We start from the raw sequence: 55,465 nt of genomic DNA on the forward strand, positions 1-55,465 counted from the left end.
CAGGTTGCGGGCCACGCGGTTGGCCTCGGAGCGCAAGCGGATGTTGCGGTTCGGGGTGGGGCGGCGCAGGTCGAGGTAGCGGTGGCGCAGGCGCGCCTCTTCGCCGACCTCGACGTGCTCGTCGACCTGGAACGGCAGCGGCGCGGCGGTGTTCAGCACGACGACCTCGTCGGCAATGACCTCGATCTCGCCGGTGGAAAGGGCGGGGTTCTCGTTGCCCTCCGGGCGGCGTTCGACCTTGCCGGTGACCTGCAGGACGAATTCGTTGCGCAGCGGGTTGAAGTCTTCCTCATCGCGCACCACGATCTGGGCGAAGCCGGAGGCGTCGCGCAGGTCAAGGAAGGCGACGCCGCCGTGGTCGCGGCGGCGGGCCACCCAGCCGGTGAGGGTGACGGTTTCTCCGATGTTCCCGGCGTTCAGGGTGCCGAGTTGGTGAGTGCGTAGCACTGCATTCCTTTCCAGAAGGGTGCGGATTGCGCATGGTCCCCGCCCGCCGCGCCGGTGGCGCAGGATGGAGGGGGTGCGGATGTGAAGAATCTATGTGCGAGTTTACCGGCACGCGGCCGACGGCGGCCACGGAACCGGGCCCGGTGTGTGCCGAGTCACGGGGCGACCCGTGCGGGAGCTCCCCGCGACCCGGCACGGGCGCTAGGCCGGTACGGGTGCCGGGGCGCCGACGAGGTTGGCCAGGTCCTGCGCGGCGGGGCTCCAGGAGGCCGGGTCGGCCGCTTCCTGGGTGCCGGTGCGGATGTCCTTGACCTCGTGGGTGCCGTCCTCGGCGGTGAACCAGACGAACGGGATGCCGCGCTTGTCCGCGTACTTGATCTGCTTGCCGAACTTCTCCGCCTTCGCCGCGACCTCGCAGGCGATGCCGCGGGAGCGCAGTGCTGCCGCGACGTCCTGTGCGTCGTTCCAGGAGGAGTCGTTGGCCAGCGTCACGTACACGGCCGAGGGCACCGAGCGGGCCGCCACGGCGGTGTTCTCTGCGAGCATGCGCGAGACAAGGCGGGTCACCCCGATGGACAGGCCGACGCCCGGGTAGTTCTTTTTGCCGGTGGAGGCCAGGGATTCGTAGCGCCCGCCGGAGCAGATCGAGCCGAGGGACTCGTGGCCCACCAGGACCGTCTCGTAGACGGTGCCGGTGTAGTAGTCCAGGCCGCGGGCGATCGACAGGTCGGCGACGACCTTGCCCGGGGCGCGCAGCACGGCGGCCTCGATGACCTGGCGCAGCTCGTCCAGGCCCTCCTCCAGGAGCGGGTGGGTGACTCCCAGGGCGCGCACCTGCTCAACGAACGAGGTGTCCTGCGTGCAGATCTTTGCCAGCGAGAGTGCGGCCGCGGCCTGCTCGTCGGTGGCGCCGAGCTCGGTCTTGAGCAGTTCGGCGACCTTCTGCGCTCCGATCTTCTCCAGCTTGTCGATCGAGCGCAGCACGCCGGCGGTGTCCTCGAGCCCGAGGCCCAGGTAGAAGCCCTCGGCGAGCTTGCGGTTGTTCACGCGCAGGCGGAAGTCGCCGATCGGCAGCGCGGAGAGCGCCTCCGCGATGACCAGGGCGAGTTCGACGTCGTAGCGGAAGGGCAGCTCGCCGTCGCCCACCACGTCGATGTCAGCCTGGGTGAACTCGCGGAAGCGGCCGTCCTGCGGGCGTTCGCCGCGCCAGACCTTCTGCATCTGGTAGCGGCGGAACGGGAAAGCCAGGTGCCCGGCGTTCTCCACCACGTAGCGGGCGAACGGCACCGTCAGGTCGAAGTGCAGGGCCAGGGCGTTGGGGTCGTCCTTCGCCGATTCCTCGGCGGCCAGGCGGGAGAGCCCGTAGACCTCCTTGTCGATCTCGCCCTTGCGCAGCAGCTGCCCGACGGTTTCCACGGCGCGGGTCTCGATGTTCGCGAAACCATGCAGCTCGAAGATCCGGCGCAGCGTGTCAAGTACATGCTGTTCCACCGCGCGCTCCTGCGGGAGCCATTCGGGGAAGCCGGATAGTGAGGCCTTGCGTGCCATGAAGTGGGTACTCCTTGAGTCAGATCGGGGTTGTGGAACCTGTGGCGCCCGTTCAGCCGCGCAGCGGGTGCTGCACCGCGGCGTCGCACGCCAAGTACCAAGTCTAGTCGCGCCGCGGGTGCGCCGAGGGCGAAACCGCGCGACCCGTTGCCGCAATTTTCACCGAAGAGTACCTGCGGCCTTGCCAACGCGGGTAAAGTGGCGGTGACAGTTGAGTCCCGGCGCACAATCCGGGGCCGAACCTTAGCGAAAGAGTTTCAGCGGTGACCACCAGTCAGCAATCCGACGACAATCTCCAGCCGGCAGTCGTGGCCGAGGAGCAGCAGCACGAGGCAACCCCGGCCGAGCCGGCGACGCCCGCAGCACCTGCAGCCCCCGCCGCCCCGGCACCGACCCCGGCGGCAGCCGCGGTTCCGCGCCCGGGTGCCAAGGGCGCCCCCGCGAAGAAGGCAGCCCCCGTCCAGGCTCCCCCGACGTACACCACGCCGCTGGAGGAAGCCGCTAAGTTCGGCCGCGTATCCGAGGACGGGCACGTCTTCCTGCTCATCGACGGCACCGAGCACCCGGTGGGCCAGTACCCCGATGCCACGGCCGACGAGGCCCTGGCCTACTTCGTGCGCAAGCACGACGAAGTGGTCTCCGCACTGCTGCTGCTCGAGCAGCGCGTCGCCGCCAAGGCGCCGAGCTCCGACATGAACAAGACCCTTGACCACCTGGCGGCCACCGTTGCCGAGCGTGCCATGGTCGGCGACATCGCCGCCTTGGAGGCGCGCATCGAAACCGCCCGCGTTGCCGTGGCGGACCTGGTAGCCACCGAGCGCAAGGCCAACGAGGAACTGCGCGCCACCGAGCTCGCGGCCCGCGAGGCCATCGTCAAGGAGGCCGAGGAACTGGCCGCGCTCGACCCCTCCACCGTGCAGTGGAAGCAGGGCTCGAACCGCATGAATGACCTGTTCGATGCGTGGAAGGGCGCGCAGAAGTCCGGCGTCCGTCTGGGCCGCGCCACCGAGGATGCCCTGTGGAAGCGCTTCCGCGGTGCCCGCACCACCTTCGACCGCCACCGCCGCGCGTACTTCTCGCAGCTGGATGCGACGAACGCCGACGCCAAGCGCACCAAGGAAGCGCTGATCGCACGCGCCGAGGAGCTCTCACAGTCCACCGAGTGGGGTGCGACCGCCGGCGAGTACCGCCGCCTGATGGACGAGTGGAAGTCCTCCAAGCGCGCTTCGCGCAAGGACGACGACGCCCTGTGGGCACGCTTCCGCGCCGCGCAGGACGTCTTCTTCGAGGCCCGCCAGGCGGCCAACGCCGCCATCGACGAGGAGTACGGAGCCAACCTGGTCGTCAAGGAGGCCCTGCTCGTCGAGGCCAAGGCCCTGCTGCCGATCAATGACCTGGCCGCTACCAAGAAGCTGCTCGAGTCCATCCGCGACCGCTGGGAAGCCGCGGGCAAGGTTCCGCGCGCAGACATGCAGCGCGTGGAATCCTCGCTGCGCCAGGTCGAGGACGCCGTTCGCGCGGCGGAGGACGACCAGTGGCGCCGTTCCAACCCGGAGACCAAGGCCCGCTCGAACTCGATGCTGACCCAGCTCGAGGACGCCATCGCCGGCCTCGAGGACGACCTCGCCAAGGCCCAGGCCAAGGGCGTGGAGTCCAAGATCCGCTCGGCGCAGGAAGCCCTTGACGCCCGCCGCCTCTGGCTCGAGACGCTGCAGAAGTCGGCGGCGGACTTCCAGTAGTCCCCCGCACCATCGAAGGACCCCGATCCACACGGATCGGGGTCCTTCGGCGTTTCCCGTGCGGTGCGCCGAAGGGCGTGCGGCCTTCCCTTTCCATCGTCGGTCCCTGCTCGCATACTGGAGGAAGATTTGCATTCCAACACCTGACGGTGCTCCCGGGCACCTGGTTCCGCTGCCCGGACACCGCCATTCCGTCAGGAGGCCCCCGCATGAGCAACCAACCCAACCCGCAGTCCATCTGGCGGCGCAAGCCCATCTCCGAGATGGAGACGGAGAGCAAGCACAGCGGACTGCAGAAGTCGCTGGGGCTGTGGCAGTTGACGGCAATCGGCGTCGGCGGCATCATCGGCGTCGGAATCTTCTCCCTCGCCGGGCTCGTGGCGCACGGGGACGACACACACCCCGGCGTGGGGCCGGCCGTGCTGTTCTCCTTCCTCATCGCCGGCCTGGCCTCGGCGGCGGCCGCCCTGTCCTACGCGGAGTTCGCCGGCATGATCCCGCGCGCCGGGTCCGCCTACACCTACGGGTACGTCGCGCTCGGCGAGCTGATCGGCTGGTTCATCGGCTGGGACCTGCTGCTGGAGTACATCGCGATCGTCGCCGTCGTTGCCATCGGCATCTCCGGGTACATCAATGCGTTCCTCGCCGGGTTCGGCGTCCAGCTGCCGCAGGGCATCTCGGCGACCGCCGACGAGGGCGGCGTCGTCAACGTCCCGGCGATCCTGGTGTGCCTCCTTGTCACCTGGATCCTGGCCCGGGGCACGAAGACGTTCGGCCGTTTCGAGCTGGTGGCGGTGGGCATCAAGATCGTGCTGATCCTGTTCATCATCGGGTTGGGCATCTTCTACATCGACACCAACAACTACAACCCGTTCATGCCCAGCGGCTTCGGGCCGGTCCTCACGGGCGCGGCGACGGTGTTCTTCGCGGTGTTCGGCTACGACGCCATGAGCACCGCGGCCGAGGAGGCCACCGACGGCAAGAAGCACATGCCCAAGGCCATCATCTACTCCCTGGTGATCGCCATGCTGCTCTACGTGGCGGCGACGCTGGTGCTCACCGGCATGCAGAACTACCAGGACATCGACCCCACCGCGGGGTTCGCCTCCGCCTTCACCGGGGTCGGGCTGCCCGTGGTGGCCAGCATCATCTCCGTCTTCGCCGTGCTCTCCATCCTCACGGTGATGCTCACGTTCCTGCTCGGTGTCAGCCGCGTCTGGTTCTCGATGAGCCGCGACGGACTGCTGCCCAAGTGGTTCTCCAAGGTGGACCGCCACGGAACCCCGGCCCGCGTGACCTGGATCGCCGGACTGGGATCTGCCTTCCTGGCCGGCATCTTCCCCATCCGCCTGGTGGCCGACCTCACCAACATCGGCATCCTTGCCGCGTTCGTCGTGGTCTGCGTCGCCGTCATCGTCTTCCGCTACACCAAGCCCGATGCCCCGCGCACCTTCCGCCTGCCGTTCATGCCGGTGGTCCCGGCCATCGGTGCACTGTTCTCGCTGGTCCTGATCTGGCAGCTTTCCTGGGACACGCACCTGCGATTCGTGGTGTGGCTGGCGATCGGCCTGGTCATCTACTTCACCTACGGGCGCCGGCACTCGCTGATGAACCCGCACAGCCCGCGGCACGCCGAACTGGACGACACCCCGGAACCGCAACCCGGGGCGAGCTGACGGCCACGGGTCCACCGAACCCGTTATCCACAATCCGCCCCGGGTCCGCCCGGAACGCCGCAGTGGCTGTGAAGCTGGAGGCATGCACAGCACAGCGACCAGCGACATACCCACCACCACGGCACCCGCGGCACGGCACGCCGAGTCCCGCGTTCCCGAACGGCGGCCCCGCCCGCTGGCGGAGCAGATAACCCTGGTGGACGAGCCCTTCACGCTCAACGAGCTGCAGGCCATGCGGTTGCGCGGGGTGCTGCGCGAGGTGTTGCCCGGGGCCTACGTCCCGGCCACGGTCAGCGACACGCCATCAGCCCGCGCCCAGGTCGCCTCCGTGGTCGCCGCGGAGCACCTGGGAATGCAGAGCGCGCTGTGCCGGCGCACCGCCGCGTGGGTCTACGGCTGTGCGCCGATGCCCGGGGAACTGGAACTCGTGGTTCCCCGCTACCACAGGCCATGCCCGCCGACGGCGCGGATGATGCTGCGGCTGAGCGAAGGCATCGTCGACGAGGACCAGATCTGCACGCTGGGCGGGGTCAACGTCACCTCGCCGCTGCGCACGGCCATGGACGTGGCCTTCAACAGCGAACTCGAACAGGCCTTCGCCATCCTGCGTTCCATCCAGGGTTCGGCACGGCTGCGTTGCAGCTATCCGCGGATGCTCGAACAAATCGAGTCCTCGGTGCGCCGCCCCGGACGACTGCGGGCCCTGGCCATCATCCGGCGCCTCATGGAGGAGGCACCGGAAGCGGCGGCCGCCTAGGAGCGTTTGTGCCCTCCGGTGGTACGGTAGACGTCGTAGACGCCGTCGATGCGCCGCACGGCGTTGAGCACGTGGTTCAGGTACTTCGGATCCCCCATCTCGAAGGCGAAGCGGGAGAATGCGACCCTGTCCCGTGAGGTGTTCACGCTGGCGGCCAGGATGTTGACGTGGTTGTCCGAGAGGACCTTTGTCACGTCCGAGAGCAGCGACTTGCGGTCGAGCGCCTCCACCTGGATCTCAACGAGGAACACGCTGGACTTGGTGGGTGCCCACTGGACCTGGACCACGCGGTCCGGCTGCAGCTCCAGCTGCTTGAGGTTAACGCAGTCGGCGCGGTGCACCGAGACACCCGAACCCCGCGTGACGAAGCCGCGGATCGGGTCCGGCGGCACCGGGGTGCAGCAGCGTGCGAGCTTGGCCAGCACCTCACCGGCCCCCTGGACCACCACGCCGGCATCGGAATCCGCGAGGCGCCCGGGCACGGCGTAGATCGGAGTTTCCTCGAGAGCGGCCTCGACCGTGCTGCTCTCCCCGCCGACCATGGCGGTGAGGTGCTCGATGACGTTCTGGGCCGAGACATGCCCGTCGCCGACCGCTGCGTAGAGCGAAGCGATGTCATGGTGGCGCAGTTCCTGGGCCACGGCGCTGAGCACGTCGTGGGTCATGAGCTTCTGCAGGGGCAGGTTGTTCTTGCGCAGCGACTTGGTGAGCTGCTCCTTGCCCTTCTCGATCGACTCCTCGCGGCGTTCCTTGGTGAACCACTGGCGGATCTTGTTCCGTGCGCGCGGGGACTTCACGAACCCCGCCCAGTCCTGGCTCGGCCCGGCGCCCTCGGCTTTGGAGGTGAAGACCTCGACCAGGTCGCCATGGTGCAGTTCGCTGTTCAGCGGAACCAGCTTGCCGTTGACCCGGGCACCGATGGTGCGGTGCCCGACGTCGGTGTGCACGGCATAGGCGAAGTCCACCGGGGTTGACCCGGCCGGCAGCGCCATGATCTGACCCTTGGGCGTGAAGACGAAGACCTCGGCGGAGTTGATCTCGTAGCGCAGCGAGTCCAGGAACTCGTTGGAGTCGCTTGTCTCGTTCTGCCAGTCCATGAGGCTGCGCAGCCAATCCATGTCCTGCTGGCCCGATTTCACGTCCCCAGCGGCGGTTCCGTGCTTGTACTGGAAGTGCGCCGCAACGCCGTATTCGGCGCGCAGGTGCATGTCGTGGGTGCGGATCTGGATCTCGACGGGCTTTCCGCCGGGGCCGATCACCGTGGTGTGCAGCGACTGGTAGAGGTTGAACTTGGGCAGCGCGATGTAGTCCTTGAAGCGGCCCGGCAACGGGGTCCAGCGCGCGTGCATGAGCCCAAGCGCCGCGTAGCAGTCCTTCACCGAGTCGACGAGCACGCGCACGCCCATCAGGTCGTGGATGTCGTCGAAATCCTTGCCGCGCACGATCATCTTCTGGTAGATCGAGTAGTAGTGCTTGGGGCGGCCGCTGATCGTCGCCTTGAGGCGGGCATCGTTCAGGTCCGCTTCGATGGCTGCGCGCACGGTGCCCAGGTACTTCTCGCGTTCCGGGGTGCGCTCCCCCACCATGCGAACGATCTCCTCGTACACCTTGGGGTGCAGGGCCGCGAAGGAGAGGTCCTCGAGTTCCCACTTGACGGTGTTCATGCCCAGGCGGTGGGCCAGCGGCGCGAAGATCTCCAGGGTCTCGCGCGCCTTCTTGGCGCTGGATTCCGGGGACACGTAGCGCCAGGTGCGGGCGTTGTGGAGGCGGTCGGCCAGCTTGATCAGCAGGACGCGGATGTCCTTGGACATCGCGATGACCATCTTGCGCACCGTCTCGGCCTGGGCGGCCTCGCCGAACTTCACCTTGTCGAGCTTGGTGACCCCGTCCACGAGCTTCGCGATCTCCTCGCCGAACTCCCGGGTCAGCGCGTCCAGCGAATACTCGGTGTCCTCCACCGTGTCGTGCAGCAGCGCCGCGGCAAGGATCGACCCGGTCATGCCCATCTCGGCGAGGATCGTCGCGACCGCGACGGGATGGGTGATGTAGGGATCGCCGCTCTTGCGCTTTTGGCCCTCGTGGTGGTGCTCGGCGACCGCGTAGGCGCGGATCAGCAAATCCAGGTCGGCCTTCGGGTTCTGGGCGCGCACGGTGCGCAGCAGGGGCTCGAGAGTCGGCGGCTGGGCGCTGGCGCCCCTGCCTGCCAGCCGGACCAGCCTGGAAATCGTCCCACGCTTCGGCGGCGGTCCCGGGGTCCCCGGCATCGTGACACTCTGGTTCTCAACCATTGGAGCGTGTCTCCTCTCGATATGATGCGATGCTGGGGGTGACCAGCGGTCGCGCGCTGCGATGGCGGCGGGCCCCCTCGGCCGGGAAACCGGGCCCAAGGGGTTCGCCAACGTCTTCTGCAAGGTTATAGCACATCGGCTTAATACAAGTCGGCGGGGTAGCGGACGTTACATCCGCCACCCCGCCGACCGGGTGGAGCGCGTTAGGCGTTCTGGCGCGCCAGTGCGATCTTCTTGTTGTGGGAAACCACGTCTGCGTCCTTGCGGCGAAGCCACGCGTACAGCGGTGCCTGGACGAAGATGGTGGCCAGGGTGCCCACGATGATGCCGACGAACAGCGCCAGCGAGAGGTCCTTCAGCGTGCCGGCGCCCAGCAGGTAGGAACCGATGAAGAGGATCGAGGCGACGGGCAGGACCGCAACCACCGAGGTGTTGATCGAGCGGACCAGGGTCTGGTTGATGCCCAGGTTCACCAGTTCCTCGAAGTTCCTCTTGTGCTGCTCGGTGAAGCCCGCCGTGTTCTCGCGGATCTTGTCGAACACCACCACGGTGTCGTACAGCGAGTAGCTGAGGATCGTCAGGAAGCCGATGACTGCCGACGGGGTGACTTCGAAGCCGGAGAGCCCGTAGACGCCCCCGGTGATGACCACCACGGCCAGCAAGCCGATGATGGCAGCCAGCGACATCTTCCAGGTCCGGAAGTACGCTGCCATCAGCAGGGCCACCAGGACCACGAAGACAACAAGGCCGATCAACGCCTGCTTGGAGACGTCCTCGCCCCAGGTCGGGCCGACGAACGTGGAGGTGACCTCGTTCTTCGTGACGCCGTAGGCCGAGGCCAGCGCGTCTGCGACCTGCAGGGTCTGGTCGGTGCTCAGCTTCTCGGTCTGGATGCGCATGGTGTTCGGCGCAATGTTCGTCACGCTCGGGTGGTGCTCGGGTGCGACGCCGCGCACTGCCTGTTCACCGGCAGCGATGTCCACGTGCTGCACGCTGGAGACCGTGAACTCGGAACCGCCGCGGAAGTCGATGCCCAGGTTGAAGCCGCCCTTGACGACGGGAACCAGGATCGAGAGCAGCACCAGCACGCCGGTGATGGCGAACCAGAGCCTGTGCTTGCCGACGAACGGGTAGGACCGCTTGCCGGTGTAGAGCTCGTTGCCCCATGTTGCGAGATTAGCCATGTGATGAATCCTTATCAGCGCTGTCGTCCTGCTTGGTGGCCACGCCGTGGGCGGCGGCCTGGCGTCGTTCGGCGATCGTCTGGCGACGTTCGGCCTCCTTGGCCGCACTGGCGTTCTTCCTGCCGCGGGCGGCATCCGCTTCGGTGCTGAAGCTGCGGACCTTGCCGGCGCCCTGGTACAGCGGCACGACGCCGAGCAGCGACGGGTCGAGGCCCGAGAAGCGGTGCCCCTCGCCGAAGAACTTCGTCTTGGCGATCAGCTGCAGGACCGGGTGGGTGAACAGGTACACGACGATGATGTCGATGATTGCCGTCAGGCCCAGGGTGAAGGCGAAGCCCTTGACGTTGCCGACAGCCACGACGTAAAGCACGATGGCGGCGAGGATGTTCACGGCCTTGGCCGCGAGGATGGTGCGCTTGGCGCGCTTCCAGCCCATTTCGACGGCGGAGGCCAGCGGGCGGCCGTCGCGCAGCTCATCGCGGATGCGTTCGAAGTAGACGATGAAGGAGTCGGCGATGAGGCCGATGGCCACGATCAGCCCGGCGACGCCTGCCAGCGACAGGCGGTAGTTCATGGACCAACCCAACAGCACGAGCGCCAGGTAGGTCAGCACGCCGGAGACCAGCAGGGAAACGATGGTCACGAAGCCCAGGGCCCGGTACTGGAAGATCGAGTAGATGCCCACCAGGATCAGGCCGATGAGGCCGGCGATGAGGCCGCTCTTGAGCTGGTCCGCGCCGAGGGTTGCGGAGATCTGCTGTTCGGACTGGATCTCGAAGCTGATCGGCAGCGCGCCGAATTTCAGCTGGTCGGCCAGCGCCTTGGCGCTTTCCTCGGTGAAGTTGCCGGTGATCTGGGCCCGGCCGTCGGCGATCACCGCGTTGGTGGTCGGAGCGGAAATCACGGTGCCGTCGAGCACGATGGCGAACTGGTTCTGCGAGCCCGGCAACGTCACCAGTCGCTGGGTGACCTCGGCGAACTGCTTCTTGCCCTCTTCGTTGAACACGAGGTTCACGGCCCACTGGCCGGTTACTGCGCCCTGCTGGCCGCGGGCCATTTCGGAGTATGCGTCGGCGATGTTCGCGCCGGGGACCTCAACGGGCCCCAGGATGTACTTGGCGCCCGTGTCGGGCTCGCAGGAGATCATCGGCTTGGCCGGGTCGTGGACCGTGTCCGCGCCCTTGCCCAGCTCGGCGGGGCAGTCGTAGGCCTCGAACTCGGTGTACAGCTCCGGGGTGATCCAGTTGGTGTCCGAGGCGTTCTTCGGTTCCTCGGTCGGCTTGGGCAGGTCCGCTGCCGGGGTGCGCTGGTCCTCGGGAACTGCGGCGAAGGCGCCGGCGATGATGACCGGGCGGAACTCCATGTTGGCCGAGGCCTGGATCAGCTGGCGGGTGCGGGCGTCGGGAACGCCCGGCATGGAGACGACGACGTTGCGACCCGACTGGGTCGTGATTTCGGCTTCCGAGACACCGGAACCGTCGACGCGGTCGCGGATGATCTCCACGGCCTGGTCAAGCTGCTCCTGCGTGGCGGTGGCTCCGCCCTGCACGCGCGGCGCCAGGATCATTTGGGTGCCGCCCTCGAGGTCGAGGGCCAGTTTCGGGGCAAAAGTCGACTTCCCGCCCAGCACGCCCGTAACAAGGATGGCTGCCGAGATGAGGAAGATGACGCCGAGCCACAGCAGGGATTTGCGCGCCTGCTTGATCGGACCAGTAGTTGACATCGTGAGGCTTTCTGATTGGTGCGACCGCCTCAAGTGGCGGGCGAAGTCTCCGCGTAAAACCCGGGGCACCGGGAAGCGAACTTCCGTGTCGGTGCCCCGGGCCGCTTGGTGAATGCCGGTCGGCTGGGATGGCCCGTCCCCGGGCCCGGGGCCCAGGGGACGTCCCGCCAACCGTTCACTGCTAGGGGTGTTGGGACTTAGGAGGCCTTCGGGCCGTTGTCCTCGTTGTTGAGACGGCGCAGGGTCTCCTCCGGGGTTTCGGAGTCGGTGTTGCCGGCTGCGTCGGCTGCCGGGGTCTCCGCCGGGGTCACGGTGGACTCGGTGAGCGACGAAGCGTCGTTCGGGACCTCGACGGCCGGAACCTCAACGGCCGGGGCTGCGGCCTCGGAGGCAACGACCTTGGCAACGGTCTGCGAGTGGACCGTGACGTTGTTGCCCGGGGAAACCTCCAGGACGATCTTGTTCTCATCGGTGTCGATGCTCACGATGCGTCCGAAGAGGCCGAACTGGGTCATGACCTCGGCGCCGGGCTGCAGGTTCGAGCGGATCTCTTCCTGGGCCTTGGCCGCCTTCTTACGGCCGCGCATCATCATGAAGATCAGCAGGCCGAATGCGGCGAGCATGATCAGCATGGTCGGGTCGAATGGGGCCTTCGCGCCAGCGGCGGCCTGGGCCAAAACGTAATCGGTCACGAGTAAATACCTGTTTCTCAGTCATAGTCATCGGTCTGCGCACGGATCGATTGCAGCCGGTGGGCGTACTTATCCTATCCTGCGAAGATGAAGAAACTGTGACCAAGACCAACATTTGCCCTGTCAGTATCCTTTGAATCCCCACCGTCGGACCGGCGGGCCGACAGGGAATCCGGTCACTCGGCGTCGTCCCCGTCGTCATCGAAGGCACCTCGCCCGGCGAACATCGCCTCGGCGGGCATGCGCAGGCCCAGGTGGTCCCAGGCCGCCGCCGTCGCAATGCGGCCGCGCGGGGTGCGGCCCAGCAGGCCCTCGCGCACCAGGTAGGGTTCGGCAACCGTTTCGACGGTTTCGGTCTCCTCCCCGACGGCGATCGCCAGCGTCGAAAGGCCCACCGGCCCACCGCCGAACTTGGTGCACAGGGCGTGCAGGACAGAGCGGTCGAGCCGGTCCAGCCCGCGCGCGTCGACTTCGTACATGTCAAGCGCGGCGGACGCCGCCCGGGCATCGATGTTCTCCAGCCGGTTCACCAGCGCCCAGTCGCGCACGCGGCGCAGCAGGCGGTTGGCGATGCGGGGGGTGCCGCGCGAACGCGAGGCGATCTCGCTGAAGGCCGCGGAATTGACCTTCAGCGAAAGCATCATGGCCGAACGGCGCAGCACCAACTCGAGTTCCTCCACGCTGTAGAACTCCAGGTGCCCGGTGAACCCGAAGCGGTCGCGCAGCGGGCCCGGAAGCAGGCCGGCGCGGGTGGTGGCCCCGACGAGGGTGAAGGGGGGAAGCTCGAGCGGGATGGCCGTGGCCCCGGCCCCCTTGCCGACGATGATGTCCACGCGGAAGTCCTCCATCGCCATGTAGAGCATTTCCTCGGCGGGGCGGCTCATCCGGTGGATCTCGTCCAGGAAGAGGACCTCGCCCTCGGTCAGCGAGGAGAGGATCGCGGCCAGGTCCCCGGCATGCTGGATGGCGGGGCCCGAGCTGATGCGCAGCGGCGCGTTCATTTCGGCGGCGATGATCATCGACAGCGTCGTCTTGCCCAGGCCCGGAGGGCCGGAAAGCAGCACGTGGTCGGCGGTGCGTTCGCGGATCTTCGAGGCCTCGAGCACCAGCGAGAGCTGTTGGCGGACCCGGGACTGACCCACGAAGTCGTCGAGGTTCTTGGGGCGGAGCGCAGCCTCGAGGGCGCGCTCCTCGGGTTCGGAACCCGCGTTGGTGAGGGTGCCGGATTCGCTCATGGTCTACTCCTAGGGTCAGGCCCGCGTGCCGCGGCCCAGGGAACGCAGCACGGCCCGAAGGATCTCGGGAACGCTGCCATTGGCGGTGGTGGACGGATCCGACTTGGCCAGGGCCTCGAGCGCCTTGGTGGCGTCCTTCTCGGTCCAGCCCAGTCCGGTGAGCGCCTCGATGACCTGGGCCTCCCAGGCGGGGGCGGCGGCGGTGCCACCGGTGGACACGGCACCGGTGGGGGTGAGTTTCCCGGAGAGTTCCAGCACGATGCGTTCGGCGCCCTTGGGCCCGATGCCGGATACCTTGGTGAAGGCCTTGGTGTCCTTGGTGCTTGCCGCGATGCGGACTTCCTCCGGGGTGTGCACGGCGAGGATGGCAAGCCCCGTGCGCGGGCCGATGCCCGACACACCGATGAGGACCTCGAACACCTCGCGCTCCTCTCCGCTGGCGAACCCGAAGAGCGTCATCGAGTCCTCGCGGACCACCATGGAGGTGTGCACCAGGGCCTCGCGGCCCACGAAGAGCGTGGAAAGAGTTTGCGGTGTCGCCTGGATGAGCATGCCGAACCCGCCGACCTCGATGACGGCGCTGTTCAGGTTGACTTGCTGCGCCACTCCCCTGAGCGTACTGATCATCTGGCAGGCCTCCGGTGTCTTGGGGTTTGCCGGCGAACGGGCCCGGCAATACGAATATATCTACGAACAGCTTACAGGTCTGGCGCCTGTCGTTCGTGGATTTGATCGCCGGGCAGCGTCGGGAGCCGGTACCCGCCGGGTTCCCGACGGCACCCCGTCAGCGGGACTTGACGCTGCGCGCCTTGGCCTCGGCAGCGATCCAGGCCCGCTGGGCCGGGGTCAGGCCCGAGGTTCCGCCGCGCGGGGAGGACGCGGAAGCGGCGGCGCCGGCCGCCCCGAAGGCAGCTCCGCGCCACCCGTGCGTGATGGCCAGGGCCGCGGCATCTGCGGCGTCGGCGGGCGAGGGCGGCTCGTCCAGGCGCAGGATCTTCGCGACCATCTTGCCGACGGCCTGCTTGTTGGACTGCCCGGATCCCGTCACCGCGGCCTTGACCTCGGTGGGGGTGTGCAACGCCACGGGGATCTCGCGGCGGGCCGCGGCAACGATCACGATGCCGGAGGCCTGCGCCGTGCCCATGACGGTGCTGACGTTGAGCTGGCTGAAGACTCGCTCGAGGGCGACAACGTCGGGCTTGTGCGCATCGAGCCAGGCATCGATGCCGTCGGCGATCGCCAGCAGCCTGAGGTCAAGCGGCGTCCCGGCTTCGGTCCCGATGACCGTGACGTCGATGAGCGTGGCGCGCCTGTTGGGTTCGACGTCGACCACGGCCAGACCGCAACGGGTCAGTCCGGGGTCGACGCCCACCACTCGCAGGGCCAAGGAGGCCTAGGCCTCTTCGAGTTCTGCCATGACCTCGGCGCTGATGTTGGCGTTCGAGTAGACGTTCTGCACGTCGTCGAGCTCCTCCAGCGCCTCGGCAAGCTTCAGGAACTTGGTGGCGGCATCCGCATCGAGGTCGACCTGCATCGAAGGCACGAATTCGACTTCGTCGCTCTCGTACTCGATGCCCGCCTCTTCGAGTGCTGCAACGACGGCGCGCAGGTCGGTGGGCTCGCTGTGGATCTCGAAGGAATCACCGGCCTCCTTGACCTCGTCCGCGCCGGCGTCGAGCACGGCCATGAGGACGTCGTCCTCGGTCAGGCCGTTCTTCGGCAGGCCGACGACGCCCTTGCGGGTGAAGAGGTAGGCCACCGAGCCCGGGTCGGCCACGGTGCCGCCGTTGCGGGTGATGCCCAGGCGGACCTCGGAGGCGGCGCGGTTCTTGTTGTCGGTGAGGCACTCGATCAGCAGGGCCGAGCCCTGGGGGCCACGTGCTTCGTAGATGATCTCGGTGTAGTCGATGACCTCACCGGTCAGGCCGGCACCGCGCTTGACGGCGCGGTCGATGTTGTCGTTGGGGACCGAGGTCTTCTTGGCCTTGGAAATCGCGAGTTCAAGTGCCGGGTTGCCGGCAACGTCGGCGCCGCCGGCTCGTGCCGCGACCTCGATGTTCTTGATCAGCTTGGCGAAGGACTTGGCGCGCTTGGCGTCAATGGCGGCCTTCTTGTGTTTGGTGGTTGCCCATTTGGAGTGGCCGGACATGCTTACGCTTCTCCTCTGATCATGTGGATGAATAATTCGTGAATACGGCGTTCGCCCGTCACCTCCGGGTGGAAGGACGTCGCCAGCAGGTTTCCCGAACGTACTGCAACAATTCTATCCACCTGAACCCCGTCGGCGTTCATCGGCGTGTTCGCGGCAGGAATAGTGGCCAACGCCTCCACGGACGGGCCGATGGACTCGACCCACGGTGCGCGGATGAAGACGGCGCGCACGGGCTTGGTCGGCTCGTCGGGGTCCTGGCTGGAGAGCGACTCGAGGCCGCGGACCTGCATGTCGACCTCGAAAGAGTCGACCTGGCGGCCGAAGGCGTTGCGGCGCACCACCATGTCGATGCCTCCGAAGCTCTGCTGCGGCTCGCCCTTGAGGTTGGATGTCGGGTCGGCGATGGTGTTGGCCAGCATGATCATCCCGGCGCAGGACCCGTAGACCGGGAAACCGTCGGCGATGCGCGCCTTGAGGGCGTCGGCCACGCCGTACATGCGCGAGAGCTTGTCGATGACCGTGGATTCGCCGCCGGGGATGACCAGGCCCTCGACCTGTGCCAGCTCCTTCGGAGTCTTGACCGGGACGGCCTCCGCGCCCAGGGCGGCGAGGGTGTGGAGATGTTCACGCACATCGCCCTGCAGGGCGAGCACTCCTATTCGTGACACGTGTGTCGCTTTCTGGTTGTCCTTGTATCCCCGCCTGCGGCTTGGGCAGGCGGACAGCCAAGTTTAAGCCCGCGGCGGCCCGCATCCCATGTTGATGACACGGCGCGTCGGACAGTGCCGGGATCAGCGGGTCCCCGGAACCCATTGCGTGGCGCCGGCGTCCCGGGCACCGAAGGCGTTGACGGTTGCCGTGGTGCGTGCCAGCGATGCATCATCCCCGGCCTTGTCGGTGCAGGGCTTTCCGGCCGGGGCGGGCAGCGCGCACCAGCGCGCCGGGTCCTGCGCCATGACGTGCGGGGCCCACCGCAGCTGCCCGGGTTTCCAGTCGTCCGCGGTCCGTACGAACTGCATGTTCACGGTGATGCCCTCGCGGTTCAGCGGGGTCTTCGTGGCGTGTTGCGCCACGGAATTGCCCAGCCCGTAAACGATCCAGGTGTCGCCGCGCTTCTCGATGGGCAGCACCGAGTGGGTGTGGTGGGAGTAGACGAAGTCGAACTCGCCGCTGTCCGCCAGCGCCCGGTAGAGCCGCTTCTGCCCGGCGGTGGGCCGCTGGGTGTATTCGGCCCCGTCGTGGATGGCGGCCAGGACGATCTCGGCCCCCGCGGCGCGTGCCGCCTTGGCCCGGGACACCAGCGAAGCCTGCTCGATTCCATCGACACGCCAGGGATGGTCCTCGGCGACGCCGTTGAGCGAGTAGGTGCCGGCGATGACTGCGACCTTGGCGCCGCCGACCCGGACCACCAGGGGCTTGCCCGCTTCCTGCGCGCTTCGGTAGGAGCCCGTGGACACGAGGCCGGCGGCATCCAGCGCGTCGAGGGTGCGGACCACGCCGGCCACTCCCCCGTCCATCGAGTGGTTGCTGGCAGTGGTGCAGCCGTCGTACCCCACGGCCTTGAGGGCCGGGACGATTTCCCGGGGCACCGTGAACATGGGGTAGCCCCGGTACGGTCCGCCCTTCGGCGCCAGCGGTGTCTCGAGATTGCACAGCGAGAGGTCGGCCTCGTCCAGGAAGGGCGCGATGCCGGCAAGCAGCGGTGCGAAGTCGAGCTTCCCGCCGCCGTCCCGTGCGGCCTGCTCCCACAGGGCGGGGTGCAGCAGGATGTCGCCGGCGACGGCCACCTCGAGGCATTGCTCCCCGGGGCAACCCGGATCGCCGGGCGGCGATGACCTCGATGCCGTCGCGTCTGGTTCCTGCGCCTCGCTTTCCGGCGCCGGTGCGGGTGCTGGTGCTGGAGTCGGTGTTGTTGCCGGCGTCGCTGACGATGCGGGCACCGTGTCCTCGACCGACGACGCGGTGCCCGGCGGCTGCACGGGAACCCCGGAGCAGGCCCCCAGCACGAGGGGCAAGGCGAGCACGGGAAACAGGGCAATGGATCGCCCGGCCCGGGCGGAAGCGGCTCGTCGTTCGCGCATAGCCACGAGCCTAACCCCGGAGGAGTCCCGGCGGCGCGGGAAACACACGGCGCGGCGGGCATGTGACAGGCTTGGAGGCATGCAGAATCCGTTGCTTGAGCGAAGCACCTTGCCCTTCGAGTTCCCCGACTTCCCCGCCATCAGCGCGGCCCACTACCTGGAGGCGGCAGAGCAGGGGGTGGCGCTGCAGTTGGAGGAGCTGCGCGCCATCGCGCGCAATCCCGACGCGCCGAGCTTCGAGAACACCTTCCTCGCCCTGGAACGCAGCGGACAGCTGCTGCGCCGGGCCGTGATGGCCTACGGCACGGTCTTCTCCGCGCACGGCACCGATGCGCTGCGCGAGATCGATCCGACCCTCCAGGCCCTCTACTCCGGCCACCTCGACGCGATCCACCTGGACCAGGAGCTCTTTGACCGCCTCGCCTCCCTCGACGCCTCCGGGCTCCGGGGCGAGGACGCACGGCTGGTCTCCGAAACGCTGCGCACCTTCCGGGCCGCGGGCGCGGAGCTCGACGAACAGCGCAAGGCGACGCTGCGCGAGCTCAACGGGAGGATCACCGACCTCTCCTCCGAGTACTCCCGCAAGCTGCTCGGGGCCATGAACGAGGCGGCCGTCCACTTCGCAAACGCCGCGGACCTCGCCGGGCTCAGCGAGGGCGAGCTTGCCTCGGCCGCGGATGCGGCGCGCGAGGCCGGCCACGACTCCGGCTACCTGCTGACCCTGGTGCTGCCGACCTCCCAGCCGCTGCTGGCCACGTTGGAAAACAGCGATTCCCGGCGCCGCCTCTTCGAGGCCTCGGTGTCCCGCGGGCTGGAGGGCGAAAACCGCACCCTGGAGCTTGCGGCACAGATGGCCGCGCTGCGCGCAACCCGCGCGGAACTGCTGGGCCATGCCACACATGCCGACGTCGTCCTGGAGGATGCCACGGCGCCGTCCCTCGAGGCGGTGCGCGAACGCCTTGCCGAACTCGTCCCCGCGGCCGTGGCCAACGCGCGGGCGGAAGCCGAGGAACTGGCGAAGGTTGCCGGGTCGCCGATCCGCCCGTGGGATTGGGCCTACCACTCGGCCGCGGTGGCAAGGGAACGCTACACCCTTGACCGCGCGGCGCTGCGCGAGTACTTCGAGCTCGACGCGGTGCTTGAACGCGGCGTCTTCGCAGCAGCGCACCGGCTCTACGGACTCTCCTTCGCCGAGCGCACCGACCTGCCCCTCTACCACCCGGACGCACGCACCTGGGAGGTCCGCAACGAGGACGGCAGCGTGCTGGGGTTGTTCCTGGGCGACTTCTTCGCCCGTCCCACCAAGGCCGGCGGAGCCTGGATGAACTCGATCCGCGAATCCGTCGGGATCTTCGGGGAACGCCCCGTGGTCACCAACACGCTGAACATCCCCAAGCCGGCCGCGGGCGAACCAGCCCTGGTGAGCTTCGACGAGGTCAACACGCTCTTCCACGAGTTCGGCCACGCCCTGCACGGGCTGTTTTCCGCGGGCAAGTACCCGTCGCTGGCCGGGACCTCGGTGCCGCGCGACTTCGTGGAGTACCCCTCGCAGGTCAACGAGATGTGGTCGCTGCACCGGGACATCCTGCCCGGGTACGCCTCCCACACCCGGACCGGGGAACCCCTGCCGGAAGGCACCATCGACAAGCTGGAGGCAGCGGCGCTGTGGGGCGAGGGCTTCGCCACGACCGAGTACCTCAGTGCGGCAATCCTCGACCTGGCCTGGCACTCGCTGCCGGTCGGCGAGCCCGTCGCGGACCCGGCGGCCTTCGAGGAGCGCGTCCTCGCCGAGGCCGGGCTGGTCCCGGACCTGGTGCCGCCGCGCTACCGCACCGGCTACTTCAAGCACATCTTCGACGGCGGCTACTCGGCCGGCTACTACTCCTACATCTGGTCCGAGGTCCTGGACGCCGACACCGTGGAGTGGTTCACCGAGAACGGCGGCCTGCGCCGGGAGAACGGGGACCGCTTCCGCGGCGAACTGCTTTCGCGCGGCAACACGCGCGACCCGCTCGAATCGTACGGGCTCTTCCGTGGCCGCCAGGCACGGATCGAGCCGTTGCTGGTGCGCCGCGGGCTGGCCACGGGACAGGACTCATGACCACCATCAGTTTTGCCCAGGAGACGCTGACCCAGTGGCACCAGGCCATGGCGATCGCCACGGGCGGCAAACTCTTCACGACGCACGGCTGCGCGTGGGCCTGGCAGCCGGCACGACGCCGGCTCGTGCTGCTCTTCCCCCGGCACGCGCAGGAGGCGGGAATCCGCCCCGGCCTGGCCGAGGGAACCCGGCTCGGCGCCCGCCGCGTCGAGGCCTGGGTCAACTCCGGCGCCCCGGCCGGCGGGCTGCAGGACGCCGGCTTCACCGACTCCGCGCAGGTCAGCTGGCATGCCGGTGAACTGATGAGCCCGCCCGAACTGTGGCCCGGGCGGGTGCGTCTGGGCACCGACGTGCCGGAGGCCTCCGGGGCCGACGCCCGCGAATTGCACGTGGCAAACCTGTGGCGCGACCCCGCCGCCGCGGGGCTCAGCGCTGGACACCCGGCGTTGCGGCGCATCGAGCAGGCGACAGCCCGGACCGTTGACGGCGACCTGGTCGGCCGCGCATTCGCCCAGCAAGCCCTCGGCGGGCAGCTGGCGATCCACGGGCTGGCCGTGGGCTCGGCGCACCGGCGCACGGGTGTCGGTTCGGCCCTGCTGCACGGGCTGGCCCGCGGCATGGCAAACCCGCTGGGCCTTGAGGAGAGGTCGCACATCGAGTTGATCGCCGCGGCCTCGCCGACCTCCGCCCCGTTCTTCGAGGCCAACGGCATGCGGCTGCTGGGCCGCGGCCGGCACATGGTCCTGCGGTAGGCCAATCCGGGCCACACGCCGAGCCGGAAGGTACGACGAAGGCCCGGACCGGGATCCTCGCCCCCTAGGGGTGCGCGGGTCCGGGTCCGGGCCTTCGTGTTGGCCCCGGCAAGGCCGGGACGCGGGTGCTACCAGCCGCGCTCTGCCAGGCGGTGCGGTGCCGGGATGTCGGCGACGTTGATGCCGACCATGGCCTCGCCCAGGCCGCGGGAGATGCGGGCCAGTTCGTCGGCGTCGTTGTAGAAGGTCGTGGCCTTGACCACGGCAGCGGCACGCTGTGCCGGGTTGCCGGACTTGAAGATGCCCGAGCCGACGAACACGCCGTCCGCACCCAGCTGCATCATCATGGCGGCGTCTGCCGGGGTGGCGATGCCGCCGGCGGTGAAGAGCACGACGGGAAGCTTGCCGGTCGAGGCAACTTCCTTGACCAGTTCGTACGGGGCCTGCAGTTCCTTGGCGGCAACGTACAGTTCGTCCGCCGGAAGTGCTGCGAGCTTCGCGATTTCGGCGCGGATCTTGCGCATGTGGCCCGTGGCGTTGGAAACGTCGCCGGTGCCGGCTTCGCCCTTGGAACGGATCATTGCTGCACCCTCGTTGATGCGGCGCAGGGCCTCACCGAGGTTGGTTGCACCGCAGACGAAGGGAACCTTGAAGTCCCACTTGTCGATGTGGTGCTCGTAGTCGGCCGGGGAAAGCACCTCGGACTCGTCGACGTAGTCGACACCGAGGGACTGAAGGATCTGTGCTTCGACGAAGTGGCCGATGCGTGCCTTGGCCATGACCGGGATGGAGACGGCGTTGATGATGCTGTCGATCATGTCCGGGTCGCTGGCACGCGACACGCCGCCTTCGGCGCGGATGTCGGCCGGGACGCGCTCGAGGGCCATGACGGCCACGGCGCCTGCATCTTCGGCGATGCGGGCCTGTTCCGCGGTGACAACATCCATGATGACGCCGCCCTTGAGCATTTCCGCCATGCCGCGCTTGACGCGATCGCTACCTACGGTAGTTGCCGGGGTTGAGACGCCTTCGTTTTCAGACACCTTGAGTTCCTTTCAATAAGGTGAGCAGTATGCGAATCATCGTAGGACGAGGACGTAACAAAGACCTCGGGTGTGTCGTCACATTCGACAACCGGTAGACAAGTCTACTAATCATTTGGGGTTGCGCGTCGGCGCCTGGATGGCCGAGGAACCCGCAAACACGGCGATCAGCCCCGGCCTACACACAAAATCCGCCCGTGGCAACCCCTCGCGCGCCACAAACGGCAGGCTGTCGGGTTGCACCACCCGGATCGCCTGGCCGCGCCGATGGTCTCGGACGCCCTTGCCACTGGCTGGGCCCGCGCGTAGATTTGCCGGATGGCCGACCGGGAAGAATTCCTCAACTGGATCAGGACAACGCTGTACGAAGCGGAATTTTACTTGCACCAAGGAGACGCTGGACCCCGCCGGGCCATCTGGTCCGACCGTGAGCCGGTGAGCATCCTTGGTGCCCTGCGCAATGCCCATGGCCTGGACGAGGTCGAGGAGACCTTCAGCTTTCTGGAGGGGCGGTTCTCCAACTGCACCGCCTACGAGTTCGAGCTCCAGGAGTACGACGTCGCGGGGTCGATGGCCTACACCTCAGGCTTGGAGCACACTTCGGCTTCCGTCGACGGAACGCCCGTCAGCTACACCTTGCGGGCCACCCAGGTATACCGCCGCGAGGGCGGCGAATGGAGGGTGGCACACCGCCATGCCGACAACCTGGGAATGTGAGCGGCCCGTCGGGAAGCGCGCTTAAGCGCAGTGGCCGCCGGGCAAAATGCCCGGCGGCCACTGCGTGAAGTGCTGTTCAGCCCTAGTCGATCTCAAGCCATCCGGCGGCAAGGTCCCCCCGGATGTCCCCCAGCGTGGCGGGCATCGCCTTGGTCTGGGCGATGATCGGGAAGAAGTTCCCGTCCCCGGCCCAACGCGGAACCACGTGCTGGTGCAGGTGCGCGGCGATGCCGGCCCCTCCGGTGACACCCTGGTTCATGCCCAGGTTGAAGCCCGTGGGACGCGAAACATGGCGCAGCACGCGCATCGACTTCTGCGCCAGCGCGGCCATCTCCGCGGTCTCCTCCTCCGTGATGTCGGTGTAGTCCGGCACGTGGCGGTAGGGGCAAACCAGGATGTGGCCAGGGTTGTAGGGGAAGAGGTTCAGGATCACGTACGCGGTCCTGCCCCGGTGGAGGATCAGCGAATCCTCGTCGCTGCGCGATGGCGCAACGCAGAAGGGGCACGATTCCTCGTCCTTGACCTGGTTCTGGCCGGCCTTGATGTAGGCCATCCGGTAGGGAGTCCACAGGCGCTGGAAGGAATCGGGCACCCCGGCGAGTTCGAAATCGTCGGTGACTGCCGCGTCCCGCTCCTCCTGCGAAAGCTCCTCGGGCGCTTCGATGGCTTGTGCCCGTGTGGACTCCCCCATGGATCTAGGCTTCCCGGTTCTTCACGGCGGCAACGATGCGGGCAACCGCTTCGTCCACCGGCACTCCGTTGTCGGTGCTGCCGTCGCGGAAGCGGAAGGACACAGCCCCGGCCTCGGCGTCCTCGCCACCGGCGATGAGCACGAACGGCACCTTCTCCTTGGACGCGGTGCGGATCTTCTTCGGGAAACGGTCCGAGGAGATGTCGGCCTCGGCGCGGATGCCCGCGGCCTTGAGCTTGTCGATCACGTCGAACATGTACTCGTTGAAGGCCTCGGCGACCGGGATGCCCACGACCTGGACCGGGGAGAGCCATGCCGGGAACGCGCCGGCGTAGTGCTCGGTGAGCACGCCCATGAAGCGCTCCACGGAGCCGAAGAGCGCGCGGTGGATCATGACCGGGCGCTGGCGGGTTCCGTCGGCGGCCTGGTACTCGAGCTCGAAACGCTCGGGCAGGTTGAAGTCCAGCTGGATGGTGGACATCTGCCAGGTGCGCCCCAGCGCGTCCTTGGCCTGCACGGAGATCTTCGGGCCGTAGAAGGCCGCTCCTCCCGGGTCCGGGACCAGCTCCAGGCCGGAGGCCTCGGCGACCTCGGCAAGGGTGCGGGTGGCTTCCTCCCAGACGTCGTCGTCGCCGACGAACTTCTCCTCGTTCTTGGTGGAGAGCTCCAGGTAGAAGTCATCCAGCCCGTAGTCCTTGAGCAGGCCCAGCACGAAGTTCAGCGTCTCGGTCAGCTCGTCCTTCATCTGCTCCTTGGTGCAGTAGATGTGGGCGTCGTCCTGGGTCATGCCGCGCACGCGCGTCAGGCCGTGGACCACGCCGGACTTCTCGTAGCGGTAGACCGAACCGAATTCGAACAGGCGCAGCGGCAGTTCGCGGTACGAACGCCCGCGGGAGCCGAAGATCAGGTTGTGCATCGGGCAGTTCATCGGCTTGAGGTAGTAATCCTGGCCGGGCTTGCGCACCGTGCCGTCCTCGTTGAGCTCTGCGTCCACGTGCATCGCCGGGAACATGCCGTCCTTGTACCAGTCAAGGTGGCCGGAGACCTCGTAGAGGTGGCCCTTGGTGATGTGCGGGGTGTAGACGAACTCGTAGCCGGCCTCGACGTGGCGTGCGCGCGAGTAGTCTTCCATTTCCTTGCGGATGATGCCGCCGCGCGGGTGGAACACCGGCAGGCCGGAACCCAGCTCGTCGGGGAAGGAGAAGAGGTCAAGCTCGACGCCGAGCTTGCGGTGGTCGCGGCGCTCGGCCTCGGCGATGCGCTCCTGGTATGCCTTGAGTGCTTCCTTGGTCGGCCACGCGGTGCCGTAGATGCGCTGCAGCTGCTGGTTGTTCTGGTTGCCCAGCCAGTAGGCCGCCGAGGTGCGGGTCAGCGCGAAGGCGTTGGAGATCAGCTTGGTGTTGGGCAGGTGCGGGCCGCGGCACAGGTCGCACCACACGACGTCGCCGGACTTGCGGTCGACGTTCTCGTAGATCGTGATCTCGCCGGCGCCGACCTCGACGTTCACGCCCTCGCCGGCGGAATCGGCCTCGTTGGCCTTCTTCAGCAGCTCCAGCTTGTACGGCTCGTTGGCCATGGCCTTGCGGGCCTCGTCCTCGGTGACGACGCGGCGGGCGAACTTCTGGTTCTGGTTGACGATCTTGAGCATCATCTTCTCGAGGGTCTTCAGGTCCTCGGGAGTGAACGGCTCGGCGACGTCGAAGTCGAAGTAGAAACCGTCGGTGATGTACGGGCCGATGCCCAGCTTGGCATCGGGACGCAGCTGCTGCACGGCCTGGGCCATGACGTGCGCGGTGGAGTGGCGCAGGACCTCGAGCCCGGCGGGGGAATCGATGGTGACTCGCTCGACGGCGGTCCCGGCCTCAAGCGGGCGGGAAAGGTCGCGAAGCACGCCATCGACGTGCATGACCACGACGTCGCGGTCATCAAAGTACAGCTCGGCCCCGGTAGTACCGGCATTCACCTCGCGTTGTTCACCATCGACGGTCAGTGTGATTTGCTCAAGCACTACGGTTCCTCGTTTCGTTGTCCGGCTTCATAGCTTGTGGCATACGATGACCACAGCCAGCCAACATCCAGCTTAACGGAACCCTTCGGCGCCCCACCAATCGGCGCGCGTGCCGGCAGGGCAATTGGCCTCAGTACAAATCCACATCCCACAAGCCGCATCACTGCCTCAAACCTTGCAACCCGCCAGCAAGCGGAGTGAGACAGCGCGTTTCCCGACTCCATAGCCTTGGAGAACCCACTGGCTATCCAAGGTTGTGACCATAACCTTGGATAGCAGATCCACCATCCAAGGCTAATGAGGAATCAATGAAGGTTCCGTGGCCGTCCCGTGATTCGGAACTCTTGTCCTGGACACCAAGCGGTCAAGGCCCCAAAGAAGACCGCATGTTCACACGCTTCGTTGCCAGCATTCCCCCCTTGATTGCGGACGAAGTCTGGGTTCCGGATTCTGAACTGTCGACCCTATGCGAACAAGCCGTTGTGTCGATTACTCGCCTTGATGCAACCGCCGGCATGCTCCTGGCGCCGCTGACCGGATTCCTGCTTCGCATTGAGGCCCAGTCATCCTCAAAAATAGAATTCGTTGAAGCGCCTCAGATTGATCTTGCACGCGCGCCCCTCGGGATTCGGGCCAGCGACGATGCCAAATCAACTATTTCCGCCGCAGACGCTATCGAAAATCTGATCCGGGCTGCCGAGACCCAAAACCCCGCGGATATCGGCGCCCTGACAACTGCGCACGCAATTCTCATGAAAGACGATCCCTACGAGACCCGGTATGCGGCAAGATCCGCGATGTACAGAACTGGATCCGGGGTTCTGACTACTCTCCTCGAAATGCCGTCCATGTTCCGCCCGCTCCGGAAAAAGCCGAAGCCCTGATGGCTGATTTGCAGTCTTTTTGCGGCAGACGAGACATTCCGGCCCTCGCGCATGCCCACTTTGAGAGCATCCACCCGTTTACTGATGGAAATGGGCGCATAGGACGGGCCCTCATCAACGCGATCCTTAGATACCGCGGATTGACCCAGACGGCTGTCATACCCATTGCCTCTGCTTTCGCCGCACGCCGCGACTGGTATTTCGAGCTCGTCAACACCTATCGAACAGGTCGCGGTGCCCTATTCGTGGAATTCCTCGCAAGTAGTGCAATCGTCGTTTGTCAGGAAGCCGAGGCTTCGGCGCGGATTCTTGCCGAGATGCCGAGTCTTTGGCGTGAAATGGTCAAGCCCCGAGCAGGCTCCGCGGCGGACAGCCTCATCGACACGCTACTCGCCACACCGCTCCTAACTGTTGAATCCGCATCCCAACGACTGGGACTCAGCAATACAGCGGCAAATTCCGGAATCCGGAAACTAGAAGAAGCCCGCGTGCTGAGATCGGTCGGCCGGGGAAGCCGTGATCGGGCATGGAGCGCAGGGGACGTACTGGATGAAACCGAGAGCCTGGTCCAACGCATCGGCGAACATCGGGAACAGCTCTTGACACCGAATGTACGTGCACATCTGGCAGCGGCGGGCCTCCTCGGCATCTGACCACCGTTCGAGTGGATTCCCTCCACCGCGCCTGCATTTTGGGGGCACCAGCACTGGAAGCCGGATGCGTTTTCAAAGGTGGCTTGGCCCGACCCCTTGGTCGCCCGGTCCTGGCGAACGTTTTCCCATCGCCGGAGTACCGGCAGTTACAAGCTGGCCCCTTGACCGCGGGCATGTTCCACGAACTGCATTCACAAGCAGATGCACTTATCAAAACCCGGCACCGCCTGCGTCCGTCCATCCAAAGCCGTCCCGACCCCCACGAATACAACCAACCTCTAGTTGTTCCCGGGTTCGCGGACTAACATGCAGGCATGGAAACCCGCGTGAACCTCAGCAAGTCCGATCCGGCCGCGTATGCGGCGTTGTTGGCCATGAACAAGGCCGCCACCGAGGCGGCCAGGGCGGCCGATCTCGACCCGAAGCTGTGCGAACTCATCAAGATCAGGGCCTCGCAACTCAACGGGTGCAGTTACTGCCTGCGCATGCACACGCGAGATGCGATAAAACTGGGAGAAAGCAGCGACCGCTTGGCGGTGTTGCCGGCGTGGCGAGAGTCGGAGTACTTCACGGCCGTTGAGCGCGCGGCCCTGGCCTTGAGCGAATCGATCACCCTGGTGTCGGTGGACCAGGTCCCCCGCGACACGTACACGATGGCATCGTCCGTGCTCAGCGACGCGCAGGTGTCGGCGGTGGCATGGCTCAGCGCCGCAATCAACATGTTCAACCGCGTGGCGATCACCAGCCGCTATCCGGTGTCGCCGTAGGGCACTGCAATCATTCCCTGGGTGATTCGGGGCCCAAGCGTGTCCGCAACCCGGAGTTGTCTTGGTCGGACCCGTTCAACAGGAAGCGGTCATACGGTGTGGGTGCGGTTGGTGCCAGGCAATGCCGTTTGCCCCCAGTCCGTACGCGGCCCCGGCCCGGTGTTCGTTCCTCCCGGCCGGGTACCCGGGAGACCAAGTCGGGCAACGCGAATTTATCCGGGCGGGTTCCCGTCCCCAGCCAAGGCGACGTTGTAGGACGGGTTGCCCTATGCTTCTAGTTCGTGGCGGCGAAAACGCAGTTCTCTTTGGGCGCCACGCAACGGCGATCCTTCAAACGGCAACCTTTCCAAGTCGATCGACATCGCCGCCTTCAACGCCAACCTGTTTGCAGAAGCAGCCGCTCGGGGCGGCATCCCCAAGTTGGCAGCAAATTCCGCCCAGTGCCGTGCCCGGATGTTCTTCACCTTGTCCGCGATGGGCAACGCCATCGTTTCATCGCCATACAGCAACGTACAGGGAACGTCATACACCGGTGCAGGGGAAAACCCCCCGGAAGTGTCGCCAAGGATTGAGAGATTCTTGGCATGCAGATCCCCGTTGCCGGTCAGCCATGCAAAGAGGAACTGAAGGTAGAAATTGCGAATGGCCGGCAACCTGGCCTCGCATCTTTCGGCAAGTGCAAGTGCCACTTCCTCAGACGCAACGCCGTATTTGGCAGCGGGTGGCAATGCCATGACCTGGGTGCCGTCTTCCAGCGGCAACCTGTGCCATTGTTTGTCGCCGTCCCGGTATCTATCAAAACGCTTAACCAGCAGCCCGGCGCGGCCGTTTTTGTCGTGGACGACTTCGCTGGAAACAACAGGGATCTTCAGTGCCTTGGCCCCTGCCAAATGTGCAGCTTCGTTGGCCACAAGGTGGGGGTTCTTCTCCGGATCCAGTTTCAACAGGTAGCGTTGTCCCCGCGCGGCCAACGGGGTAGTGAGCATCGAAGCACTCGCCTTGTCTTGTACACCGGGCAATCCGTGCAGGTCGACGGAATTGGCGAGGACAGCAAAGTCAAGGTCCGCCAGGGTTGAAGCATTGGCCAAGGCATCGGGCTCCACAGGGTCCCCGCCGGCGGGAACGACTTGGACGTCGCCCGGAACGTCCGCACCGACGGCCAGCAACAAGGTCATTTCATCGTCAAAACTGGTTTTGGTGGCGTTCTTGAGCACCGTCAATCGGTGTCCTTCCGGCAGCAGCCCCGCAAAGAATGCCGGAAGCGCACCATGCGGTGTTTCAACAGGTTCGCCGGATAGCGGCAGGGAGAATGCCACCGGCGGGTTACCCTCGCCCAGGTATTCCGTCACATAGGTAAACCGGACAGCACCCTCATCCGTCCGGGACAGGTTCCCAGCCAGAATTCCGTTTTTGTAAACATCGGCACCGTGTACGCGTTTGAGCACCTCCAGGTTCATCGCGCGACCGTCAGCTTGAGTCCCAGAACACCAAGAACGGAAACAACCGCCCACAGCGAAGGATTGCCGCTGGCCGATTCCATGGCCCTGACCGTTCGTTCCGATACCTCGGCAAGATCGGCCAAGTCTGCCTGGGTAAGCCCGGCCTTCTTGCGAGCAGCGCGAATACTGTCAGCTATGACCGAAACGCTCTCCATATCCAGCCTCCTCAAGCGGCAAGAAACTGCCGATTTACATGCTTCCTCTCTCCATACTCCACCAAAAGCCATGTTTCGGCAATATTTTGCCGAAACATGGCTTTTGTAGAAAAAAGCAAGTCAATCATGACCGAAATCGGCAGTATACTGCCGATTTCGGTCGCAGGGAACCCCTCCGGGTCCAAACGCCGGTGGAATCAGCCGTTAGGGCGCTGCGGGATGTACTGCACCGCCCACTTGTTGCCGTCCGGGTCGGCGAAGTACACGAAGCTCCCCCAGTCCTGGACATCGACGTCGCTGACCTCGACGCCGTTGGCCGCCAGCTGGTCGTGCGCTGCCTGGATGTCGCTGACCACCATTTGCATGCTGGGTGCAGTTCCCGGTGCGGCATCGTTCAGCCCTTCGCCGATGCAGATCGAACAAGCCGAGCCCGGCGGGGTCAGCTGCACAAACCGGATCTTCTCATTGGGCCGCTCGTCATAGTCCGCGTTGAATCCCACCTTGTTCACATAGAAGTCCTTGGCCCGGTCGACATCGGACACGGGAACAAATACCAGTTCTAGTTTCCAATCCATGGTGCACAGGCTAGTCCCGCGGCAAGGGAAGCAACAGGCCTTGCCCCGAGATTCCCCGGCTCGGGTGCCGGCGAAGCGTCCGGCGGGCGGGATGCGGTTCAGGCTCGCTTGACCCCGGATTTGCCGGCAAGCCGGATCCTGAGCACAATCTGGTGGAGCAGCTGGCGGATCGCGACACCGAACGCGGTGCTCACCGCGCCCAGAGCCGCGGCGCCGAACACCCGGGACCATGCGAAGACGCCGCCCGACTCGAACACGCTGGCAAGGCCGACGAGCACCGAGCAGAGCAAGGCCCCGCCGAGAATTGCCGGTTTCCACCAGCGGCCGAAAACAAGCCCGAACACGATCATTGACGGGATCACAACGCCAGCCTCCGTTCCAGGGCGGTCCGCCGCTAGCCCCAGTATCACACGGGTGCTTCGGTCCGACAACGGATGCCGGGACCCCTCAGGCACCCAGGTACCCGCGCTGGTCCAGCCCCTCGTCGAACATGGTTTGCGCCAGCGATTTCCTCGGACCCTGCTGCTGCGTTTCCCTGCCCGGGGCGGTGCCGTGCCCGTCCTTCGCGCGGCCCGGATCGCCCAGGTACCCGGGGCCCGGCAGCAGGGACTTCTCTGAGAGGTCCCAGGCGTCCAACGCCTGAAGGCTGATGCCGCGCGGCCCGGTGCGTCTTGTCACCCCGTGGATCAACAGCAGGCGGGTGGAGAAGAGCAACGGGCCGCAACGCTGCTGCGCCTCGTGGAAGAATGTGGCATCCACGCAGCCGGTGCCGTCGTCGAGGGAAATGAAGACCACGCGTCGCCCGCCGCGCATCGGCGGGGTCTGCGTGGCGACCCTGACCCCTGCCACCAGGACCTCGGTGCCGTTGCGCATCGCCAGCAGCTCCTCGGCGCGCGAGACGCCCAGCGAGTCCAGCAGCGGTGCATGGGAGGACATCAGGTGCGCGCTGACATCGAGGCTCAGCAGGTCAAGCTCGGTGCGCACCACCTCCTCCAGCGGGGTGTCCGCCGCCCCGACGGCCATGGCGGCAAGGTCAAGGTCCCCCAGCGGCAAGGCAAGTTGCCCGGGGATCGGGCGGTGGCGCTGTGGCAGGGACTTGTGCGCCCCGCCGCGCAGGTGGGCGACAAGGTCCGCGCGGTTTCCCCGCCCGGCGGAGCGCTGCAGCGAGTCGAAGGCACCCAGCGCCGCGAAGTGGTTCAACGAGGTGCGGGTGAGCCCCGAGCGGTCCCGCACGTCGGCGATCGAGTCGTAGGGCTGGCCGGCGACAACCCGCGCGACCTCGCGCTCCGAGACCCCGCGGATCCCGCGCAGCGACAGCCTGATCCCGAAGCGCCCGGGCAGCATGGCCCCGACGGCACGGGGAACCACAGGCAGCTGCGCGGGCGGCAGCAGCCCCTCCAGCCGCTCGACCCGGTAGCTTGCCGCCGAGCGGTTGATGTCCAGCGGCAGGATCTTGATGCCCATGCGCCTGGCCTCGGCCACCAGCAGCCGTTTGGGGTACATGCCCGGGTCGTGCTCCCAGATCCCGGCGAGGAATGCCTCGGGGTGGTGGGCCTTGAGCCAGGCCGACTGGTAGGTGGGCACGGCGAAGGCGGCCCCGTGGGCCTTGCAGAACCCGAAGGACCCGAAGGCCGCGAGCGTCTGCCAGACCTCGTCGATGACGGCCGGCGGGTACTCGCGTTCCCCGGCGGCGGAGCGGAAGAAGGCCTCGACCCGGGGTTCCGCCGGGCCGCCGAGCAGCCGGCGGTAGACATCGGCCTTGGCCAGCCCGCACCCGGTCATCGTGTGCAGGATCCGCAGCACCTGCTCGTGGAAGACGGTGACACCGTGGGTCTCGGCGAGCGCGGGCCGCAGGGTGGGGTGGGGGTATTTCTCCGGCGCGAATCCGTGTCGGTTTTCCAGGTAGGGCTTGACCATGTTGGATTTCATGGGTCCGGGGCGGAAGAGGGAGATGTCGATGATGAGGTCGTTGAAGTCGCGGGGGGCGAGTTTGCCGATGAGTTCCCGTTGCCCGGGTGATTCGATCTGGAAGCAGCCGAGGGTGTGGGTGGATCGGATGAGTTCGAAGGTGGGTTTGTCGTCGAGCGGGACGAGGGCGAGGTCGATGGCTCCGTCGGGTTTGATGTAGGCGGGGATCTCCCCCGGTCGGTTGCCTTGGTGTCCCCCCGCGGCGGCGACTGCCTGGGCGGTGGGGTGGATGCGTTGGATCTCGGCGAGCGCGTGGGTGATGGCCGATTGCATGCGTACCCCCAGGACGTCGAGCTTGAGCAGTCCCATGGGGTCCATGTCGTGTTTGTCGTATTGGCTCATGGGCAGGTCCAGTCCGCTGGGTTGGACGGGGGTTCGGTCCAGGAGCGTGTTGTTGGAGAGGATGACTCCGCAGGGGTGCATAGAGATGTGCCGGGGCAGCCGGTCGAGGCGTTCGGTGAGGTCCACGAGCAGGTCGAGTTGTTTTTCGGTGCCGAGCCGGTCGGCGAAGGGTGCGAGTTCGGGTTTCTCGTTCAGGGCGTCGCGGAAGGAGGCAGCGGAGAAGCGCCAGAGTTGCTTGGCGATGGTGTCGATGTCTTCCTCCTCCATGCCGAGCGCCTGGCCGGCGTCCCGTACCGCCCCCCTGGCGCGGTAGCCGTTTTGCATGCTCATGAGGCTGACGCGGTCGGCGCCGAAGCGGGTGAAGATTTTTTGGTAGATGGTGTGGCGTTGGGCGGATTCGACGTCTATGTCGATGTCCGGGAGGGTGGCGCGGTCGCGGGAGAGGAAGCGTTCGAAGAGCAGGTCGTGGGTGAGTGGGTTTACCTGGCTGATGCCGGTGAGGTAGTTGACAAGCGAGGAGGCGCCGGAGCCGCGGGCGGCGGAGCGTATGCCCATGCGGGTGATCATGTCGCTGACTTCGGCGACGGTGAGGAAGTAGGTGGCGAATCCGAGGTCGGAGATGGTGTCCAGCTCCTCCCCCAGTCGTTGGCGCATGTGCGGGTTGTTGCCCTCCCGGGGGATGAGCCTGTTGATGCCCGCTTCCGCGCGTGCGGCGAGTTCGCGGTTGGGTTCCCCGGTGATGCCGATGACGTGGGTTTCGGGGACCACGGGTATTCCCCATCCGGTGTCGGCGACGGGGTCGAGGCGTGCCCAGTCGGCGAGCGCCGAGGTGTTGCGCAGGAGTGTTGCTGCCATCCGGGGGTTTGTGGCCTCGCGGGCGATTTCGGCGGCGAGGAGTCTCATGTGTTCGGCGGCCTTGAGCCAGCCTTGTCCGTTGGGCTGGATGTCGTTGAGGGTTTCGAGTGAGGTGAGGGCGCGTGCGGAGTCAAGGACGTCGGCCGTTGCGGCGCCGTCGGGTTCGGTGTACCTGACGGCGTTGGTGAGGACGGGGGCGATGTGTGCGGTTTCCGCGCAGCGGAGCATGCGGATCGCGTGTGCCGTGCTGAGGCGGTCCCCGGGGTTGTTGAGGTGGGTGACGATCTCCACCCGCAGTGCCTTCTCTCCCAGGAGGGTGCGCCATTGGTGGATGCGGGTGCGGGCCTGGTCGTAGTGCTGGTGCTGGGTTGCCAGTCCGACGTCGGAGTTCGGCCCGAGCAGGATGGTGAGCAGTGGCTCGCCGTCGGGGTCAAGGGCGTGGGTTGCCAGTTCCCCGGGGGTGATGCCGAGGTGCTGTTTGCGTGTGCCTTCGGGTGTTGTTGGTTGGTGTGCGGCGGAGACCAGGCGGCACAGGGCCTTGTAGCCGGCTCCGTTGCTGTGTCCCTTGGCCAGGATGGTGATGCGCCCGGAGACGCGCAGGGGGTTGCGTGTCCTGCCGTCGCGTGGCCGGGGGTCGGGTTCGAGGGTTGCGAGGTCCACCCCCAGGATGGGGTCCATTCCGTGCGTGATGCAGGCCTTGAGGTGTTTGACGCTTCCGTAGAGTCCGTCCCGGTCGGTGATGGCCAGGGCGTCGGCGCCGTCGGCGAGCGCTGCCTGGACGAGGTCCTCGGGCCAGGAGACCCCGTAGTGTGCACTGAAGGCGGATGCCACGTGCAGGTGGGTGAATCCCTGGGGCATTGCGGCACCTCCCTTCGCAGCGCCCCTGGTGTTTTCCGGGTGCGGGTTCGGGGGTTTTCCGTCGTCTCGGTGTGGGAGCAACGTGGGCCGTCCGCCGTGCAGGGGGTAGAGCCATCATATTAGAACACCTGTTCTAATCAAATCGCGCGGACCAAGGCCGGCCATGAGCGCCCGATCGTGCCGGCAGCCGATGTCGCGGCGTTTCGCGGGAAGTGGCGAACCGGTGTCCGGCGGCCGGGTTATCCCGGGTGCCCGAGCCTGTCGAGTGCCACGAGGTATGCCTCGTTGTAGCTGGGGAATTGCGGGACCTGGTCGCGCAGGACCGCAAGTGGCACGCGCGTCCTGATGGCCAGGGCCGCGTGGTGGATCCATTCTCCGGCCTGTGGCGCCACCGCCCAGGCCCCGACCATGACTTGTTGCCGCCGGTCGATAAGGATGCCCAGCTCCCCTCGCGGGTTTTGTTCGTAGGTCCAGGGCCGTGCGATGGTTTCGGGCAGGTCCACCCTGACGGCCTCGGTTTCGATCCCGAGCAGTTCGGCCTGCTTCCGGGTGAGTCCGACCGCCGCGATTTCCGGGCTGGCGAACACCACCCGTGGGATTCCTCCGTAGCCCGCCGTTCGCTCCAGCCCGAGGATGCAGTCGGCAACGACACGTCCCTGGTACTTGGCGACATGGGTGAAGCTCATGATTCCGGTGACATCCCCTACCGCCCAGAGGCCGTCCGCGGCTCGGCAGTGTTCGTCCACCTGAATGTACCCCCGGTCATCCAGCCGTCCTCCGGCCAGCGAGATGCCCACCCCTTCGGTGCGCGGGGTCCTTCCCGTGGCGAAGACGGCCGCATCCACGGCGATCTCGCTTCCGTCATCAAGCACCAGCACGCTCCTGCCCCCCTCGACCCGCCCACGGGCGATCGAGCAGTTCAGGCGCACTTCCACCCCCGATCCGCGCAGGTGGCGTTCGGCGAGCGCGGCGACTTCGGGTTCCTCGCGGCCCAGCAGCCGCCCGCTTCTGTTGAGCAGCACGACCTTCGCTCCGAATCCGGCAAGGAAGGTGGCGGTTTCCAGGGCGACGGCGCTTCCCCCGACAACGGCCACAGCCCCGGGCAGTGCAGCGAGCGTGTACACCTCGCGATTGCCCCACACCGTGACCAGGTCCGATCCGGGGAAGGCTGGGAAGGCTGGGAACGCCGGGTCGGTTCCGGTGGCGACGATGATGTGGTCCGCCAGGTATTCGCGGCCGTCGGCCAGGATACGGCCGGGGCCCGCGATGTTTGCCTTGGCCCGCACGACATGCGCCCCGCGGGATTGGTACCCCGCGGCCTGGGCACTGTCATCCAGGTGCCTGGCCATGTAGTCGCGGTAGTCCCGCGCCAATTCCCAGTCGAGCGTGAGGTCCCGGGCCCCGGCGGTGTGTGCCGCTTCGTCCCTGAGCTCGGGTCCCCGCAGGATCGTCTTGGAGGGGATGCAGGCCCAGTAGGCGCACTCGCCCCCGATGAGCTCAGACTCGAACACCACAACCTTCTTGCCGGCGGTGATCAGCCTGTCGGCGGCCACTTCCCCGCCGGGACCCATGCCAATGACGGCCACATCGAACACTTCCTGCACAAGACCACCTCTGCGTCCATCGCGAAACAACCGGATTCCAGCCTTGCACCCCGCTTGCCGAACGGCCAGAGGGCAGGGCTAGGCACTTTCCGCGCACGCGTCGTGGATCCTGATGATCCGCCACCTTCCCGTGTCGACCTGGCGGGAGACCTCGAAGGTGCGCAGGGGGCCGATCCCGGCGAGCCTGACCTGCAGTCGCCAGACCTCGTAGTCGACAAGCCCCGGACCGCGCCCCCGCTCGGCCCGCAGCTCCTCTTTCCACCAGTCGCGCCGTTGGAACCACCGCACCGGATCGGCGGCCAGTTTGTATTCCCGACCTTGCCAGCGCATGCGAATCGGCACCCCCGCCGGTGTGCAGTCGACCTCGATCGACTGGGTAAAAATGCCCACGCCCCCACCTCTCACTCGCCCGCGCCCGCCAAACGGCGCCGCCCCCGGGAGCCGCATGGTTCCGGGAAGCAGCGCCGCGCGGATCTTCTGGGCACTCATCCATTTTATTAGAAACTATGTTCTACACAAGGTGAGACTAGAACACATATACGACAACTTGTGTCCCGGCATCAGGTCTTCGACAGGTTCCGGGGGCTAGACTCATGCCCATGACACCAGTACCCGCACCCATGATCACCGCCCTGACCTTGGGCGTGCGCGACGTCGAGCGCTCACGCGATTTCTACGTCCGCGGCCTCGGCTTCCGCGAGATTTCCCACATGCCCGGGCAGATCCTTTTTGTCCAGGCGGGCCACGGCTTGATGCTGGCCCTGTGGAACATCGCCTCGATGCCCGGGGAATACGGCGACGTGGGCCACGGGGTGCAGGCACCGCCGATGTCCCTGGGACACAACACCAACAGCGTTGAAGAAGTCGAAGACCTGTACGCCATGGCGATGGCGGCCGGCGCCACGTCCATCGGAGCCCCGACAACCAGGGAATGGGGCGGAACGAGCGCGTGCGTGGCGGATCCGGACGGCTTCCGCTGGGACTTCGTACACAACCCGGCCTTCGGCATCGGTGCGGACGGGCTGGTCTCCGGCGTCTAGCATCAGCCACCGCATCCTTCGAAAGGGTATTCCCGGCATCATGCACATTTCGAACCTCCCCGTTCGACGCATCACCGAACACGCACAAAACCCGGCGCCCCGGAAGCAGTGGCCCGCCACCCTGGCTCCGGTCAGGCACCTGCTGGAGCAGGGCATGGAGCTGGGTTCGGCCACCGTGCTGGTGGGGGAAAACGGGTCGGGGAAATCGACGTTGGTCGAGGCGATTGCCGTCAGCTACGGGTTGTCGCCGGAAGGCGGTTCCACGGGTGCCATGCACAGCACCCGGGCCACCGAGTCCGGGCTCGAGGAGCACCTGCAGGTCATCCGCAATCCCGGTGCGAGCCGACGCGGGTACTTCCTTCGCGCGGAAACCATGCACGGCTTCTACACGTACCTCGAGCAGAACCCGGGAACGCGGCCGGAGCCACGCTTCCACGAAATGAGCCACGGGGAATCATTCCTGGAACTCATCGCCGACCGCTTCCGGGAAGGCGGCTTGTGGGTTCTCGACGAGCCCGAATCGGCGCTCTCGTTCTCCGGCTGCATGGCCCTGGTGGGAATCCTCAAGGACCTGATGGCCGCCGGCGACTCCCAGGTCGTCATGTCCACCCACTCGCCCTTGCTGGCGGCACTGCCGGGAGCCGAAATCTACGAGGTCGGGCCATGGGGCCTGCGGCACAGCGAATGGGACGACCTGGATCTGGTCACCAACTGGCGGTCCTTCATGAACGTCCCCGGGCGCTACCTGCGCCACCTGTAGCACGTCACGTGGCGATGTCGCAGCTGCCCCTGTTCCGGGCTCTCGGACGGGCCCTTGGCGTCCTCACCCACGGGTCCAACGTCGGACCCGTTCCTGCCGCGAGGCCGAACCGCGCACCGCATCGGCCGTGACGGCACAACACCGCAACCCGCGGCGCCCGCCACCGGAGCCTGCTACCGTTGACCCATGCGCAAAGATCCACGATTTACGAGCCCCCGGCTGGGTACCAGCCGTGGGAACGTGCACGTGCGCCCGTAGCATTCGCCGTCTCCACTGCTGCCCACCGGGGGTGATCCCCCTTTCCCCGCAGCATTCCAGGAGACACCATGCAACCCCCGATCTACCTCACGCCCGACGAGCTCCACGCTTCCCTCACGGTCCGCGACCTCAGCGACCCCGCACAGGGCACCCACGCCATGCAAACCCTGCTGCACGGCGTTCTCGATTCCCTCCGGCAGTCGTGGAACTGCACCACCCACATCATCAGGAACCCGCCAATCGTGTCCGTCAGGGACAACTACGACAGCCTGCAATACCACGGCAACGACGTGACCCGGGCCCGCCGGTACACCCGGTACCTCAGCCCGACCGCAATGCTGCGCAGCCACACCTCCGCCGAGCTTCCGGCCGCCCTGCGGCTCTACGCGGGCCGCGCCAACATCGACGAGCTGCTTGCGGTTCCCGGACTGGTGTACCGGCGCGATGTCGTGGACCGCACCCACGTGGGCGAACCGCACCAGGTCGACCTCTGGCGCATCCGCTCCACGCCGCTCACCACCGAAAAGGACCTGACCCGGATGATCGGCACGGTTGTCGACGCGGTCCTCCCCGGGGCCCGCTGGCGCGCCACGCCAGCCGTGCACCCCTACACCACGGACGGCCGGCAGATCGATGTCATGCACGAGGGCCACTGGCTGGAACTGGCCGAATGCGGGCGCATCCACCCGGAAGTGCTCCGGTGTGCGGGGCTGGATCCCGCGCTCTGGTCGGGGCTGGCCCTGGGCATGGGGCTGGACCGCGCCTTGATGCTGCGCAAGCGAATCCCCGACATCCGCTACCTGCGCTCCACCGGCGAGCGCGCGGCCCAACAGATGCAGGACCTGTCCCCATGGAAGCCGGTGTCGCTGCTCCCCTCGGCACGGCGCGACATCTCCGTGGTGGTCGATGCCGGGGAGGACGAGGAAACCCTCGGCGATGTGGTCCGCAGGGCGCTCGGCGACGACGCCGGCCTTGTCGAATCCGTGCAGCTCCTCTCACGCACGGGCCTGGGACAGCTTCCGGAATCCGCACGGGAACGGTTGGGCATCCGCGCGGGGCAGGACAACGCCTTGCTGCGCATCACGATCAGGCCGCTGGAGAGCACGTTGTCTTCCCGGCAGGCCAACGACCTGCGCAACCGCATCTACCGGGCCGTCCACCGGGGCCCCCACCTGGAAATCATCTGAGACCCCAGGGCGGACGCCGCCGCACCCGCGCACCCTCACATGCGGGCGAACTTCGCCTTGGTGATTTGAAAGCAGCCGTAGCACACCAGCCCGGCGCCAAGCAGGGTGAGCACGTACGGCCCGTACGGCTGCCCGCGCACCGCTTTCAAGGCACCATCCAGCCCGGTGGCTTCTTCCGGGTCGGCCTGCAGGGTCGAGACTATGAACAGCAGCCCGACCAGAAACAGTGCCGTGCCCTTCGCGACGTATCCCGCCATTCCAAGCATTGTGAGGAACCTTCGGGCCGGGGCGGATGCAGGCATCTTCAGTTGCCGGGTGAAGGAGGTACGTACTCCCCGAACCGCAAAGGCGACACCCACCAGGGCCACGACAACACCCACCGCGATCAGCAGCTGCGGGCCGAACGGCGCTTTCATGACCTGGATCGAGGAATCGCTCGTGGCTTCACCGCTGTCCCTGCTCCGGCCCGACGCGAACGAGGCAAACGCCAGCGCCAGGAACAGGAACGCCAGCCCTTGCCCGGCCACGGAAAACCTGTGCCGGAGCATTGCCTTCTTCTGCAGGTGCCGGTAGCCGAAAATCGCTTCGCTCGCTTGCCACAGGGCCAGTGCCACGCAGGACACGGCACCCAGCCACAACAGGATGTACCCCGCAGGGCTGGCAGCCAGTTCGCCCATGGCTCCGCCTTGGTCGGCTTCCCCCGCCTTCCCGAAGGCCAGCTGCACGGCGATGGCCCCCACCAAGACATGCAGGACCCCGCTCACCGCAAAACCGGTCCGCGCGACGGCCACAAAGGCACGAGAGTTCGAGGCCGCTTCGGCAGCCTCCACGGGTCCGTCCACGTTCTTGATGATCACAGTCCCCTTCCGGCGGCCATGCGGGAGTCACTCCGCGGGTCTTGCGACTCGTGTTGGCTGGCCCCGCATCTTCGCGGGTACCGGCGTGCTTCCGGCCCCGGCTCAGGCGGCGTTCTGGTGGAGGCAGAGGATGTTGCCGTCGGGGTCCTTGAACCAGGCGGCCTTCTCCGAGCCCAGGACACAGACGTGGTCGACGGTTTTCAGGTCCGGCAGGTCGTAGTCCTCGAAGACGACGCCCTTGGTGTCGAGTTCGCTCATGACGCCGGCGATGTCGCCGACCTCGAAGCTTGCGGTGGTGTGCACGGAGGGCTTCGCGTCGGGGTCCTTCAGCAGGGCAAGCACCCCGGAACCGGCAAGGGCAAAGAGCATGTTGCCGTCCGGAGCCTTCCCCTGGAACGGAAGCCCCAGGGTGTCCTCGTAGAAACGCCGCGACCTTTCGCCGTCGGTCACGGGAATGATGGTGGTGAGTGGGCTGGTTGAGAGGGACATGGGAGGCCGTCCTCGGTAAGGAGTGGAACCCCTCAATTCTACGTCCGGTCCCGTGTGAAGGAGCCTTTCAACGACGCCGCACGCACCCTAGACTTGGTGCGAATTCCCCCTGCAGGAAGGATCCCCGCCATGAGCATTCCGCAGCCGCCGGAACGCCCGTACCCGCCGGCGGAACCCGAAAGGGTACCGCCGGTCCACCCCGATCCGACGCACCAGCCGCCGGCCGAACCTGAGCCCGTACCGATGCCGCCGGACCCGTCCACGCCGTTCCCGCCGGGCCAGCCGGATCCGACCGAACCCTACCCGCCCATCAGGTAGGCGCCACCGGGCCGCACAGGCAAGGAGGGCACCCCCGCTTCACGTGCGCGGGGTGCCCCCTTGCTGCTGCCGGGGCCCTGCGGGTCCCGGAGGGCCTAGTCGGCGCGCTGGTTGACCCGGATCATGTTCCCCGACGGGTCGCGGAATGCACAGTCGCGCGGGCCCCACGGCTGGTCGATGGGTTCCTGGAGGATCTCGGCCCCGGTGGCGCGGACCCGTTCAAAGAGGCCGTCGAGGTCTCCGGTGCTGAACACCGTCATCGGAAGCACTCCCTTGGTGAGCAGTTCCTGGATGGCGTTGCCGTCCGCCTCCGAGCGGCCCGCGTGCGGGTCCGAGAGCACGATGCCCAGCCCCGGCTGCCTGTCCGATCCCAGGGTGACCCAGCGGTGCTCGCCGGAGGACACGTCGTTCTCCACCTTCAGGCCCAGGCCGTCTCGGTAGAACGGGATGGCTTCGTCGACGTCGTTGACGGTGATGTGCGAGTAGTTCAATGAAATATCCATGCGCACCACGCTACGGCCAGGATGCCTGGTGCGCTTCTTGGATCCTGCTCGATACCGTCGGGACTCCGGCTAGTACCTGGGCGTCTTGGTGCTCTTGGGCCTTGTCACCGACTTGGCAATGCAGGCCGGCATGGCTTCCACCGCCGCATGCTCCCGGTTCCTGTACCCGCTGGGGCTTTCGCCGGTGATCTGGGTGAAGCTGCTGCTGAAGGACCCCAGGGAGGTACACCCGACCTCCATGCACGCATCGGTGACGCTCATCCCCGAGCGCAGCAGGGCCATGGAACGCTCGATCCGCCTGGTCATCAGGTAGGCATACGGGCTGAGCCCGTATGCGGCCTTGAACTGCCGGGAGAAGTGCGCCGTGGACATCAATGCCCCGGCCGCCATGGTGGGCACATCGAGGGGCCTGGCGTATTCGCGGTCGATCATGTCCTTGGCCCGTCGCAGGGCGGCGAGCGATTCAAGCTCGTGCTGCTTCATGCACTCGAGGGTATCAGTGCACGGTCCCTGGGCCACCGCTTCATCCGGGCCCCAAGCACGCGGAGGGCGGGTCCGCCCGCGCAAGGGGCCGGACCCGCCCTCCGGCCATGCGGTCGAGGTGGCGTGGTCCGCCTATCCGGTTTTGCCGGAGAGTGCGACGAGCACGCCGGCCACCGCAAAGTACTTGTTGCTCCCCAGATCCCGGATGGTCTTGATCCCCATGCCGGCCAGGATTTCATCGTGCTTCTCGGTGAGCCCGGCAAGGGCCGAAGGCGGCGAGTCGAGGACTTCGTCCAGGGTCGCGTTTTCGAGGGCCTTATCGAGGGCCTTGCCCAATTCAACGGAAACAGCCATGTCAATTTCCTTTCATCGATACGGAACAACGTCGCACCAGCCACGGCACCGACAGGGGCCGGACCGGCGCACCGGGAGACCGGGCTCGTGTCGCCCAACCTGGCGGCCACACTATCGCAGTGACGGCGACAATGACATGGCTCGCAGGAGCCCCGGGCGGCTAGGTGCCGGTACCCGCCGACACGGGCAGCGCCCCAGTGCTCCCCGAATCCTCGTCGACGGGCTTCCTCCGGCCCGACCTCGTCGCACCGATGCCTGCCACGATGACCAGGACGATCCCGGCAAGCGCGGCCGGACGCGGCACCTGGTCCAGGAGCAGCAGGCCGACCACCAGGGCGATGGCGGGTTCCAGGCACATCAGGGTGCCGAACGCCGCGGCCGTCAGGCGGCGCAGGGACAGGATCTCGAGGCTGAACGGGATCACGGGCAGCAGCAACGCCAACCCGAAGCCGATGAGCAACATGGGCAGGTCGATCTGGCCGATCACCGCGGGCCCGACCACCAGCGTCGCGGCGATGGCTGCGACGGGCATGGAAATGGCCAGTGCCCCGATGCCTTCCACCGCATCGCCCGCGCGCTGGGTCAGCAGCACGTAGGCGGCCCAGCAGACGGCGCATCCCAGGGCGAAGAGCACACCCACCGGATCCGCGGCGCCGCTCCAGGGTTCCGTCAGGCCCAGCACCCCGACGCCCGCGACAACGGCCCACCACCTTGCGGCGCCCCTGCCCTGGAACACCGCAACCGACAGCGGGCCCAGGAACTCCAGGGCGCTGGCGGTACCCAGCGGCAGCGTCTGGATGGCCATCATGAAACCCATCGTCATCCCGGCCGTGGCCAGCCCCAGCAAGGCGCAGGTTCCCAGGACCGCGCGGCTGTAACGCTGCTTCCAGGGCCTGGCGATGGCCACGATGATGACCGCGGCCCAGGCCAGGCGCAGCCATCCCGCGCCCTCGGGGCCGATCGTCCCGGCCAGCGTGGCGGCTGCCGCGAGCCCCAGCTGCACGCACCCCATGGCCGCGACAGCCATCAGGGCGCCGATCCCGGCGGAGTGGGAGGTGGATGCTGGTGCTGTGCGGGTACTCATGGGTTTAAGTACACGCCACCGGCTTTGTCCGTGTCCACGCGATAATCATCAACATATCGTTCGTCAATCATGCACAATTGAACGATGGACACCCGACGCCTCCAATACCTTCTCGAATTGGCGCGACTTGGCTCGATGCGTGCCGTCGCCGACGTGCTGGGCACCACGACGTCCACCGTCTCGCAACAGATCGCCGCGTTGTCCCGGGATGCCGGAACAGAGCTCCTGGAGCCCTCCGGCCGCGGGGTCCGCCTCACCGCTGCCGGGCGCCGGCTTGCCGGACATGCGCGAACCATCCTGGCCGCGGTGGATGCCGCCCGGCTGGACCTCGATCCCGGCGCCGACCCCTCGGGCACCTTGCGCGTGGGCGGTTTCGCCACGGCGATCCGCAGGACGCTGATGCCCATCATCCTGGACCTGGCGGACCGCCACCCGGCCGTGGACATCAAGGTCATGGAACACGAACCGGCCGAGGCCCTAAGCCAGCTGGAACTCGACGACCTGGACCTCGCCCTGACCTACGACTACAACCTGGCTCCCGACCCGCCGGGCCCGGGCATCGAGAGCATGGAACTGTGGAGCACCCCCTGGGGGCTCGGCGTGCCGGCAGACGCCGCGGCGCGCATCGCGGCCGGCGGCAGCGTCCCTGCCGCGGCGGAGGTCTTCGGCTTCTTCAGGGACAGCGACTGGATCGGGAACTCCCGCAACGGGGCGGACGAGACGGTGCTGCGGTTGATCTCCTCCATGGCGGGGTTCCAGCCGGCGATGCGCCACCAGTCCGACAGCCTGGACCTGGTGGAGGACCTGGTCCTTGCGGGGCTCGGCGTGGGCCTGCTGCCCGAAAACCGTCCGCCGCGTCCCGGCCTGAGCATCCTGCCGCTGCACGACCCCGACCTCCGGCTTCGGGCCCATGCGCGGATCCGTGCCGGGCGCGGTGCCTGGCCGGCCCTGGCGCTCGTGCTTGAGCGCATGCGGCAGGGCCGGACCTTGGCCTAGAACAGGCCCGAATGTTCCTCCGTGAGCTCCGGGCCGTTGTTGCGCACGTTTCCCACAGCGGAGTCGACCTCGCGCAGTTCCCATCCGGCTGCCACGTCGTAGGCCCCGGCCCGAACCATCTCAACAAGCCCTGCGGCATCCCGGTTTTCCGGGTCGAGCCATTCGGCGAGCGCGTCCCGGGAAAGCGGAATCGGCAGCCGGTCATGCAAGCCGTTCAGTTCCCCCAGCACGGGAGCCCCGGAGTCGGCCGGCGGCGAGGGGCAGGTGAGGATGGAGGTGGAGAGCAGCCACTGTTCCGGGTCGCCGTCCTCCTTCTGCGGGTCCTTCCACCATTCGTAGATCCCGGCGAAGAAGATCAGCGAGTCGTCGGCCGGATGCACGTAGAAGGGCCGCTTCCTGGCCTTGGGCGTCTCCCCGGCCAGCCATTCGTAGTAGCCCTCCGCGGGCACGGCGCAGCGCCGGGCCTTGATGGCGGCACGGAAGGTCGGCTTCTCGAGGACGGTTTCGCTGCGTGCGTTGAAGGCGCGTACCCCGACGGCAGGGTCCTTGGCCCAGCCCGGGACAAGCCCCCACTTTGCGACATGCACCTGCCGGTGAGTTGCTCCCTCAATCAGGCGTTCCAGGACGATGGGCACATCCCTGGTCGGGGCAATGTTCCAGGATTGGCGCAACTCGAGGTTCGCGTCGGCCTCCGCCTCGGCCTCCGCCACCAGGTCGCCGATGGCCTTGGCCATCACGTATCGTCCACACATCCCGTCGCCCCTTCGCGTTGAGTTCCTCGGTATCCGCAGGGACCCGGTGGCCGCTCGCGGCCCGGAACGTCCCATGGATACCGTATCGCCTGCGCGGATTCCCCGAAATGCCGCGGCTCCGGTGTGCCGAAGGCGCGAAAGGGCTTCCCGGCCCGGCGCCGCAGTGCCAGGCAGGTATCCGGGCAGGCATCCGGCAGCTGGATTCCTCACGGTTCCCGAGGATAATTCCCTGCATGGTCAGCAGCGACAAACACCACCCGGAGAACCGCGACACGTCCCCACCCGTCGGGGAAACAGGCGCCTTCGCCCTTCCCGAAGCCATGACCGGCAGGGCAAGCCCCGCCAAGGCCGCGGACGGGGACAAACCGGTCTTCGCCTACCTCGCAAGCCTTCCCCAGCCGCAGCGGGGCATTGCCGAGGCCATCGATGCGCTGGCGGCCAGGACGCTGCCGGGCCTGCAGCGTTCGGTGAAATGGGGATTGGCCTACTACGGCGTCGGCGATGGCTGGTGCTTCAGCTGCGGCGGCTTTGCGGGCCATGTCAAGCTCATGTTCATCAACGGCACCGCCCTGGAACCCGTGCCGCCGGCCGCGCCCGTCGGCATGGGCAAGTCGACCCGGGGCGTCGAGCTTGTATCCCGTGCGGACATCGACGAGACCCTGCTCGCGGGCTGGATGAGGCAGGCGACCTCGGTTCCGGGCGTCGGCCGCACCGGCAGACGCCGGGGCCCGGAAACCGCCGGCCCGCCGGGGGCCGTGAAATAAGACCCTGGCGTCCGTGGTTACATAAAGCATGACCGAAACACAGAAACTTGCCCCGTACATCCCCGAAGCCGGGTCCGTCACCATGTTCACGACCTCGTGGTGCGGATACTGCCGCAACCTCAAGCGCCTCATGGACTCCAAGGGGATCGGCTACACCGAGGTGAACATCGAAGAGGTCGAGGGCACCGCGGAACTTGTCGAGCACTTCAACGGCGGCAACCAGACGGTGCCGACCCTGATCTTCCCCGACGGGACCGCCGCAACAAACCCCCGCATCGAGGAAGTCCTCGAGCGCGTCTAGGCGTCCCTGTGCTTGGATGGAAGGGTGCCACCGGCCGAACACGGCCGCCGGCACCCTTCCTCGTTAAGTCCTAGGGGCGGCGCAGGGGTGCGTCCGCCCATGAATGGAGTGTCATGTCCCAGAAGGTCCAGGCCGTCATCGTCCGCGCCAAGGATGCCCCCGTCGAAACGGTCACCATCGTCGTCCCCGACCCGGGACCGGGCGAGGCCGTGGTTGACATCCTCACCTGCGGCGTCTGCCACACCGACCTGCACTACAAGCTCGGCGGCATCGGCAACGACTTCCCGTACCTGCTGGGCCACGAGGCCACCGGCGTTGTCTCGAAGATCGGCACGGGCGTGGACAACGTCGCCGTCGGCGACCGCGTGATCCTGAACTGGCGCGCGGTCTGCGGCCAGTGCCGCGCCTGCGCCAAGGGCCAGCCCCAGTACTGCTTCAACACCGCCAACGCCACGCAGAAGATGACCCTCGAGGACGGCACGGAGCTCTCCCCCGCCCTGGGCATCGGCGCGTTCGCCGAGAAGACCCTCGTCGCCGCCGGCCAGTGCACCAAGGTCGACGAGGACGTGGACCCGGCCGCCGTGGGCCTGCTGGGCTGCGGGGTCATGGCCGGCATCGGGGCGGCCATGAACACCGGTGAGGTCAAGCGCGGCGAGTCAGTGGCAGTGATCGGCTGCGGCGGCGTGGGCATCGCCGCGATCGCCGGCGCGCAGCTGGCCGGGGCGACAACCATCGTCGCCGTCGACATCGACGACGACAAGCTGGCCATGGCCAAGTCCATGGGCGCCACCCACACCGTGAACTCCCGCACCGAGGACGCCGTGGAAGGCATCAAGGCCGTGACCGGCGGCTTCGGCGCCGACGTCGTGATCGAGGCCGTGGGCCGCCCGGAAACCTACAAGCAGGCGTTCTACGCCCGCGACCTGGCCGGCCGCGTGGTGCTGGTGGGCGTGCCGACCCCGGAGATGAAGCTGGAGCTGCCGCTGCTGGACGTGTTCGGCCACGGCGGTTCGCTGAAGTCCTCCTGGTACGGCGACTGCCTGCCCAGCCGCGACTTCCCGATGCTCGTGGAGCAGTACAAGCTCGGCCGCCTGGACCTCGACGCGTTCGTCTCCGAGCGCATCTCCCTGGGCGACGTGGAGGCTGCGTTCACCAAGATGGGCGAGGGCAAGGTCCTGCGCTCGGTGGTGGAACTCTGATGCCGGCACGGATCGAGAACCTCGTCACCTCGGGCACGTTCAGCCTTGACGGCGGCACCTGGGAGGTCGAGAACAACGTGTGGATCCTCGGGGACGACGCCGAGGTCTTCGTGATCGACCCGGCGCACGAGCCGGCCAGGATCCGCGCGGCCGTCGGGGACCGCACCGTCAAGGCGGTGCTGCTTACCCACGGGCACGACGACCACATCCGCTACGCCCGCGAGTTCGCGGACCTGGTGGACGCTCCGGTCCACCTGAACCCGGCCGATGCGATGCTCTGGGAAGCGATCTTCCCGGGCACCGCGGCGGATGCCGAAATCTCCGACGGGGACAGCTTCGAGGTTGCCGGCACCACCCTGGTGGCGCTGCACACCCCCGGGCACTCGCCGGGCTCCACCTGCTTCTACGTCGAGTCCCTGGGAACCCTGTTCTCCGGCGACACGCTGTTCAACGGCGGGCCGGGCGCGACCGGGCGCAGCTACTCGAGCTTCGAGACGATCATCGACTCGATCCGCGGGCGCCTGCTGACCCTGCCGGGCGAGACCCTCGTGAACACCGGACATGGGGATGCCACAAGCATCGGCGCCGAGGCCCCGCACCTTGACGAGTGGATCGCGCGCGGACACTGAGTCCCCTACCGCCCCATGGTGCCGTGGGAGCCGTGCAGCCGCATGGCTCCCACGGCCGTTCAAGTGCGGGCGCCTTCAACCGGGCGGTGCCGCCGGTCTAGGTAACCAGCCGGATCGACTCGCGCAGGGCCTGCGCGGAGCGCTGCAGCAGCCCTTCCTCGCGCTCGTCGAGGTGCGTCTGAAGCACCCGCTGCACGCCGCCGGCACCCACGATCGAGGGGACGCTCAGCGCCACCCCGTCGATGCCCCGGTAGCCGTGCAGCACGCTGGAGACCGGGAGGATGCAGCGCTCGTCCTGCAGCACCGCCTCCACGATCCGCGCCCCGGAGAGGCCAATCGCGTGGTTGGTGGCCCCCTTGCCGGCGATGACCTTGTAGGCGGCGTTGACGACGTCGTGCGTGAGGGTCTCCAGGCGCTCGCGGGGGAAGAGCAGCTCCCCGGATTCGTCCCGCCATTCGGCCAGCGGGACCTGGCCGATCGTTGCGGTGGACCAGAGCGGGAACTCCGTGTCCCCGTGTTCCCCGACGATCAGCGCATGCACACTGCGCGGGGCGACCCCGGCGGCCTCTGCCACCAGCCAGCGCAGCCGGGCCGAGTCCAGCACGGTGCCGGAGCTGAAGATGCGCCCGGCCGGCAGGTCGACCAGGCGTTCGGCGACGGCCGTGAGCACGTCGCAAGGGTTCGTCACCAGGATGAAAACGGCATCCGGCGCCAGCTCCACGAGCCGCGGGAGCAGTTTTTCCAGGATGCCGGCGTTGACACCGGCCAGCTCGAGCCGGGTCTGCCCGGGCTCCTGCTTGGCGCCGGCGGTGATGACCACCACGTCGGAGCCCGCGACGAGCCCGATGTCATCGCCCCCGGTGATGCGGGAGGAGCCGGCGAACGGCGTGCCGTGCGCCAGGTCCAGCACCTCGGCCTCGGCCTTGGCCCGGGCGATGTCGTAGAGCACTATCTCGCGGGCGGAGTTGCGGATCAGCGCGGCGTAGGCGAGCGAGGTGCCCACACTTCCGGCGCCGACGACGGTGAGCTTGGTGGTGCGCTGGAATCTCATGTCCCCAGTATCGCGCCAAACCCGGCGCCGGTCCCGGCGATTCCGGCCGTGTTGCGCTCGTGCGGCAGGCGGCGATGCGCCCGGCGGTCCCCGGGGGCGGCCCCGGCCTGGGCCTCCGACCATCCCAAACCGCCTAACCAGCAGCGTTTTGTGGGCGTTGCGTGGCAGACTGGGTTCCATGGGCGAACCAACGGATTCCGCAAAACCACCCCGCCGTGCACCGGGCGTGAAGCTGGCCACGGTGGTGGCGGTCATCGCGGTGCTGTCCGCCGCCGCGGGCATCGCCACCCTGTGGATCGGAAGCGGCGAGGTCGTCAGTTTCGGCTGGATGGCCTACGCGCCGCTTGACGACGGCGAGTTCCTGCCGGGCATGTACCTGCTCGGTCCCAAGGAGGTCACCGGCTGGGCGCTGGTGGCCATCGGCATCGCCGGTGCCGCGTTCCTGGCCGGGCTGTCCGTGGGCAAGCGCTCGCATTAGGCCACGCCGGCGGTTCAGCCCCCGGCGAGCTCCGAGTGGACCGCGTACTCGGCCAGCAGGTGCTCGATGAAGCGCTCCACGCCGTACCCGGGAACCAGGTCGTCGGCGGCGCCCACCGTTGAGGGATCCATCTCGATGCCCATGGCCCGGTACACGTCGTCCAACACGGCGCGGATGGGCGCCGAGTCCTGGACCACGAACACGCTGGAGAACATCCAGGCGCCGGCGACCACCCGCTGGGCCGTGCCCACGAGCTTCACGGCGTGCCGCACCGGGGATTGCACGCCCGGCAGCCCGTGGACGCTGAAGTCCCCGGGGCAGTATTCCCCGGGGATCGCCCCGACCTGCGCGTCGACCCCGCCGCGGCGCAACGCCGACGCGTACAGCTCGCCCAGCACCCCGAACCGCAGCTGGTGGCCCAGCATGGCTTCCTCGGCGGGCTCCACGTGGTCAAGGACCAGGGTTCCGCGGTGGTAGGCGGCGGCACGGCCGCCGGCCTTGCGCACCACGGGTGCGAACCCGTGCCCGCGCGACGCCTCGACGGCCTGTTCGTATCCCGGCAGGCGCACGTCCCGCTGGCCGAACGCCATGGTGGGGTCCGGCCGGTACAGCCGCAGCGTGGCCGGTGCCAGCCCGTCGCGGACACGCGAGAGCAGCTCGACGCCGCCCATGAGGTCGGCCGCGGGGTCCCCTGACGGCGTATCGTGCAGCACGCGCAGCGCGTGGTCGGCATCGGGATTCCAAAGGCTCATGGACTCGATTCTAGGTCCGGGGCCGATCGAAGGAATAATGGAGGGCGTGCCGAAACAACACCTGCCCCTGATCCTGCTCGGTGGTGCTTCCGGATCCGGAAAATCCTACCTGGCCCACCGCTTCGGCCGCCCCCACGTGGAGCTCGACAACTACTACCGGGAAATCTCCGAGGACACCGCCGATTCCCCGCTCCCGCACACCGGGTACGGCGAGGTCGACTGGGACCACCCCGGCACCTGGAACTGCGACAAGGCCGTCGACGGACTCGTCGAACTGCTGGAGACCGGCCAGACGCAGGTGCCGAACTACTCGATCAGCACCTCGAGCTACGACGGCACCCGCCCGTTGGAGCTGGCCCAGGGCCCGCTGGTTGCCGAGGGGATCTTCGTGAGCGAGGTGCTGGCACCGCTGCGGGCGCTCGGCATCGAGGTCCGTGCCCTGTACATCGACGTCCCTCCGGCCCAGACGGCGCTGCGCCGCTTCGTGCGCGACGTCAAGGAGCGCCGCAAGCCGATCCTCTTCCTGCTCAAGCGCGGCTACGCGCTCTTCCGCGCCGACCGCCAGGTCCGCGCCCGCTACCTGGAGGCCGGGTTCGTGCCGATGGGCAAGAAGGCCGTCAAGGCACTGCTGGCCGACGCCACGGCATAGCGGGGCCGTCGCTGCGGCGTGCGGCCCCGGGACAGCGGTGCCCCATCCCTTGACCGGCGGCCGGCACCGGGCTGGAATGGGATCCAGGTGGCCCCGCAACCGGCCGGGCCCGCGCCCGGACACGGAGGTGCCGCGGTGGTTGCCCTGACAGTGGGTGTGCTGGCGGTACTCGCCGGCACCGCAACGGCCTGGCTGGTGTGCGCCGGCCCTTCCCGGGAACGGGACCCCGATGCCGGGTTCTGGAACGGATTCATCGGATGCAGCACCGTGGCCACGCTGCTGCTGGTTGCCGCCGCGCACAACCGGTGGACCGCCGCCGCCTGCGCGGCAGCGGTTGCCACCGGCGGCCTTGCCGCCGGACGGCTCGCGGTACGCGGCAGGCGCCGTCGGGCGCTCGCGGCCGCGCGGTCCCTGGCCGCCGCCCGGCATGCGGCGCTGGCGGCACGGCACGACTCGGTGCTGCTGGCCTGGGGACGCTACGCTCTCGACCCTGCAGCCGCCCTGGACTTCCCGGCGATGAACGACGTGGGCGTCCCGGAGGTTTCCGCCCTGGCGCGGGCGCTCGCCGAGGCCGAGTCGCTGCGCCGGGACCACCACGCCCCGGAGACCGTCGCACACGCTGCCGCTGGGCCGGGTAGTGAACCGGCCGCGGATCACTACCGGCGGGCCGTGGTCCGGCTGGAGTCCGCGTTCCGCCTCGCCGAGCAGGCGGCCACGGGCCCCGGCACCCCGGTCAGTTCCCGGGCAGCGGGCGCACCGTGAGGATCTGTTCGCTGCGCCCGAACGGGCCGCGGACGTCGTGCAGCACCGCGGAGGTCAGGCCTATCCCGTCGATGCCGTAGGTCTGCTGCGCCTCGATGCCGAGCCATTGGCCCTCGGGTGCCCGGTGCATGTGGATCTGCAGGTCGACGTTCGGGAACATCCAGGACCCGGGACCCGGCGCCACGCGCGGAGCCACCCCGTTGGCGGTGTCGACCATGCCCATCAGCCGCACGAGGTCAGGGGTGGCACTTCCCTCCACCATCTCAAACCCGTTGCGCATCCACACCACGCCCTTGCCCGGGCGGTGGCCCGTGGCACCGCGGAATTCCAGGCCCCGGATGTAGCCGCCGGGCCACTGGGACATGTCCGCGGAGGGCACCAGTTCCTCGGGGTGCACCACCGGCTGGTCCTCGGATGCGGCCACGGCCGTGGTGTCGAGGGTCTTCAGGCGCCAGGCGCGGGCAACGATGCACGTGCGCCCGCGCGAGAGCATTTCCGCCTCGATGAGCTCGATCGTCTTCCCGGGCCTGACCATGCGGGTGCGCACCTCGAACTCGCCGCCGTGGATGATGCCGTGGATGTCCAGGCTGATCCGGGCCATGCGCATGTCGGGACGCGGCTGGAACTTCTCCAATTCGTGCGCAAGGATGCCGGTGGCCGGTGCCATGTGCTGCTCGTGCTCGTTCCAGGCGCCCTGCGCGTGGACCGTCGATCGGTACGTGTGCTCGCCCGTGGCCCGGTAGTAGAAATCGCCGACGGCCAGTTCGGACGGGTCCGTCCCGGCCTGGGGTTCGGTGCTGGATTCGGTGTTTGGTTCGGTGGTTGGTTCGGTGGTTGCGTGGGTCATCTCGCCCTTCCTTCGGCCATCGGGCATCGCTGCCGGCGCGGCCTCATTGTCTCGTCGCCTCTTGCTGACCAGCCTAGCCACCCGTGCGACCTGCACCACAATCGGTGCATTCGCGGCCGGACACACGGACGCCCGGTGCGCGGGGCCCGGTCCTCCCGGGGGTCTTGGCCCGGGCGGTGTCCCCGCGTAGGGTGGGCCGCAACAGCCAGCACCGAGGAAAGGGGCTCCCCCATGCCGACCGTCGCCGAAACCATGATCGCCACGCTGAAGGCCAACGGGGTCCAACGCATCTACGGTGTGGCCGGGGATTCGCTCAACGGCCTCACCGACGCCATGCGCAAGGACGGCGGCATCGACTGGCTGCCGGTGCGGCACGAGGAAACCGCCGCCTTCGCCGCCGGCGCCGAGGCGGAAATGACCGGCGGCCTGGCGGTCTGCGCGGGAAGCTGCGGACCCGGCAACCTCCACCTGATCAACGGCCTCTACGACGCAAACCGCAACCGGGTGCCCGTGCTCGCCATCGCCGCGCACATCCCCGGCACCGAGATCGGCAGCAACTACTTCCAGGAGACCCACCCCACCGAGCTCTTCCGCGAGGCCTCGGTCTTCTGCGAAATGGTCTCGACCCCCGAGCAGATGCCGCGGCTGCTGGAGATCGCCATGCGCACCGCGGTGGAGCGCCGCGGCGTGGCGGTGCTCGTGATGCCCGGCGAGGTGGCGCTGGCGGAGGCGCACGGCACCCGAGTGGCGCGCATCCCGGCGTGCCGGTCGGCGATCCTGCCGCACGCCGAGGACCTGGCCCGGGCCGCGGTGCTGCTCAACGACGCCCGGAAGGTCACCATCCTGGCCGGGGCCGGGGTGGCCGGCGCCCACGCGCAGGTCATGGCCGTCGCGGAGCTGCTTGGCGCACCCATCGTGCACGCGATGCGCGGCAAGGAACACATCGAGTACGAGAACCCCTACGACGTCGGCATGACCGGCCTGCTGGGATTCGCTTCCGGTTTCCGGGCCATGGAGGCCGCCGACGCGATCCTGCTGCTGGGCACGGACTTCCCCTACCAGCAGTTCTACCCGCAGAAGGCCAAGGTCATCCAGGTGGACATGCGCGGCGAGCAGCTGGGCCGGCGAACCGCGATCGACGCGGGCCTGCTGGGCACCGTCAAGGACACGCTCGAGGTCCTCGCCCCGCTGCTCTCCCGCAAGGAAGACCGCGGGCACCTGGAGGACGCCCGCAAGCACTACCGCAAGACCCGGGAGAAGCTCGACGATTTGGCCGTGCCCTCGCGCAAGGGGGCGAAGATCCACCCGCAATTCGTCGCCCGCACCCTCGACGAGCTGGCCGACGAGGACACGGTGTTCCTGGCCGATGTCGGTTCGCCCACGGTCTGGGCGTCCCGGTACCTTCACATGAACGGGAAGCGGCGGCTGCTGGGCTCCTTCAACCACGGCTCCATGGCCAACGCCCTGCCGCAGGCCATCGGCGTGCAGGCCTCGCACCCGGACCGGCAGGTGGTCACGCTCTCCGGCGACGGCGGCATCACCATGCTGCTGGGCGACCTGCTGACCCTTGTCCAGTCCGGGCTGCCGGTGAAGGTCGTGGTCTTCAACAACTCCTCGCTGAACTTCGTGGAACTGGAGATGAAGGCGGCGGGATTCGTCACCTTCGCCACCGACCTGGCCAACCCGAACCTCGCCGACGTCGCCACCGCCATGGGCCTCAAGGGTTTCCGGGTGGAGCACTCCGCCGACCTGGCCGGGGCCCTGGACCAGGCCCTCGCGCACGACGGGCCGGCGCTCATCGACGTGGTGACGGCCCGCCAGGAACTCTCGATGCCGCCCTCGATCACCGCGGCCCAGGCCAAGGGCTTCGCCCTCTACGCGATCCGCACCGTCTTCTCCGGCAAGGGCGACGAACTGCTTGACCTGGCCACCACCAACTGGCGCCAGCTCTTCTGAGCGGCGCCCGCCCCGGACTCCGGCGGCCCCTGTCCTTGGCCACCGCGGGAACCGCCTAGACCCGGCCCCCGGCAGGCCGTGCGGCCCGGAGCCTGCGCAGTTCCTCCACGTCCCGTTCGGTCTCCTCCCGGGTCAGGTCCGCGTTGACCGCGGCACCCACGCCCAGTCCCCCGGCGGCCGCCATGATGACCTGCTGCCGCGGGTCCGCGATGCTTCCGGCAACCCACACCCCTGGTACGGCGCTGCGGCCCTGCGCGTCGGCCTCGAGGTACTGCCCGGCCCCCGAGGGGTGCTCCGCGGCGGCAAGTCCCAGCCCGGCAACGCAGGAAAGGTCCACCTCGACCCGGGGCATGACAACCAGCGCGTCCAGCTGCCGCATGCTCCCGTCGGAGAGCTCGACGCCGGTGATGGACCCCGCCTCCGAACGCACCTCCAGCACCCCGGTCTCGATGACCTCCACGCCGCGCGCCTCGAGCTGCTCGAGTTCCTCCTCCGACGGACCGCGGCCGGGCGAGGTGAACAACGTGATTTCGCTGCTCCACTGGGTGAACATCAGTGCCTGGTGCACCGAGAACGGGCTCTCCAGGATGCCCAGGCGCCGGTCCCTGACTTCCCATCCGTGGCAGTACGGGCAGTGCAGCAGGTCGTGCCCCCAGTGCCCGGCAAGCCCCTCGATCTCCGGCAGCCTGTCACGCAACCCGCCGGCCAGGATCACCCGCCTGGCACGGACCCCGGGGTCGCGTTCCAGGGAGACCGAGAATCCGTCCTCGGTCCTGCGGGTCGCGGTCGCCCGGTCGGCAACGATGTCCACGCCATACGTTGCCAGTTCGGCACGGCCTGCCGCCAGCAGATCCAGCGGGTTCATGCCGTCGCGCGAGAGGTAGTTGTGCATCGCCTCGGCCGGCGCGTTCCGGGGCTCGCCCGCGTCGACGACCAGCACCGAGCGCCTCGCCCGGCCCAGCGCCTGCGCGGCACTCAGGCCCGCCGCTCCGCCTCCGATGATCGCGACGTCGTAGCTTCGTGGGTGCTCTTCCATGGGTCCTGCTCCTTGCACTAGGTGGTTCGGCGTGTCGTCAACCGTGCGCGCGGCCGGTCGTCCGCACCTTCCCAGCGTGCACCGGCACCCCGTTCCGCACCAAGAGAATTTGCCGTTGTGGCAAACTGGGGGCATGGAGCAAGACATCGAAGACACGCTTGCCGGCGTGGGGCCCCGGTTGCGGGCCCTGCGCACCGGCACCAACACCACCCTGCAGGAGCTCTCCGCACTCACCGGGATCTCCGTCAGCACGCTCTCCCGCCTCGAATCGGGCCACCGCCGCCCGACACTCGAGCAGCTCCTGCCGCTGGCGCGGGCGCACGGGGTGCCGCTCGACGACCTGGTCGGAGCCCCGGCCACCGGCGACCCGCGGATCCACATCAAGCCCATCAAGCACCACGGCATGACGATCCTGCCGCTGAGCCGGGGATCCGGGGGCGGGTTGCAGGCCTTCAAGAACGTGCTGCAGGCCGGCACCGACCGCAGCGTCCCGGACCTGCGCACCCACGAGGGCTACGAATGGATCTACGTGCTCAAGGGCAGGCTGCGCCTGTGCCTCGGCGAACACGACATCGTCATGCCGGCCGGCGAGGCGGCGGAGTTCGACACCCGCACCCCGCATTGGTTCGGCCGGGCTGACGCCCAGGCCGTAGAGTTCCTCAGCCTCTTCGGACCGCAGGGCGAACGCATGCACGTGCGCGCAAAGCCCGCCAAGACGCAACAACGGGGATAGGTTGCAGGCCGGGGGTGGGTTCCGCTAGCGGCCCCCCGGTGACTTGCTGGCGAGCTTCCAGGACTTGACCCACCCGGTCTTGGACCCCGTTTTCACCTGGGACCAGGCGTTCCCGGTCTTCAGCAGCTGCACCTTCTTGCGTTTGGGCAGGCCCACCACCCTGGCGGAGGCGGAAGCGGCACTCTTGAGCAGCTTCGTGTTGATGGCCGCGTAGCGGTACTTCTTGCCCTGGG

General features: G+C 67.6%; 57 protein-coding genes (2 of these 57 cut by a window edge). 23 read left to right on the plus strand and 34 right to left on the minus strand.

Going from position 1 to position 55,465, the window contains the following annotated elements; genetic code table 11:
• Both aspS and hisS read right to left on the minus strand, forming a co-directional pair.
• Positions 1-447, minus strand: partial view of an aspartate--tRNA ligase gene (gene aspS / locus ACSYDW_RS00455; protein ID WP_438336736.1) — the beginning only. The gene continues 1,350 nt to the left of window position 1, outside the view; the window shows 447 of its 1,797 coding nt (coding positions 1-447); it begins with the start codon at positions 445-447; its stop codon lies beyond the left edge, outside the window.
• 201 nt (positions 448-648) lie between these two features.
• A complete protein-coding gene (gene hisS, locus ACSYDW_RS00460) occupies positions 649-1,995 on the minus strand; it encodes a histidine--tRNA ligase (protein ID WP_438336737.1) in 1,347 nt (448 codons plus the stop codon).
• A 263-nt stretch (positions 1,996-2,258) separates the two neighbouring features.
• Here hisS and ACSYDW_RS00465 point away from each other — a divergent pair, with 263 nt between their 5' ends.
• The 3 genes from ACSYDW_RS00465 to ACSYDW_RS00475 all read left to right on the plus strand — a co-directional run bounded on the left by ACSYDW_RS00465 (position 2,259) and on the right by ACSYDW_RS00475 (position 6,167).
• Positions 2,259-3,734 (plus strand): DUF349 domain-containing protein, encoded by a 1,476-nt coding sequence (locus tag ACSYDW_RS00465; RefSeq protein WP_438336738.1) that lies wholly within the window; start codon positions 2,259-2,261, stop codon positions 3,732-3,734.
• A 209-nt stretch (positions 3,735-3,943) separates the two neighbouring features.
• Complete coding sequence (locus ACSYDW_RS00470; protein WP_438336739.1) at positions 3,944-5,410, plus strand: amino acid permease; 1,467 nt, start codon at positions 3,944-3,946, stop codon at positions 5,408-5,410.
• 82 nt (positions 5,411-5,492) lie between these two features.
• Positions 5,493-6,167, plus strand: a complete 675-nt coding sequence (locus tag ACSYDW_RS00475; protein ID WP_438336740.1) for a type IV toxin-antitoxin system AbiEi family antitoxin — start codon at positions 5,493-5,495, stop codon at positions 6,165-6,167.
• On the opposite strand, the gene ACSYDW_RS00480 is transcribed toward ACSYDW_RS00475, so the two are convergent.
• The 10 genes from ACSYDW_RS00480 to ACSYDW_RS00525 form a co-directional block, all read right to left on the minus strand.
• Entirely contained in the window at positions 6,164-8,455 is a 2,292-nt protein-coding gene (locus ACSYDW_RS00480; protein WP_438336741.1) for a RelA/SpoT family protein, read from the minus strand. The two genes, ACSYDW_RS00475 and ACSYDW_RS00480, sit on opposite strands and share 4 nt — an antisense overlap.
• A 203-nt stretch (positions 8,456-8,658) precedes the next feature.
• Positions 8,659-9,639, minus strand: a complete 981-nt coding sequence (secF, locus tag ACSYDW_RS00485) for a protein translocase subunit SecF (RefSeq protein WP_438336742.1) — start codon at positions 9,637-9,639, stop codon at positions 8,659-8,661.
• Positions 9,632-11,362 carry a protein translocase subunit SecD gene (gene secD, locus ACSYDW_RS00490; RefSeq protein ID WP_438336743.1) on the minus strand — a complete coding sequence of 577 codons (1,731 nt, stop codon included), beginning with the start codon at positions 11,360-11,362 and terminating at the stop codon, positions 9,632-9,634. The genes secF and secD overlap by 8 nt, the downstream gene beginning before the upstream one ends.
• A gap of 197 nt (positions 11,363-11,559) precedes the next feature.
• The gene (yajC, locus tag ACSYDW_RS00495) at positions 11,560-12,054 is read right to left on the minus strand and encodes a preprotein translocase subunit YajC (RefSeq protein WP_438336744.1); all 495 of its coding nucleotides are present in this window, start codon (positions 12,052-12,054) and stop codon (positions 11,560-11,562) included.
• Between the two features lie 176 nt (positions 12,055-12,230).
• Positions 12,231-13,289: a Holliday junction branch migration DNA helicase RuvB gene (ruvB, locus tag ACSYDW_RS00500; protein WP_438336745.1), complete on the minus strand. Its 1,059-nt coding sequence runs from the start codon at positions 13,287-13,289 to the stop codon at positions 12,231-12,233.
• Between the two features lie 15 nt (positions 13,290-13,304).
• Positions 13,305-13,916: a Holliday junction branch migration protein RuvA gene (gene ruvA, locus ACSYDW_RS00505; protein WP_438336746.1), complete on the minus strand. Its 612-nt coding sequence runs from the start codon at positions 13,914-13,916 to the stop codon at positions 13,305-13,307.
• Positions 13,917-14,073: 157 nt separating this feature from the next.
• On the minus strand, positions 14,074-14,676 hold the full coding sequence (gene ruvC, locus ACSYDW_RS00510) for a crossover junction endodeoxyribonuclease RuvC (protein WP_438336747.1): 603 nt from the start codon (positions 14,674-14,676) through the stop codon (positions 14,074-14,076).
• 6 nt (positions 14,677-14,682) lie between these two features.
• Positions 14,683-15,438: a YebC/PmpR family DNA-binding transcriptional regulator gene (locus ACSYDW_RS00515; RefSeq protein ID WP_438336748.1), complete on the minus strand. Its 756-nt coding sequence runs from the start codon at positions 15,436-15,438 to the stop codon at positions 14,683-14,685.
• A gap of 2 nt (positions 15,439-15,440) precedes the next feature.
• Positions 15,441-16,109 (minus strand): pyridoxal 5'-phosphate synthase glutaminase subunit PdxT, encoded by a 669-nt coding sequence (gene pdxT / locus ACSYDW_RS00520; protein ID WP_438336749.1) that lies wholly within the window; start codon positions 16,107-16,109, stop codon positions 15,441-15,443.
• A gap of 123 nt (positions 16,110-16,232) precedes the next feature.
• Positions 16,233-17,522, minus strand: coding sequence for a CapA family protein (locus tag ACSYDW_RS00525; RefSeq protein WP_438336750.1), 1,290 nt, complete (start codon positions 17,520-17,522; stop codon positions 16,233-16,235).
• A gap of 79 nt (positions 17,523-17,601) precedes the next feature.
• Here ACSYDW_RS00525 and ACSYDW_RS00530 point away from each other — a divergent pair, with 79 nt between their 5' ends.
• A complete protein-coding gene (locus tag ACSYDW_RS00530) occupies positions 17,602-19,623 on the plus strand; it encodes a M3 family metallopeptidase (protein ID WP_438336751.1) in 2,022 nt (673 codons plus the stop codon).
• A complete protein-coding gene (locus ACSYDW_RS00535; RefSeq protein WP_438336752.1) occupies positions 19,620-20,375 on the plus strand; it encodes a GNAT family N-acetyltransferase in 756 nt (251 codons plus the stop codon). Before ACSYDW_RS00530 ends, ACSYDW_RS00535 begins: the two co-directional genes overlap by 4 nt.
• A gap of 128 nt (positions 20,376-20,503) precedes the next feature.
• Here the strand turns inward: ACSYDW_RS00535 and pdxS are convergent, their stop codons facing one another.
• On the minus strand, positions 20,504-21,418 hold the full coding sequence (gene pdxS / locus ACSYDW_RS00540) for a pyridoxal 5'-phosphate synthase lyase subunit PdxS (RefSeq protein ID WP_438336753.1): 915 nt from the start codon (positions 21,416-21,418) through the stop codon (positions 20,504-20,506).
• A gap of 318 nt (positions 21,419-21,736) precedes the next feature.
• Between pdxS and ACSYDW_RS00545 the strand changes: the two genes are divergently transcribed.
• Positions 21,737-22,135: a DUF4440 domain-containing protein gene (locus tag ACSYDW_RS00545; protein ID WP_438336754.1), complete on the plus strand. Its 399-nt coding sequence runs from the start codon at positions 21,737-21,739 to the stop codon at positions 22,133-22,135.
• 82 nt (positions 22,136-22,217) lie between these two features.
• On the opposite strand, the gene ACSYDW_RS00550 is transcribed toward ACSYDW_RS00545, so the two are convergent.
• Positions 22,218-22,826 carry an HIT family protein gene (locus ACSYDW_RS00550; RefSeq protein ID WP_438336755.1) on the minus strand — a complete coding sequence of 203 codons (609 nt, stop codon included), beginning with the start codon at positions 22,824-22,826 and terminating at the stop codon, positions 22,218-22,220.
• A gap of 4 nt (positions 22,827-22,830) precedes the next feature.
• Positions 22,831-24,834 carry a threonine--tRNA ligase gene (gene thrS / locus ACSYDW_RS00555; RefSeq protein ID WP_438336756.1) on the minus strand — a complete coding sequence of 668 codons (2,004 nt, stop codon included), beginning with the start codon at positions 24,832-24,834 and terminating at the stop codon, positions 22,831-22,833.
• Between the two features lie 386 nt (positions 24,835-25,220).
• Here thrS and ACSYDW_RS00560 point away from each other — a divergent pair, with 386 nt between their 5' ends.
• From ACSYDW_RS00560 to ACSYDW_RS00570, 3 genes are all read left to right on the plus strand, one after another.
• Positions 25,221-25,718 carry a Fic family protein gene (locus ACSYDW_RS00560; protein ID WP_438336757.1) on the plus strand — a complete coding sequence of 166 codons (498 nt, stop codon included), beginning with the start codon at positions 25,221-25,223 and terminating at the stop codon, positions 25,716-25,718.
• Positions 25,646-26,371 carry a Fic family protein gene (locus tag ACSYDW_RS00565; protein ID WP_438337311.1) on the plus strand — a complete coding sequence of 242 codons (726 nt, stop codon included), beginning with the start codon at positions 25,646-25,648 and terminating at the stop codon, positions 26,369-26,371. Before ACSYDW_RS00560 ends, ACSYDW_RS00565 begins: the two co-directional genes overlap by 73 nt.
• Positions 26,372-26,697: 326 nt before the next feature.
• On the plus strand, positions 26,698-27,138 hold the full coding sequence (locus tag ACSYDW_RS00570) for a carboxymuconolactone decarboxylase family protein (RefSeq protein WP_438336758.1): 441 nt from the start codon (positions 26,698-26,700) through the stop codon (positions 27,136-27,138).
• Positions 27,139-27,404: 266 nt separating this feature from the next.
• Here ACSYDW_RS00570 and ACSYDW_RS00575 read toward each other — a convergent pair whose 3' ends face one another.
• The 7 genes from ACSYDW_RS00575 to ACSYDW_RS00605 form a co-directional block, all read right to left on the minus strand.
• Entirely contained in the window at positions 27,405-28,595 is a 1,191-nt protein-coding gene (locus ACSYDW_RS00575) for a type II toxin-antitoxin system HipA family toxin (protein ID WP_438336759.1), read from the minus strand.
• Positions 28,592-28,792 (minus strand): helix-turn-helix domain-containing protein, encoded by a 201-nt coding sequence (locus ACSYDW_RS00580; protein WP_438336760.1) that lies wholly within the window; start codon positions 28,790-28,792, stop codon positions 28,592-28,594. Before ACSYDW_RS00580 ends, ACSYDW_RS00575 begins: the two co-directional genes overlap by 4 nt.
• Positions 28,793-28,989: 197 nt before the next feature.
• Positions 28,990-29,367 (minus strand): glyoxalase superfamily protein, encoded by a 378-nt coding sequence (locus ACSYDW_RS00585; protein WP_438336761.1) that lies wholly within the window; start codon positions 29,365-29,367, stop codon positions 28,990-28,992.
• Positions 29,368-29,465: 98 nt separating this feature from the next.
• Positions 29,466-29,729 carry a hypothetical protein gene (locus ACSYDW_RS00590; RefSeq protein WP_438336762.1) on the minus strand — a complete coding sequence of 88 codons (264 nt, stop codon included), beginning with the start codon at positions 29,727-29,729 and terminating at the stop codon, positions 29,466-29,468.
• Positions 29,730-29,814: 85 nt separating this feature from the next.
• Positions 29,815-33,390 (minus strand): DNA polymerase III subunit alpha, encoded by a 3,576-nt coding sequence (locus ACSYDW_RS00595; RefSeq protein ID WP_438336763.1) that lies wholly within the window; start codon positions 33,388-33,390, stop codon positions 29,815-29,817.
• A gap of 239 nt (positions 33,391-33,629) precedes the next feature.
• Complete coding sequence (locus ACSYDW_RS00600; protein ID WP_438336764.1) at positions 33,630-34,994, minus strand: dihydrolipoyl dehydrogenase family protein; 1,365 nt, start codon at positions 34,992-34,994, stop codon at positions 33,630-33,632.
• Between the two features lie 78 nt (positions 34,995-35,072).
• Positions 35,073-35,384: a DUF6504 family protein gene (locus ACSYDW_RS00605; RefSeq protein WP_438336765.1), complete on the minus strand. Its 312-nt coding sequence runs from the start codon at positions 35,382-35,384 to the stop codon at positions 35,073-35,075.
• A gap of 209 nt (positions 35,385-35,593) precedes the next feature.
• On the opposite strand from ACSYDW_RS00605, the gene ACSYDW_RS00610 reads away from it, so the two are divergent.
• From ACSYDW_RS00610 to srmL, 3 genes are all read left to right on the plus strand, one after another.
• The gene (locus tag ACSYDW_RS00610) at positions 35,594-36,034 is read left to right on the plus strand and encodes a VOC family protein (protein ID WP_438336766.1); all 441 of its coding nucleotides are present in this window, start codon (positions 35,594-35,596) and stop codon (positions 36,032-36,034) included.
• A gap of 40 nt (positions 36,035-36,074) precedes the next feature.
• Positions 36,075-36,794 (plus strand): AAA family ATPase, encoded by a 720-nt coding sequence (locus ACSYDW_RS00615; RefSeq protein WP_438336767.1) that lies wholly within the window; start codon positions 36,075-36,077, stop codon positions 36,792-36,794.
• 326 nt (positions 36,795-37,120) lie between these two features.
• Positions 37,121-38,239 (plus strand): PheS-related mystery ligase SrmL, encoded by a 1,119-nt coding sequence (gene srmL / locus ACSYDW_RS00620; protein WP_438336768.1) that lies wholly within the window; start codon positions 37,121-37,123, stop codon positions 38,237-38,239.
• Between the two features lie 35 nt (positions 38,240-38,274).
• Here srmL and ACSYDW_RS00625 read toward each other — a convergent pair whose 3' ends face one another.
• Together ACSYDW_RS00625 and ACSYDW_RS00630 are read right to left on the minus strand one after the other, a co-directional pair.
• A complete protein-coding gene (locus tag ACSYDW_RS00625) occupies positions 38,275-39,096 on the minus strand; it encodes a DUF1206 domain-containing protein (RefSeq protein WP_438336769.1) in 822 nt (273 codons plus the stop codon).
• Positions 39,097-39,198: 102 nt separating this feature from the next.
• On the minus strand, positions 39,199-39,585 hold the full coding sequence (locus ACSYDW_RS00630; protein WP_438336770.1) for a VOC family protein: 387 nt from the start codon (positions 39,583-39,585) through the stop codon (positions 39,199-39,201).
• 129 nt (positions 39,586-39,714) lie between these two features.
• Between ACSYDW_RS00630 and ACSYDW_RS00635 the strand changes: the two genes are divergently transcribed.
• A complete protein-coding gene (locus ACSYDW_RS00635; RefSeq protein ID WP_438336771.1) occupies positions 39,715-39,903 on the plus strand; it encodes a hypothetical protein in 189 nt (62 codons plus the stop codon).
• Positions 39,904-39,998: 95 nt separating this feature from the next.
• Here ACSYDW_RS00635 and ACSYDW_RS00640 read toward each other — a convergent pair whose 3' ends face one another.
• From ACSYDW_RS00640 to ACSYDW_RS00655, 4 genes are all read right to left on the minus strand, one after another.
• The gene (locus ACSYDW_RS00640; protein WP_438336772.1) at positions 39,999-40,406 is read right to left on the minus strand and encodes a VOC family protein; all 408 of its coding nucleotides are present in this window, start codon (positions 40,404-40,406) and stop codon (positions 39,999-40,001) included.
• Between the two features lie 69 nt (positions 40,407-40,475).
• On the minus strand, positions 40,476-40,889 hold the full coding sequence (locus tag ACSYDW_RS00645; RefSeq protein ID WP_438336773.1) for a helix-turn-helix domain-containing protein: 414 nt from the start codon (positions 40,887-40,889) through the stop codon (positions 40,476-40,478).
• A 132-nt stretch (positions 40,890-41,021) separates the two neighbouring features.
• Positions 41,022-41,243: a hypothetical protein gene (locus ACSYDW_RS00650; RefSeq protein WP_438336774.1), complete on the minus strand. Its 222-nt coding sequence runs from the start codon at positions 41,241-41,243 to the stop codon at positions 41,022-41,024.
• A gap of 160 nt (positions 41,244-41,403) precedes the next feature.
• On the minus strand, positions 41,404-42,327 hold the full coding sequence (locus tag ACSYDW_RS00655) for an EamA family transporter (protein WP_438336775.1): 924 nt from the start codon (positions 42,325-42,327) through the stop codon (positions 41,404-41,406).
• Between the two features lie 84 nt (positions 42,328-42,411).
• Between ACSYDW_RS00655 and ACSYDW_RS00660 the strand changes: the two genes are divergently transcribed.
• A complete protein-coding gene (locus tag ACSYDW_RS00660) occupies positions 42,412-43,323 on the plus strand; it encodes a LysR family transcriptional regulator (protein WP_438336776.1) in 912 nt (303 codons plus the stop codon).
• Here ACSYDW_RS00660 and ACSYDW_RS00665 read toward each other — a convergent pair.
• Positions 43,320-44,075 (minus strand): SOS response-associated peptidase, encoded by a 756-nt coding sequence (locus tag ACSYDW_RS00665; protein ID WP_438336777.1) that lies wholly within the window; start codon positions 44,073-44,075, stop codon positions 43,320-43,322. The genes ACSYDW_RS00660 and ACSYDW_RS00665 overlap by 4 nt on opposite strands.
• A gap of 233 nt (positions 44,076-44,308) precedes the next feature.
• Between ACSYDW_RS00665 and ACSYDW_RS00670 the strand changes: the two genes are divergently transcribed.
• The 4 genes from ACSYDW_RS00670 to ACSYDW_RS00685 all read left to right on the plus strand — a co-directional run bounded on the left by ACSYDW_RS00670 (position 44,309) and on the right by ACSYDW_RS00685 (position 46,968).
• The gene (locus ACSYDW_RS00670; RefSeq protein WP_438336778.1) at positions 44,309-44,839 is read left to right on the plus strand and encodes a DUF1801 domain-containing protein; all 531 of its coding nucleotides are present in this window, start codon (positions 44,309-44,311) and stop codon (positions 44,837-44,839) included.
• 28 nt (positions 44,840-44,867) lie between these two features.
• Positions 44,868-45,140, plus strand: coding sequence for a glutaredoxin domain-containing protein (locus tag ACSYDW_RS00675; protein WP_438336779.1), 273 nt, complete (start codon positions 44,868-44,870; stop codon positions 45,138-45,140).
• 113 nt (positions 45,141-45,253) lie between these two features.
• Positions 45,254-46,339, plus strand: a complete 1,086-nt coding sequence (locus ACSYDW_RS00680; protein WP_438336780.1) for an S-(hydroxymethyl)mycothiol dehydrogenase — start codon at positions 45,254-45,256, stop codon at positions 46,337-46,339.
• The gene (locus tag ACSYDW_RS00685) at positions 46,339-46,968 is read left to right on the plus strand and encodes an MBL fold metallo-hydrolase (protein WP_438336781.1); all 630 of its coding nucleotides are present in this window, start codon (positions 46,339-46,341) and stop codon (positions 46,966-46,968) included. The genes ACSYDW_RS00680 and ACSYDW_RS00685 overlap by 1 nt, the downstream gene beginning before the upstream one ends.
• Positions 46,969-47,065: 97 nt before the next feature.
• On the opposite strand, the gene ACSYDW_RS00690 is transcribed toward ACSYDW_RS00685, so the two are convergent.
• The gene (locus tag ACSYDW_RS00690) at positions 47,066-48,019 is read right to left on the minus strand and encodes an L-lactate dehydrogenase (RefSeq protein ID WP_438336782.1); all 954 of its coding nucleotides are present in this window, start codon (positions 48,017-48,019) and stop codon (positions 47,066-47,068) included.
• Positions 48,020-48,197: 178 nt separating this feature from the next.
• On the opposite strand from ACSYDW_RS00690, the gene ACSYDW_RS00695 reads away from it, so the two are divergent.
• A complete protein-coding gene (locus ACSYDW_RS00695; RefSeq protein WP_438336783.1) occupies positions 48,198-48,497 on the plus strand; it encodes a hypothetical protein in 300 nt (99 codons plus the stop codon).
• A gap of 14 nt (positions 48,498-48,511) precedes the next feature.
• On the opposite strand, the gene ACSYDW_RS00700 is transcribed toward ACSYDW_RS00695, so the two are convergent.
• The gene (locus ACSYDW_RS00700) at positions 48,512-49,249 is read right to left on the minus strand and encodes a lipoate--protein ligase family protein (protein WP_438336784.1); all 738 of its coding nucleotides are present in this window, start codon (positions 49,247-49,249) and stop codon (positions 48,512-48,514) included.
• A gap of 37 nt (positions 49,250-49,286) precedes the next feature.
• Between ACSYDW_RS00700 and ACSYDW_RS00705 the strand changes: the two genes are divergently transcribed.
• Together ACSYDW_RS00705 and ACSYDW_RS00710 are read left to right on the plus strand one after the other, a co-directional pair.
• Positions 49,287-49,898, plus strand: a complete 612-nt coding sequence (locus ACSYDW_RS00705) for a uridine kinase family protein (protein WP_438336785.1) — start codon at positions 49,287-49,289, stop codon at positions 49,896-49,898.
• 87 nt (positions 49,899-49,985) lie between these two features.
• Complete coding sequence (locus ACSYDW_RS00710) at positions 49,986-50,660, plus strand: hypothetical protein (protein ID WP_438336786.1); 675 nt, start codon at positions 49,986-49,988, stop codon at positions 50,658-50,660.
• Here ACSYDW_RS00710 and ACSYDW_RS00715 read toward each other — a convergent pair.
• Complete coding sequence (locus tag ACSYDW_RS00715) at positions 50,632-51,507, minus strand: thioesterase family protein (protein WP_438336787.1); 876 nt, start codon at positions 51,505-51,507, stop codon at positions 50,632-50,634. The two genes, ACSYDW_RS00710 and ACSYDW_RS00715, sit on opposite strands and share 29 nt — an antisense overlap.
• Before the next feature lie 231 nt (positions 51,508-51,738).
• Between ACSYDW_RS00715 and poxB the strand changes: the two genes are divergently transcribed.
• A complete protein-coding gene (gene poxB / locus ACSYDW_RS00720) occupies positions 51,739-53,463 on the plus strand; it encodes a ubiquinone-dependent pyruvate dehydrogenase (protein ID WP_438336788.1) in 1,725 nt (574 codons plus the stop codon).
• Between the two features lie 55 nt (positions 53,464-53,518).
• Here the strand turns inward: poxB and ACSYDW_RS00725 are convergent, their stop codons facing one another.
• On the minus strand, positions 53,519-54,499 hold the full coding sequence (locus tag ACSYDW_RS00725; protein ID WP_438336789.1) for an NAD(P)/FAD-dependent oxidoreductase: 981 nt from the start codon (positions 54,497-54,499) through the stop codon (positions 53,519-53,521).
• Positions 54,500-54,632: 133 nt separating this feature from the next.
• On the opposite strand from ACSYDW_RS00725, the gene ACSYDW_RS00730 reads away from it, so the two are divergent.
• Positions 54,633-55,232, plus strand: coding sequence for a helix-turn-helix domain-containing protein (locus tag ACSYDW_RS00730; RefSeq protein ID WP_438336790.1), 600 nt, complete (start codon positions 54,633-54,635; stop codon positions 55,230-55,232).
• 24 nt (positions 55,233-55,256) lie between these two features.
• On the opposite strand, the gene ACSYDW_RS00735 is transcribed toward ACSYDW_RS00730, so the two are convergent.
• On the minus strand, positions 55,257-55,465 hold the final stretch of the coding sequence (locus tag ACSYDW_RS00735; RefSeq protein ID WP_438336791.1) for an SH3 domain-containing protein. Its footprint extends 2,089 nt past the window's final position; the window shows 209 of its 2,298 coding nt (coding positions 2,090-2,298); its start codon lies off the right edge, out of view; it ends in the stop codon at positions 55,257-55,259.

The sequence above is a fragment of the Paeniglutamicibacter selenitireducens genome, from assembly GCF_051550675.1.
GTDB lineage: Bacteria > Actinomycetota > Actinomycetes > Actinomycetales > Micrococcaceae > Paeniglutamicibacter.

Coding starts and splice junctions, on each gene's coding strand:
- hisS (WP_438336737.1), bottom strand. CDS start 1,995: ATGGCACGCAAGGCCTCACTATCCGGCTTCCCCGAATGGCTCCCGCAG.
- ACSYDW_RS00470 (WP_438336739.1), top strand. CDS start 3,944: ATGAGCAACCAACCCAACCCGCAGTCCATCTGGCGGCGCAAGCCCATC.
- ACSYDW_RS00475 (WP_438336740.1), top strand. CDS start 5,493: ATGCACAGCACAGCGACCAGCGACATACCCACCACCACGGCACCCGCG.
- ACSYDW_RS00480 (WP_438336741.1), bottom strand. CDS start 8,455: ATGGTTGAGAACCAGAGTGTCACGATGCCGGGGACCCCGGGACCGCCG.
- secF (WP_438336742.1), bottom strand. CDS start 9,639: ATGGCTAATCTCGCAACATGGGGCAACGAGCTCTACACCGGCAAGCGG.
- secD (WP_438336743.1), bottom strand. CDS start 11,362: ATGTCAACTACTGGTCCGATCAAGCAGGCGCGCAAATCCCTGCTGTGG.
- ruvB (WP_438336745.1), bottom strand. CDS start 13,289: ATGAGCGAATCCGGCACCCTCACCAACGCGGGTTCCGAACCCGAGGAG.
- ruvA (WP_438336746.1), bottom strand. CDS start 13,916: ATGATCAGTACGCTCAGGGGAGTGGCGCAGCAAGTCAACCTGAACAGC.
- ACSYDW_RS00515 (WP_438336748.1), bottom strand. CDS start 15,438: ATGTCCGGCCACTCCAAATGGGCAACCACCAAACACAAGAAGGCCGCC.
- ACSYDW_RS00525 (WP_438336750.1), bottom strand. CDS start 17,522: ATGCGCGAACGACGAGCCGCTTCCGCCCGGGCCGGGCGATCCATTGCC.
- ACSYDW_RS00530 (WP_438336751.1), top strand. CDS start 17,602: ATGCAGAATCCGTTGCTTGAGCGAAGCACCTTGCCCTTCGAGTTCCCC.
- ACSYDW_RS00535 (WP_438336752.1), top strand. CDS start 19,620: ATGACCACCATCAGTTTTGCCCAGGAGACGCTGACCCAGTGGCACCAG.
- ACSYDW_RS00545 (WP_438336754.1), top strand. CDS start 21,737: ATGGCCGACCGGGAAGAATTCCTCAACTGGATCAGGACAACGCTGTAC.
- ACSYDW_RS00550 (WP_438336755.1), bottom strand. CDS start 22,826: ATGGGGGAGTCCACACGGGCACAAGCCATCGAAGCGCCCGAGGAGCTT.
- ACSYDW_RS00560 (WP_438336757.1), top strand. CDS start 25,221: ATGTTCACACGCTTCGTTGCCAGCATTCCCCCCTTGATTGCGGACGAA.
- ACSYDW_RS00575 (WP_438336759.1), bottom strand. CDS start 28,595: ATGAACCTGGAGGTGCTCAAACGCGTACACGGTGCCGATGTTTACAAA.
- ACSYDW_RS00580 (WP_438336760.1), bottom strand. CDS start 28,792: ATGGAGAGCGTTTCGGTCATAGCTGACAGTATTCGCGCTGCTCGCAAG.
- ACSYDW_RS00585 (WP_438336761.1), bottom strand. CDS start 29,367: ATGGATTGGAAACTAGAACTGGTATTTGTTCCCGTGTCCGATGTCGAC.
- ACSYDW_RS00595 (WP_438336763.1), bottom strand. CDS start 33,390: ATGCCCCAGGGATTCACCCACCTGCACGTGGCATCCGCCTTCAGTGCA.
- ACSYDW_RS00610 (WP_438336766.1), top strand. CDS start 35,594: ATGACACCAGTACCCGCACCCATGATCACCGCCCTGACCTTGGGCGTG.
- ACSYDW_RS00615 (WP_438336767.1), top strand. CDS start 36,075: ATGCACATTTCGAACCTCCCCGTTCGACGCATCACCGAACACGCACAA.
- srmL (WP_438336768.1), top strand. CDS start 37,121: ATGCAACCCCCGATCTACCTCACGCCCGACGAGCTCCACGCTTCCCTC.
- ACSYDW_RS00630 (WP_438336770.1), bottom strand. CDS start 39,585: ATGTCCCTCTCAACCAGCCCACTCACCACCATCATTCCCGTGACCGAC.
- ACSYDW_RS00635 (WP_438336771.1), top strand. CDS start 39,715: ATGAGCATTCCGCAGCCGCCGGAACGCCCGTACCCGCCGGCGGAACCC.
- ACSYDW_RS00640 (WP_438336772.1), bottom strand. CDS start 40,406: ATGGATATTTCATTGAACTACTCGCACATCACCGTCAACGACGTCGAC.
- ACSYDW_RS00645 (WP_438336773.1), bottom strand. CDS start 40,889: ATGAAGCAGCACGAGCTTGAATCGCTCGCCGCCCTGCGACGGGCCAAG.
- ACSYDW_RS00650 (WP_438336774.1), bottom strand. CDS start 41,243: ATGGCTGTTTCCGTTGAATTGGGCAAGGCCCTCGATAAGGCCCTCGAA.
- ACSYDW_RS00655 (WP_438336775.1), bottom strand. CDS start 42,327: ATGAGTACCCGCACAGCACCAGCATCCACCTCCCACTCCGCCGGGATC.
- ACSYDW_RS00660 (WP_438336776.1), top strand. CDS start 42,412: ATGGACACCCGACGCCTCCAATACCTTCTCGAATTGGCGCGACTTGGC.
- ACSYDW_RS00665 (WP_438336777.1), bottom strand. CDS start 44,075: ATGTGTGGACGATACGTGATGGCCAAGGCCATCGGCGACCTGGTGGCG.
- ACSYDW_RS00670 (WP_438336778.1), top strand. CDS start 44,309: ATGGTCAGCAGCGACAAACACCACCCGGAGAACCGCGACACGTCCCCA.
- ACSYDW_RS00675 (WP_438336779.1), top strand. CDS start 44,868: ATGACCGAAACACAGAAACTTGCCCCGTACATCCCCGAAGCCGGGTCC.
- ACSYDW_RS00680 (WP_438336780.1), top strand. CDS start 45,254: ATGTCCCAGAAGGTCCAGGCCGTCATCGTCCGCGCCAAGGATGCCCCC.
- ACSYDW_RS00685 (WP_438336781.1), top strand. CDS start 46,339: ATGCCGGCACGGATCGAGAACCTCGTCACCTCGGGCACGTTCAGCCTT.
- ACSYDW_RS00690 (WP_438336782.1), bottom strand. CDS start 48,019: ATGAGATTCCAGCGCACCACCAAGCTCACCGTCGTCGGCGCCGGAAGT.
- ACSYDW_RS00695 (WP_438336783.1), top strand. CDS start 48,198: ATGGGCGAACCAACGGATTCCGCAAAACCACCCCGCCGTGCACCGGGC.
- ACSYDW_RS00700 (WP_438336784.1), bottom strand. CDS start 49,249: ATGAGCCTTTGGAATCCCGATGCCGACCACGCGCTGCGCGTGCTGCAC.
- ACSYDW_RS00705 (WP_438336785.1), top strand. CDS start 49,287: ATGGAGGGCGTGCCGAAACAACACCTGCCCCTGATCCTGCTCGGTGGT.
- ACSYDW_RS00715 (WP_438336787.1), bottom strand. CDS start 51,507: ATGACCCACGCAACCACCGAACCAACCACCGAACCAAACACCGAATCC.
- poxB (WP_438336788.1), top strand. CDS start 51,739: ATGCCGACCGTCGCCGAAACCATGATCGCCACGCTGAAGGCCAACGGG.
- ACSYDW_RS00725 (WP_438336789.1), bottom strand. CDS start 54,499: ATGGAAGAGCACCCACGAAGCTACGACGTCGCGATCATCGGAGGCGGA.
- ACSYDW_RS00730 (WP_438336790.1), top strand. CDS start 54,633: ATGGAGCAAGACATCGAAGACACGCTTGCCGGCGTGGGGCCCCGGTTG.